Annotated in this window: 49 protein-coding genes and 2 tRNA genes; 19 read left to right on the top strand and 32 right to left on the bottom strand. The window is 60.3% G+C overall.

Annotated features, from left to right (window positions below; all coding sequences use genetic code 11):
• Positions 1-21: 21 nt before the first annotated feature.
• The 6 genes from OKW30_RS05890 to OKW30_RS05865 all read left to right on the top strand — a co-directional run bounded on the left by OKW30_RS05890 (position 22) and on the right by OKW30_RS05865 (position 7,155).
• Entirely contained in the window at positions 22-2,142 is a 2,121-nt protein-coding gene (locus tag OKW30_RS05890) for a 3-hydroxyacyl-CoA dehydrogenase NAD-binding domain-containing protein (protein WP_429346240.1), read from the top strand.
• A gap of 30 nt (positions 2,143-2,172) precedes the next feature.
• Positions 2,173-3,381 carry an acyl-CoA dehydrogenase family protein gene (locus OKW30_RS05885; protein ID WP_184071099.1) on the top strand — a complete coding sequence of 403 codons (1,209 nt, stop codon included), beginning with the start codon at positions 2,173-2,175 and terminating at the stop codon, positions 3,379-3,381.
• A 12-nt stretch (positions 3,382-3,393) separates the two neighbouring features.
• Entirely contained in the window at positions 3,394-4,545 is a 1,152-nt protein-coding gene (locus OKW30_RS05880; protein WP_187626570.1) for an acyl-CoA dehydrogenase family protein, read from the top strand.
• 133 nt (positions 4,546-4,678) lie between these two features.
• Positions 4,679-5,125 carry a glycoside hydrolase family protein gene (locus OKW30_RS05875; protein ID WP_429347728.1) on the top strand — a complete coding sequence of 149 codons (447 nt, stop codon included), beginning with the start codon at positions 4,679-4,681 and terminating at the stop codon, positions 5,123-5,125.
• A 71-nt stretch (positions 5,126-5,196) separates the two neighbouring features.
• Positions 5,197-5,538: a DUF1311 domain-containing protein gene (locus OKW30_RS05870; protein WP_260336571.1), complete on the top strand. Its 342-nt coding sequence runs from the start codon at positions 5,197-5,199 to the stop codon at positions 5,536-5,538.
• Positions 5,539-5,829: 291 nt separating this feature from the next.
• The gene (locus OKW30_RS05865; RefSeq protein ID WP_429346239.1) at positions 5,830-7,155 is read left to right on the top strand and encodes a tyrosine-type recombinase/integrase; all 1,326 of its coding nucleotides are present in this window, start codon (positions 5,830-5,832) and stop codon (positions 7,153-7,155) included.
• Positions 7,156-7,596: 441 nt separating this feature from the next.
• On the opposite strand, the gene OKW30_RS05860 is transcribed toward OKW30_RS05865, so the two are convergent.
• Entirely contained in the window at positions 7,597-8,250 is a 654-nt protein-coding gene (locus OKW30_RS05860; RefSeq protein WP_429346238.1) for a hypothetical protein, read from the bottom strand.
• Positions 8,251-8,417: 167 nt separating this feature from the next.
• Positions 8,418-8,891, bottom strand: coding sequence for a hypothetical protein (locus OKW30_RS05855; RefSeq protein WP_429346237.1), 474 nt, complete (start codon positions 8,889-8,891; stop codon positions 8,418-8,420).
• Positions 8,892-9,739: 848 nt separating this feature from the next.
• Here OKW30_RS05855 and OKW30_RS05850 point away from each other — a divergent pair.
• Positions 9,740-10,453, top strand: a complete 714-nt coding sequence (locus tag OKW30_RS05850; protein WP_429346236.1) for a hypothetical protein — start codon at positions 9,740-9,742, stop codon at positions 10,451-10,453.
• A gap of 803 nt (positions 10,454-11,256) precedes the next feature.
• Here the strand turns inward: OKW30_RS05850 and OKW30_RS05845 are convergent.
• Positions 11,257-11,526: a hypothetical protein gene (locus OKW30_RS05845; RefSeq protein WP_429346235.1), complete on the bottom strand. Its 270-nt coding sequence runs from the start codon at positions 11,524-11,526 to the stop codon at positions 11,257-11,259.
• A 156-nt stretch (positions 11,527-11,682) separates the two neighbouring features.
• Positions 11,683-13,107 carry a patatin-like phospholipase family protein gene (locus OKW30_RS05840; protein ID WP_429346234.1) on the bottom strand — a complete coding sequence of 475 codons (1,425 nt, stop codon included), beginning with the start codon at positions 13,105-13,107 and terminating at the stop codon, positions 11,683-11,685.
• A 731-nt stretch (positions 13,108-13,838) separates the two neighbouring features.
• Between OKW30_RS05840 and OKW30_RS05835 the strand changes: the two genes are divergently transcribed.
• The 5 genes from OKW30_RS05835 (at position 13,839) to OKW30_RS05815 (ending at position 19,232) form a co-directional block, all read left to right on the top strand.
• Positions 13,839-14,066 (top strand): helix-turn-helix transcriptional regulator, encoded by a 228-nt coding sequence (locus tag OKW30_RS05835; protein WP_429346233.1) that lies wholly within the window; start codon positions 13,839-13,841, stop codon positions 14,064-14,066.
• Positions 14,063-14,587, top strand: a complete 525-nt coding sequence (locus tag OKW30_RS05830) for a hypothetical protein (protein ID WP_429346232.1) — start codon at positions 14,063-14,065, stop codon at positions 14,585-14,587. Before OKW30_RS05835 ends, OKW30_RS05830 begins: the two co-directional genes overlap by 4 nt.
• A gap of 462 nt (positions 14,588-15,049) precedes the next feature.
• Entirely contained in the window at positions 15,050-17,890 is a 2,841-nt protein-coding gene (locus tag OKW30_RS05825; RefSeq protein WP_429346231.1) for a VapE domain-containing protein, read from the top strand.
• Positions 17,891-18,442: 552 nt separating this feature from the next.
• Positions 18,443-18,565 (top strand): hypothetical protein, encoded by a 123-nt coding sequence (locus OKW30_RS05820; RefSeq protein WP_429346230.1) that lies wholly within the window; start codon positions 18,443-18,445, stop codon positions 18,563-18,565.
• A 367-nt stretch (positions 18,566-18,932) separates the two neighbouring features.
• A complete protein-coding gene (locus OKW30_RS05815) occupies positions 18,933-19,232 on the top strand; it encodes a hypothetical protein (RefSeq protein WP_429346229.1) in 300 nt (99 codons plus the stop codon).
• A gap of 218 nt (positions 19,233-19,450) precedes the next feature.
• Here the strand turns inward: OKW30_RS05815 and OKW30_RS05810 are convergent, their stop codons facing one another.
• Positions 19,451-19,603, bottom strand: a complete 153-nt coding sequence (locus tag OKW30_RS05810) for a hypothetical protein (protein WP_429346228.1) — start codon at positions 19,601-19,603, stop codon at positions 19,451-19,453.
• Positions 19,604-19,876: 273 nt separating this feature from the next.
• On the opposite strand from OKW30_RS05810, the gene OKW30_RS05805 reads away from it, so the two are divergent.
• Genes OKW30_RS05805 through OKW30_RS05795 form a run of 3 tightly spaced genes read left to right on the top strand, consistent with a single transcriptional unit; the run spans position 19,877 to position 21,261 of the window.
• Positions 19,877-20,452, top strand: coding sequence for a hypothetical protein (locus OKW30_RS05805; RefSeq protein ID WP_429346227.1), 576 nt, complete (start codon positions 19,877-19,879; stop codon positions 20,450-20,452).
• Positions 20,453-20,500: 48 nt separating this feature from the next.
• On the top strand, positions 20,501-20,710 hold the full coding sequence (locus OKW30_RS05800; RefSeq protein WP_429346226.1) for a hypothetical protein: 210 nt from the start codon (positions 20,501-20,503) through the stop codon (positions 20,708-20,710).
• Positions 20,707-21,261 (top strand): hypothetical protein, encoded by a 555-nt coding sequence (locus OKW30_RS05795; RefSeq protein WP_429346225.1) that lies wholly within the window; start codon positions 20,707-20,709, stop codon positions 21,259-21,261. Before OKW30_RS05800 ends, OKW30_RS05795 begins: the two co-directional genes overlap by 4 nt.
• Before the next feature lie 443 nt (positions 21,262-21,704).
• On the opposite strand, the gene mcrC is transcribed toward OKW30_RS05795, so the two are convergent.
• The 5 genes from mcrC to OKW30_RS05770 form a co-directional block, all read right to left on the bottom strand.
• A complete protein-coding gene (gene mcrC / locus OKW30_RS05790) occupies positions 21,705-22,787 on the bottom strand; it encodes a 5-methylcytosine-specific restriction endonuclease system specificity protein McrC (protein ID WP_429346224.1) in 1,083 nt (360 codons plus the stop codon).
• Positions 22,788-22,789: 2 nt separating this feature from the next.
• Complete coding sequence (locus tag OKW30_RS05785; RefSeq protein ID WP_429346223.1) at positions 22,790-25,024, bottom strand: McrB family protein; 2,235 nt, start codon at positions 25,022-25,024, stop codon at positions 22,790-22,792.
• A gap of 295 nt (positions 25,025-25,319) precedes the next feature.
• Positions 25,320-25,661: a hypothetical protein gene (locus OKW30_RS05780; RefSeq protein WP_429346222.1), complete on the bottom strand. Its 342-nt coding sequence runs from the start codon at positions 25,659-25,661 to the stop codon at positions 25,320-25,322.
• Positions 25,658-25,966, bottom strand: coding sequence for a hypothetical protein (locus tag OKW30_RS05775; RefSeq protein WP_429346221.1), 309 nt, complete (start codon positions 25,964-25,966; stop codon positions 25,658-25,660). The genes OKW30_RS05780 and OKW30_RS05775 overlap by 4 nt, the downstream gene beginning before the upstream one ends.
• 50 nt (positions 25,967-26,016) lie before the next feature.
• Complete coding sequence (locus OKW30_RS05770; RefSeq protein ID WP_429346220.1) at positions 26,017-26,463, bottom strand: hypothetical protein; 447 nt, start codon at positions 26,461-26,463, stop codon at positions 26,017-26,019.
• Between the two features lie 105 nt (positions 26,464-26,568).
• Between OKW30_RS05770 and OKW30_RS05765 the strand changes: the two genes are divergently transcribed.
• Together OKW30_RS05765 and OKW30_RS05760 are read left to right on the top strand one after the other, a co-directional pair.
• Complete coding sequence (locus tag OKW30_RS05765) at positions 26,569-27,030, top strand: helix-turn-helix domain-containing protein (protein ID WP_429345692.1); 462 nt, start codon at positions 26,569-26,571, stop codon at positions 27,028-27,030.
• Positions 27,027-27,575: an IS630 family transposase gene (locus OKW30_RS05760; RefSeq protein ID WP_429345693.1), complete on the top strand. Its 549-nt coding sequence runs from the start codon at positions 27,027-27,029 to the stop codon at positions 27,573-27,575. Before OKW30_RS05765 ends, OKW30_RS05760 begins: the two co-directional genes overlap by 4 nt.
• On the opposite strand, the gene OKW30_RS05755 is transcribed toward OKW30_RS05760, so the two are convergent.
• Both OKW30_RS05755 and OKW30_RS05750 read right to left on the bottom strand, forming a co-directional pair.
• A complete protein-coding gene (locus OKW30_RS05755) occupies positions 27,534-28,544 on the bottom strand; it encodes a P-loop ATPase, Sll1717 family (protein ID WP_429346219.1) in 1,011 nt (336 codons plus the stop codon). The two genes, OKW30_RS05760 and OKW30_RS05755, sit on opposite strands and share 42 nt — an antisense overlap.
• Before the next feature lie 44 nt (positions 28,545-28,588).
• A complete protein-coding gene (locus OKW30_RS05750; RefSeq protein WP_429346218.1) occupies positions 28,589-31,675 on the bottom strand; it encodes a type I restriction endonuclease subunit R in 3,087 nt (1,028 codons plus the stop codon).
• 342 nt (positions 31,676-32,017) lie between these two features.
• Between OKW30_RS05750 and OKW30_RS05745 the strand changes: the two genes are divergently transcribed.
• Positions 32,018-32,479, top strand: a complete 462-nt coding sequence (locus OKW30_RS05745) for a helix-turn-helix domain-containing protein (protein ID WP_429345692.1) — start codon at positions 32,018-32,020, stop codon at positions 32,477-32,479.
• A complete protein-coding gene (locus OKW30_RS05740; RefSeq protein WP_429345693.1) occupies positions 32,476-33,024 on the top strand; it encodes an IS630 family transposase in 549 nt (182 codons plus the stop codon). Before OKW30_RS05745 ends, OKW30_RS05740 begins: the two co-directional genes overlap by 4 nt.
• 4 nt (positions 33,025-33,028) lie before the next feature.
• Here the strand turns inward: OKW30_RS05740 and OKW30_RS05735 are convergent, their stop codons facing one another.
• The 20 genes from OKW30_RS05735 to OKW30_RS05640 all read right to left on the bottom strand — a co-directional run bounded on the left by OKW30_RS05735 (position 33,029) and on the right by OKW30_RS05640 (position 57,603).
• Positions 33,029-34,147 (bottom strand): restriction endonuclease subunit S, encoded by a 1,119-nt coding sequence (locus tag OKW30_RS05735; RefSeq protein ID WP_429346217.1) that lies wholly within the window; start codon positions 34,145-34,147, stop codon positions 33,029-33,031.
• Positions 34,137-35,693, bottom strand: coding sequence for a type I restriction-modification system subunit M (locus OKW30_RS05730; RefSeq protein ID WP_429346216.1), 1,557 nt, complete (start codon positions 35,691-35,693; stop codon positions 34,137-34,139). Before OKW30_RS05730 ends, OKW30_RS05735 begins: the two co-directional genes overlap by 11 nt.
• Positions 35,694-35,956: 263 nt before the next feature.
• A complete protein-coding gene (locus OKW30_RS05725) occupies positions 35,957-36,526 on the bottom strand; it encodes an HD domain-containing protein (RefSeq protein ID WP_429346215.1) in 570 nt (189 codons plus the stop codon).
• A gap of 36 nt (positions 36,527-36,562) precedes the next feature.
• Entirely contained in the window at positions 36,563-37,324 is a 762-nt protein-coding gene (locus tag OKW30_RS05720; protein ID WP_429346214.1) for a hypothetical protein, read from the bottom strand.
• Positions 37,325-37,502: 178 nt separating this feature from the next.
• Positions 37,503-43,487 (bottom strand): ATP-binding protein, encoded by a 5,985-nt coding sequence (locus OKW30_RS05715; protein WP_429346213.1) that lies wholly within the window; start codon positions 43,485-43,487, stop codon positions 37,503-37,505.
• A gap of 253 nt (positions 43,488-43,740) precedes the next feature.
• A tRNA-Pro gene (locus OKW30_RS05710) sits at positions 43,741-43,817 on the bottom strand.
• Positions 43,818-43,893: 76 nt separating this feature from the next.
• Positions 43,894-44,310, bottom strand: coding sequence for a MerR family transcriptional regulator (locus OKW30_RS05705; RefSeq protein ID WP_184071104.1), 417 nt, complete (start codon positions 44,308-44,310; stop codon positions 43,894-43,896).
• Between the two features lie 39 nt (positions 44,311-44,349).
• A complete protein-coding gene (locus OKW30_RS05700) occupies positions 44,350-44,766 on the bottom strand; it encodes an integration host factor subunit alpha (protein WP_090800976.1) in 417 nt (138 codons plus the stop codon).
• A gap of 69 nt (positions 44,767-44,835) precedes the next feature.
• Complete coding sequence (pheT, locus tag OKW30_RS05695) at positions 44,836-47,271, bottom strand: phenylalanine--tRNA ligase subunit beta (protein ID WP_429346212.1); 2,436 nt, start codon at positions 47,269-47,271, stop codon at positions 44,836-44,838.
• A gap of 160 nt (positions 47,272-47,431) precedes the next feature.
• Positions 47,432-48,445 carry a phenylalanine--tRNA ligase subunit alpha gene (gene pheS, locus OKW30_RS05690; protein WP_429346211.1) on the bottom strand — a complete coding sequence of 338 codons (1,014 nt, stop codon included), beginning with the start codon at positions 48,443-48,445 and terminating at the stop codon, positions 47,432-47,434.
• A 158-nt stretch (positions 48,446-48,603) separates the two neighbouring features.
• On the bottom strand, positions 48,604-48,963 hold the full coding sequence (gene rplT, locus OKW30_RS05685) for a 50S ribosomal protein L20 (protein ID WP_006052502.1): 360 nt from the start codon (positions 48,961-48,963) through the stop codon (positions 48,604-48,606).
• A 29-nt stretch (positions 48,964-48,992) separates the two neighbouring features.
• Positions 48,993-49,190: a 50S ribosomal protein L35 gene (gene rpmI / locus OKW30_RS05680; protein ID WP_006052501.1), complete on the bottom strand. Its 198-nt coding sequence runs from the start codon at positions 49,188-49,190 to the stop codon at positions 48,993-48,995.
• Positions 49,191-49,448: 258 nt separating this feature from the next.
• The gene (gene infC / locus OKW30_RS05675; protein WP_075643713.1) at positions 49,449-49,973 is read right to left on the bottom strand and encodes a translation initiation factor IF-3; all 525 of its coding nucleotides are present in this window, start codon (positions 49,971-49,973) and stop codon (positions 49,449-49,451) included.
• A 49-nt stretch (positions 49,974-50,022) separates the two neighbouring features.
• Positions 50,023-51,930, bottom strand: a complete 1,908-nt coding sequence (gene thrS / locus OKW30_RS05670) for a threonine--tRNA ligase (protein WP_429346210.1) — start codon at positions 51,928-51,930, stop codon at positions 50,023-50,025.
• 254 nt (positions 51,931-52,184) lie between these two features.
• Positions 52,185-52,261 (bottom strand) — tRNA-Val (locus OKW30_RS05665).
• A 105-nt stretch (positions 52,262-52,366) separates the two neighbouring features.
• A complete protein-coding gene (locus OKW30_RS05660) occupies positions 52,367-54,610 on the bottom strand; it encodes a RelA/SpoT family protein (protein WP_187615529.1) in 2,244 nt (747 codons plus the stop codon).
• Between the two features lie 69 nt (positions 54,611-54,679).
• The gene (locus OKW30_RS05655) at positions 54,680-55,033 is read right to left on the bottom strand and encodes a RidA family protein (RefSeq protein ID WP_187626568.1); all 354 of its coding nucleotides are present in this window, start codon (positions 55,031-55,033) and stop codon (positions 54,680-54,682) included.
• Positions 55,034-55,112: 79 nt separating this feature from the next.
• On the bottom strand, positions 55,113-56,027 hold the full coding sequence (locus OKW30_RS05650; RefSeq protein WP_429346209.1) for an alpha/beta fold hydrolase: 915 nt from the start codon (positions 56,025-56,027) through the stop codon (positions 55,113-55,115).
• A 227-nt stretch (positions 56,028-56,254) separates the two neighbouring features.
• A complete protein-coding gene (locus OKW30_RS05645; protein WP_184021841.1) occupies positions 56,255-56,896 on the bottom strand; it encodes a CoA transferase subunit B in 642 nt (213 codons plus the stop codon).
• A 2-nt stretch (positions 56,897-56,898) separates the two neighbouring features.
• The gene (locus OKW30_RS05640) at positions 56,899-57,603 is read right to left on the bottom strand and encodes a CoA transferase subunit A (RefSeq protein ID WP_090800989.1); all 705 of its coding nucleotides are present in this window, start codon (positions 57,601-57,603) and stop codon (positions 56,899-56,901) included.
• Between the last annotated feature and the right edge of the window lie 68 nt (positions 57,604-57,671).

The raw sequence follows: 57,671 nt of genomic DNA, 5'->3' as shown, positions 1-57,671 counted from the left end.
CCTCAAACGGAGACACCTACGATGACCCTTTCCTCCTCAGCCGACGTCGTCACGCGCGAATTGCACGGCAAGGTCCTGCTCGTCACGATCGACCACGCGCCGGTCAACGCGCTATCCGCCGACGTTCGGCGCGGCCTGCTGGCCGCGATCGAAGCCGCCGACGCCGACCGCGCGGTCGAAGCCGTGCTGATCGTCGGCGCGGGGCGCAACTTGATCGCCGGTGCCGATATTCGCGAGTTCGGCAAGCCGCCGGTGCCGCCTTCGCTGCCGGACGTGTGCAACCGCATCGAGGCATGTACGAAACCCGTGATTGCCGCGCTGCATGGCGCGGCGCTCGGCGGCGGGCTCGAAGTGGCGCTCGCCGCGCATTACCGGATCGCCGTCGACGGCGCGAAGCTCGGCCTGCCCGAAGTGCAGCTGGGTCTGCTGCCTGGCGCGGGCGGCACGCAACGCACGCCGCGTCTGATCGGCGCGCCGGCGGCGCTCGACCTGATGCTGAGCGGCCGTCACGCGAGCGCGAAGGAGGCGCTCGCGCTCGGCCTCGTCGACCGTCTCGGCGACAGCAGCGACATCCTCGCCGAAGGGCTCGCCTACGCGCACGAGCTGCTCGCCGCGCACGCGCCGGTACGCCGCACGCGCGACGCCGCCGCATTGATCGATCGCGCCGCGAGCCGCGCCGCCGTCGCGAAAGCGCGTGACGAAACCGCGAAGAAAGCGCGCGGCCTGTTCTCGCCGCTGAAAATCGTCGATGCCGTCGAAGCCGCGATCGAACAGCCCTTCGAGGAGGGCTTGACGCTCGAACGCAAGCTGTTCCTGCAATGCCTCGACAGCCCGCAGCGCGCCGGCCTGGTTCACGCATTCTTCGCCGAGCGCGAAGTGCTGAAGGCGCCCGAAACGCGCGACGCGAAACCGCGCGCGCTCGAGGCGATCGGCGTGATCGGCGGCGGGACGATGGGCGCGGGCATTGCGGTCGCAGTGCTCGACGCGGGGCTGCCCGTCACGCTGATCGAGCGCGACGAAGCGGCGCTCGCGCGTGGCCGCGCGCACATCGACAAGGTCTACGACGGGCTGATCGACAGGGGCCGCCTCACCGCTGAGAAGAAAGCCGCGACCATGGCGCGCTGGAGCGGCAGCACGTCGTACGATGCGCTCGCTCACGCCGACCTCGTGATCGAAGCCGTGTTCGAAGATCTCGACGTCAAAAAGGCCGTATTCGCCGAGCTCGATCGCGTCTGCAAGTCCGGTGCGGTGCTCGCGACCAACACGTCGTATCTGGACATCGACGCGATCGCAGTCAGCATCTCGCGCCCCGCCGACGTAATCGGCCTGCACTTCTTCTCGCCCGCCAACATCATGAAGCTGCTCGAAGTCGTGGTGCCGAAGCAGGTCAGCGCCGACGTCGTCGCGACCGCGTTCGAGTTCGCGAAGAAGCTGCGCAAGACGCCGGTGCGCGCCGGCGTGTGCGACGGCTTCATCGGCAATCGCCTGCTTGCCGTGTACCGCGCCGCCGCGGACGCGCTGATGGAAGACGGTGCATCGCCGTATCAGATCGACGCGGCGGTGCGGGCGTTCGGCTTGCCGATGGGCCCGTTTCAGGTGGTCGATCTCGCGGGCGGCGACATCGGCTGGGCGGCGCGCCAACGCCGCGCGGCCACGCGCGACCCGAACGCGCGCTACGTGCAGATCGCCGACCGCCTGTGCGAGCGCGGCTGGTTCGGCCACAAGACCGGCCGCGGATTCTATCTGTACCCCGAAGGGTCGCGCGGCGGCATGCCCGATCCCGAAGTCGAGGCGATCATCGACGCCGAGCGTGCGCGCGCAGGCATCACGCCGCGCAGCTTCACCGACGAGCAGATCATGCGCCGCTATCTGGCCGCGATGATCAACGAAGGCGCGAACGTCGTCCACGAAAGTATCGCGCTGCGCCCGCTCGACGTCGACGTGACCCTGCTGTACGGCTACGGCTTTCCGCGCTACCGCGGCGGTCCGATGAAATACGCGGATAGCGTCGGCCTGCCGACGATTCTCGCCGACATCCGCGAGTTCGCGAAGGAAGACCCGCTGTTCTGGCGGCCGTCGCCGCTGCTCGTCGATCTGGTCGAGCGCGGCGCGGATTTCGCGAGCCTGAACACGACAGCCTGAACCACCACGAACACTAACGGAACGACTGCGATGGATCTGAACTTCACCTCCGACGAAGAAGCGTTTCGTACCAGCGTGCTGGCGTTTCTGCGCGACAAGCTCCCGCGACGTCTCGCCGGCAAGGTGCACGGCGGGCGGCGTCTGACGCGCGACGACATGGCCGAGTGGCACGCGATTCTGAACGCGCAAGGCTGGCTCGCGAATCACTGGCCGAAAGAGTACGGCGGCCCGGGTTGGAGCGCAGTGCAGAAATTCATCTTCGAAAACGAATGCGCACTCGCCGGCGCGCCACGCGTCGTGCCGTTCGGCGTCAACATGCTCGGGCCGGTGCTGATCAAGTACGGCAGCGAGGCGCAGAAGCGTCACTGGCTGCCGCGCATTCTCGATGGTTCCGACTGGTGGTGCCAGGGCTATTCGGAGCCGGGCGCGGGCTCCGATCTCGCGTCGGTCAAGACGACGGCAGTGCGCGGCAAGGACGCGCAGGGCGAGCACTACCTCGTCAATGGCCAGAAGACGTGGACCACACTCGGTCATTACGCGAACATGATCTTCTGCCTCGTGCGCACCGCGACCGACGTGCGCAAACAGGAAGGCATCAGCTTTCTGCTGATCGACATGAACACGCCGGGCGTCGAAGTCCGGCCGATCATCACGCTCGACGGCGAGCACGAGGTCAATGAAGTGTTCTTCACCGACGTGCGCGTGCCGGTCGGAAATCTCGTCGGCGAAGAAAACAAGGGCTGGACCTACGCGAAATATCTGCTTACGTACGAGCGCACCAATATCGCCGGCGTCGGCTTTTCCGTCGCCGCCTTCAACCGTCTGCGCAAGATCGCCGCGACACAGCTGCGCAACGGCCGGCCGCTCGCCGAGGATCCGGCGTTCGCGGCACGCATGGCGCGCGTCGAGATCGATCTCGAGAACATGAAGACGACCAATCTTCGGGTGATCGCGGCCGTGGCGGGCGGCGGCGTGCCAGGTGCCGAGAGTTCGATGCTGAAGATTCGCGGCACCGAGATCCGTCAGGAGATCTCGTCGCTGACGCGGCGCGCGATGGGCGCTTATGCGCAGCCATTCGTCGAGCAAGCGCTGCACGAAGGCTTCGACGGCGTGCCGGTCGGCCCCGACGAAGCCGCGAGTGCCGCGTCGCAGTACTTCAATAATCGCAAGCTGTCGATCTTCGGCGGCTCGAACGAAATCCAGAAGAACATCATTTCCAAAATGATCCTCGGACTGTAAGAGGCGCACGTCATGAATTTCCAGCACACCGAAGACCGCCGCATGCTGGCGGATATGCTGAATCGGTTTATCAGCGAGCAGTACGGCTTCGCGACGCGCGATGAAATCGCACGCTCGACGCAAGGCTTCAGCACCGAATTGTGGGCACGCTTCGCGGAACTTGGCGTGATCGGCGCACTGTTCGACGAAGCGAGCGGCGGTTTCGGCGGCGGCGGGTTCGATATTTCCGTGGTGTTCGAGAGCATCGGCCGCGGGCTCGTCGTCGAACCGTTTCTCGATACGCTGGTCGTCGGCCGGGCGATCGCTCGCAGCGGCAGCGACGTGCAGAATGCGGCGCTGGGTTCGTTGATCGACGGCTCGCGGATCGTTGCGCTCGCGCATGGTGAACCGGACAGTCATTACGAGCTTGCCCGGGTCGCGACGACGCGCGCGCGCCGCAGCGTAAATGGCAACAGCGGCGTGTGGACGTTGCACGGCGCAAAGGCCGTCGTTCAGCATGGCGAGCATGCTCAGGCGTTCCTCGTCTCGGCACGCACGAGCGGCGAGGACGATGCCGAAGCCGGCATCACGCTGTTTCTGGTGCCGAGGGACGCGGCGGGTGTGAGGGTGCGCGGCTACCGCAAGATCGACGGAGGACGCGCGGCCGAAGTGACGTTCGACGACGTCACGCTCCGCGACGACACCGTGCTCGGCTCAGTGGATCACGGCTTTGCGACGCTCGAATATGCGGTGAGTTGCGGCGTGCTCGCGCTGTGCGCGGAAGCGGTCGGCGCAATGGACGTCGCGAAAGACTACACGCTCGACTATCTGCGCACGCGCAAGCAGTTCGGCGTGCCGATCGGCAGCTTCCAGGCGTTGCAGCATCGCATGGCCGATTTGCTGCTCGAAATCGAGCAGGCGCGCTCGGCGGTGATCAACGCGGCGGCGGCGCTCGACGGCGAACGAAACGCGCGCGAGCGCGCGGTGTCGGCGGCGAAGTACAGCATCGGCCGGATCGGCACGCGAGTCGCGGAGGAATGCATCCAGTTGCACGGCGGGATCGGTATGACGTGGGAACTGCCGCTCGCGCATTACGCGAAGCGGCTCGTGATGATCGATCATCAGCTTGGGGATGAGGATCATCATCTGGAGCGGTTTGTGGCGTTGGGGGCTCAAGGGCGGTGATTCGTGTGCGCTTGCGAATGCGAACGCGTGCCGGTGACAAGTCTGCCAGATTGCACTCGCCTATTCTTGAGGAACTGAACGTGCCAAACGAATCAAAAAAAAGTTGAGCGATGCCGGATGGACTGCATTGCGGATGCACGTGGGCGCTGTCCTTCGCTACGACAACGACGTAGCGAACAATTGCACCTTCGGGATAGGCACGCCTGCGTACTTTGGCCGATGCACCAATGACGAAATGCGGCGGCCGGTGACCTTGGCAGATGTCAACGCTCAACTCGCAACAAGGGTTCGCGCCGCGGAAGGTTCGGTCAAAAGCCGAGTTACGGATCATGAGCTAACGCAGCGGCGGTTCGACGCTCTCGTGAGCTATACCTATAACACGGGCGCAACCGGCGCCCGACAGGCGTTAGCTGTAGCAAATCGTGGGCAGAACGATGAAGTCGCAATCGAAATGGCACGCAACGTCTATGTACATCCTCGCGATGCCCACGGGCGACCGCTACCGGCAGTGCGAGTGCCAGGCTTGGTAAATCGCCGCCGCGAAGAAGCGGCGCCGTTCCTGACGCAGGGCCGGCAATGAGACGGCTGTGTGTCGCGCTTGCGCTTGTTAGCAGTTCGGCACCGGCCGCCGCATCCAATCCAGCCGACGTCATGGCAACCCGCAGTGGACTGCCCGCCAGTGAGGTCGACGCGGCCCTGTCGCATTGCGACGCGAATCAGATGAGCATGAATCTGTGCGCGTGGCGCGAGCAGATCGTCGCGGAGCAGAAGCTGGAGCAGGTCGTCGAGGGCAAGGCCGCGGTGTCGGCGAGTTGCAAAGCGGCGATCGAGAAGAGGCTCACCGCGTGGAAAACGCGCCGTGACGCCAATTGCAAAAAATCGGCTTCGCGAGAATGGGGCGGCGGGTCGATGCTGCCCACGGCGGTCGCGATGTGCAAGACAGCCGAAACCGAGCGCATGAGCAAAGCAATCGAGGCTTCGGGATGCAGATGAGCGTGGGCGAAGCGTTGACAGCGGGAAACGCTGCGCCCGCGCGACGGGCAAGAAAAAAGGACTTACGGCTTTCACCGTAAGTCCTTTTGATCTTTTTGGTCGGGGCGAGAGGATTTGAACCTCCGACCACCTGCACCCCATAAAGGTTTATATTAATCTGGATTCCTATGTAATAGCCCGCGGACCCCTGTATAATCAAGGCTGTACGGAAAACATTCGTCCAGACCCGTCTGCTCACGATCGGCATAATCTGGCGATATTCCGGTAACGGGACGGTAACGGATAACGAATATGGGAAAGCTCACGGTGCGGGGTATTGAAAGCGCGAAGCCGAAGAAGGCGGCGTATCACCTCGCCGATGGCGATGGACTGCGGTTGCGGGTGTCGACCGACGGCACGAAGTCCTGGCAGGTCAAATACACGGCCAACGGCAAGGAGACGACAGTGACGCTGGCGCGCCGCTATGGCGCCCGAACCGACGATGGCCATCTATCACTCGAGGATGCCCGCTTCGAGGCGACCGCCATTCGCGCGAAGGCTCGCCAGGGTATCGATCATCAGGTGGAGCTGGCGCAGCGTCTGGCGGCCGAACGCAAACGCCATGAAGCGGAACAGCAACGCCTCACCGTGCGTCAGCTGTTTGCCGAATGGAGCGCACTCGACCTCGTGCGTCGTAAAGACGACGGCGCGGAAACGAAGCGCGGACTCGAAAAGGACGTACTGCCGAAGCTTGGCGACCGACACGCAGACAGTATCAAGCGGGCCGACATCATGTCCGTGCTGGACACGGTCAAGGCTCGCGGTGCCTCGCGCTTAGCCAACCGGCTGCTCGCCGAACTGCGCCAGATGTTCAGCTTTGCGCTGGTGCGCGAAATTGTCGCCGTCGATCCGACGACAGGCATCGAGAAGAAGCACGTTGGCGGCCAGGAGGAAGAACGCGAACGCGTGCTGTCCGAGGCGGAGATCCGTGGACTGCTGGTCAAGCTCGCGAAGGCGAACCTGCTTAAAACGACGCAACACGCCATCTGGGTGATGCTCGCGACACTCGCAAGGATTGGCGAACTGACACGGGCACGCCGTGCCGACATCGATCTTGCAGCGGGCACCTGGATCATTCCGGCGGACCACTCAAAAAACGCGAAGGAGCACACGATCTACCTAAGCGAGTTCGCCAAGACCCACATGCGGGCGCTGCTCGAACTCGGCGGCGATGAAGTCTGGCTCTTCCCGGCCGCCCGGCACGACGGGCCAGTCTGCTCCAAGTCCATTACGAAGCAGATCTATGACCGCCAAGGCGCGGCAAGCGGCACGCCGTTGCAGCACCGCAGCCAGCACATCGACGCGCTCATCTTGCCAGGCGGACGGTGGACCCCTCACGATCTGCGCCGAACGGGCGCGACGCTGATGGGCGAGCTCGGCGTCCATGGCGACGTGATCGAGAAGTGCCTGAACCACCTCGAACAGAACAAGATCAAACGCACCTATCAACGGGCGGTCCGGCAGCAGGAACAGGCGGACGCATGGCGCCTGCTCGGCGCACACCTAGAACTCCTGATGGATACCCCGTCGAACGTCGTGCCACTCCGGCAGGACGCCGCGCTCTCCGTGGCCGCATAAAACCTACGGCGAAAGGTGTTCTGCGCGCCGTACGCGCGGACGCTTGCCGTCTTCGTCTGGCGCTCAGGCGATTCGCCGCTCAGCCCCATAACGGCCTGCCTAGTGCTCAGAGACTTGCGAACGAATTCGGTCAAATCTTTGATGACGCGGAACCGAATAAATTGGACTTGCCGATTTGCGACGCGAATTTGTTGGATTCGCGGGAGGGTGAGATTGGCATACGTTGCGCCCGTTGCGAAAGGCTGCCTGCGGCCATCGACGGCCGATCGACCGCGCTCTCAGGCTGACATCCGAATGTCAGCTCCCATCCAGGGAAAGGACCTTCGCCCGACGATCATGCTCGTCGCGCCCTCGGCCAAACCTTCCAGAATCGGCCAGTCTAAAACGATCATTCCCGGAAAACACGGCGGGATCACGCCCGACCCGCAGCAGCCGATTAGGCTAGTCATCCACTGCGGACGCTGGCCCACGGATATCCGATTTTTCTGTCTGGGCTTTGAGCGCCGCTTGCGCCTCTGCGACCAGCCTTTTAAACGTTTCGATATCTGGGTGAAACCATTTGTCGAAATTGTCATATGCGCGAACCGCGATGTAGATACTGCCCATCATTGCGAGCACGTAGGGAAATATTGTTTCGCTCTTAACGGAAACAACAAAATTTGACGTAATCTGGTATGTAGTGAAGCATGCTGCGCCCATCTCAAGTGCGGCATACGAAAATCTCTGGCGCTTACGGAGCAAGAAAAATCCCCACCCTACCAAGGCAGTTAAAGGGGCAATAAGGTATGCAACTCCTGGACTAAGTATTAGAGCTATCAACGCGTCCCAGGCGACGGGAATCTTCTTTAAGAGCCAGATAGCTAACCAGACCAAGACAGACCCGAGAGCGGCGTATGCTGGCTGCCATCTGGCCATTTCTACGATATTCACCGCGTCGTTTGTTCGCTTTACATAATCGTTGATAATTTCTTCGCGCTTTTCCGCTGTATCCGCTTTAGACAATTGATATTCAAAGGACCTCTTCTCAGCGGACATTTTTCGGAAGAACTCCTCACGTTTAATTTCTCGAAAGGCTTCATAACTCTCAAATGACATGTCGTCCTCTCGAGGGAGAATGGAAGTTGCCGGAAACCCCGGATTGCTGTCGCATGACACCGTTAGTTCGCCATCAGAGGCATGCGACACGGATGAGGCGCCTGCTGTCGACCAACGCATCAGGCTTTTTCGGCGGCAGTCAATCTAGAAGAAATAAGAACCGTCACTTAGTGCGCGGCGCAATGCCAGGTCGCAGAGATGCCGGCGTTAATAAGCATCGTCCACAAATCCGGCTCACTTCCAGGATTCATAAGCAGTCGACGCGGTGGATCTCCATCCGGCCAGACGGCGTTATCCCCCCCGGGCGTGCCATCCCAAGTAAGAGTCCTGAGAGGCGCTGGGTCTGGCGCAAAGTCGATGGTAACCTTGAAATCGTCCAGATAGTTCCATGGCCGAACCCAGCCGATCAGCTCACCATAAATTCGCCCCTGATTATCACGAATGAGTCGAACAACGGGACCAAGGGCTTGTTCCGGTTCGTTTTTTGCATACTCAGCAAGTGTATTGGCGCCGGCTTTGATTTCCCAACGAGTGGGATACTCCCATACATGGGCCTCTTCCAAGCCATTTGGCTGGGAAATTTCCCGAGCTGGCAATTCGACGGCTGCAACGCCGCTCGCCTTGATACCGTCGACGCTCATTTCAATTTCCTCCACCGGTGCGGCAGAAAACCCAGTTACGGGCTTGGACTAATCCTTGCTCCCCGGCATTCTTCGATGCACTTGGCCGAGCCCGCACGTCGAAGTATAGGAAAAGTGCACCGAAAAGACAGGTGATGGGCGATAACAGCGCCGGTGTTCTCACGGGCAGCGACCGTCCCCTATTGGCAGGGGCTGGTATTAGGTCAACGCCACGCTGGCCAAGTGCTTGCGGGCCGACACAAAGGCGCGGATGATCGTTGAAGCTTGGATGCAGCCGTTCACCTCCCGCGGATCCCCGCTCGCGTTCTCGCAGTTTCATTCTTGTTGTTTTCCTACGACTAGCGAAAAGCGCTACAGCGTCACTATACCGTTTCCCTGCATGCGTCGATGATCCCGCGCCCTCGTTTGCTGCATTTCGTGCGAGCGCGCACATACATCCTGCGTGCACGCAAAGACACTTCACCACCAGCAATCACCGGACGAATGCAGCGATAGTACCGGATTTAAGCGTCGACGCAGCATGTTGGGGAACTGGACGCGTGAGCGGCGAGCGTCAAGACAAATAGATCGGGGCAATGAAAGCTAGGGGTGCATTAGGCAAACGCAACGCTTTCGGAAACCCAAGGAAAGGCGTGCGTCGCCCTGCTGGCTTATAGCCAGACATCGGCCCAGATTGACGACACAGCCGGACAGACTGATCGAATAACGAAATGCAGCGCGGCAAGAGTCGCGCAATTCAGGGCAGACGATGCCACGCTGAAGGCCGGTGAGGGTCCCATATCCCCCGATCTGATCGCGATTTCGGCTGATGTTGGCGGGGGCAATGCCGGATATTGTTCGAAAGGGCCATGATCATGCGAGACCGGTTCGTTAGTTCGTTGCTACTGGTGGTCATTTCGGGCGCCGCGCAGTTGTCGCAGGCGCAGGATTCGACTGTACCGCAAACAGCTGCGCAGCAAGCCGCAGCATTGAAGCTGATAGTGGACGCTGCCGGGCAGATCTGTCAGCAGGCACCGCTTGAAGAAAAAAATAATCAGGTTACCTTGTCGGCTAATGCGGATGCTAAAGTCACAGGCCTGCTCAAAAAGGTGCTGGGCGTCGATGCCGGCGTGGCAGCCAGTTCTACGAAGGGTGGCTCGAGCGGAGTTCTGCAGAAGGATTTGGCGACTGCTATCAAGAACGGCAATGACTGCAAGGCAAGTGTTCTGACCACGTTAGTGCCGGTGATGTTGCCCAACTTCAGGAAACCGCCGGAAGGAGCTCCCCCTGCGGGCGCTTTCACTTCAATATCAGAAGTAACAACCGCAAACGGGTCGTTCAAGAGGCAGGGCGACAAGTGGATTGAATATCCTCCCTATGCGCCCGGTTCGTACTTCACGTTCAATGAGGTCAGCCGGGATCCGAATCAAATTATCCTGTCTGATCCATCACGACAGAAGCCGGGCGATGTGAATAACCCGATGCTGGTACGTCTTCCAACGCATGGCGGCGCAGTGCAATGGTCTTACACGAATCCGGTGGTGTGGATGGATTTCACGTTCGCCCAGCCTGCACTGCACTGACCTGGCACGCGCCAGGCCTATCCGCCTCAGTCAAGCGGAGATCGACGTTCACTCCTGATAAAGCGCGAAAGACGATCACCTGCCTCGATCACATCACGTGTTTTGCGACTGCAACTGGGCGTCGTGAATCCGGAGGACTTCCTCAATCGAGGAGGCTGCATCAGCGTCGAGCTTCGATATACCCCTCTAGATCGGCGCGCAAGCGCGGGTTCAAAATGCCTATATACAGTCGGGTCGAGTTGCAGATCGGCGGCACCAACCCGAGTTACTCTTATGCAGCAGATCAGTTCGCGCTGACGAGGCAGAAGGCGGCCTTCTCAGTCCGTCGCTCAGTGTCTCACGGAAAATTTTGAGCGTCGCATCCGCATCGGGAACGGCCATAGGCGTCGCGTCAACTGAGCCGTCCGCTGCGGGTCGCGGCAATGCGGCTGGCTGCAAGAACGACGTCAGGCTGACAGACGACGGTCGGTGATGGCAAATGCGCTGCTCGGTCTGCCGCAACTCCCTTCTACGCAGCCGTACTACGATCTCACGTCGCTTGTTTTGCCATCGCCGCCAAAACCAAGAGCGGGTGGAATGGTCCAGCCATATGATGTGAGCAACGCGTTGGTCGACGCACTGCAGGCGGCGACGCTCTGGTACCGGGCGCCTTCACGCTTGCCGGACTGCTGGCTGGAGCGAAGTCGTAACTCAGATTGCGCAGCTGGCGGCAGATCACCGGGATTTTGCAGGAAAAGGTCCGGCTGGTTCGGTCAACCGGCCCATTAAAAAGGACGCTGTATGCGCCCTTTTTTTGCCTGCTGTCAGCCTTCGACACTTACCGGTCCATCGCGTTTAGCGGACTTTCGCGCCTCGGCCGCCTGCTGCAAAGCTCGCTCAATGTCTGCCTTGAGCGCCGCTCCCGATCCGCTCGTGATCGAAACCTGGAAAATTTTGGTCACTTCGGCCGCCGTACGCTTTGCCTGCTCTTTATCCACAGGGACCGACGATATGCCGAGGTCGAATTCTCGCGCCTCTGGAGTCGAATCACGCTTTGAATCAGAGACAGTAAAGAATTTCAGTCCCATGGCCACGACGTGCTCCTTTGTACTGCAACGTAAATGCCTGTTTTGATACAGAAATCTAACACCGAGGTTTCCAACGCGTCAACGAATGGTTGAAAATTAGACACATTTGTCAATGCGAGGTCCGGTATCGCATCGCATTCGACCGCAATTACCAGCCCGCGTTCAACTGAGGGCCTTTCTCCTGACCGTCGTGGCTTGCGCCCAGACACGGGGATCACTAGGCGCCAGTGCTGTCCCGGCCACTGTCCGCCCTCGTAGGCACCGAACTTGGGAGTTCCGGACTCCCATGCGCCGTCCGGGGACACGCCGGGCTGGCCAGGAAAGTCTATGGCAGAGGTCCAGACGGGTGGCGCATAGGAACCCCGGGGTTGCATGGCCAAGGCGACCCGGACCGAAGCAGAAGTGTTGGAATGCCAGATCCCGGTTTGCGACCGTATAGCCTGTAAGGTTTCCTTCTGGATCGCGTGGCACGCGCTTGCGATGTTTCTCGGAAATATCACAAGCCCATCCTGCAGGATGGCTGAACGCCAAGCCCTTCGCTCGCGCCACCGTATCAAAATATATATGCTTGGGCTTGTGAAAGTCCATCAGCTTGAGCGTGCAGGCCATCATGAAATGATGGGCATTAGGCACCTTTCGCATGTCAAGCTCAAGAGACCCCGTGACTACCGCCGAAATCAGTGCTTGCAGCAACGTCGCCGGTTTCCGGAGAGATCCATCGCCGGGCGCTTTCGGTTCGATTCCAAACGCAATAGTGAGAAGCTCCCCGCCACACGCGGAATCATGTCTTTCGCGTTCTTCATCCAGGGTCCACACGGGGAGATTGGAAATCAGGCCACCGTCAACATAGCTCCGCTCCCTGCGATCCGCGGTTACCCCCTTTCCTCGCGTGCACACGAAGCGATGTGGCCGAAAAATCACCGGCAGGCAGATGGATGCAGCTACCGCATCCGCCACCGGCACGTCCGGTGTCCTTTCCAGAGAGAAGACCTCGGCTCGTTCTTCGGAAACGTTGGTTGCGACAATCTTGAGCGGCATGCGGCCGGCTTTCGCAAGATCCGAAAATGTCACACCGGCCTCGGTAGACGCCTCTATCCGTGTTCGTAATACAGCGTCAATGAAATCACGGACGTGTTTCGTCGACGTGATGCCAACAAACAGCCAGATTACGAAAGCCACGGGCAAAAGGATGCAGACGATAGAGAGCGCCAGTCCCAACCACCCGTCCCCTGCGTAAACAGCGAACAGCGCGGCAGTGATAGCCGCCAGGATCAGTGTCGGTCCCCAGTAGACCAACGCTCCCGCCCAGCGCAGCTTCCTCCAGCCCCACTTTCCAAAGAGATCCCTCGGACGGCTGCAGTCCATGTCGCCGTACCTGTTATCGAGCAGATGTTTCCCTGTGTTGAGGTTGACCAAATCGTTACCGGAAAAACCTGCAGCGACCAGCGCTGCGACGATTGAGCCGGCCGAGGTCCCGGCTACCCCGCGGACGTCGAGATTCATCTGTTCGATCGCCAGGAGTGCGCCGACGTGCACGATGCCCTTGGCGCCGCCGCCCTGAAAAATCAGCAGTGCCTTGTCGTTCACAAGTGAAGTGGATGCGTGTGGCCCTTCAGTTTGCATATGGACACTCTTCTAAACTTGTTCGGTAAAGCTAGAGGCGCCTGTCTCGCCTGTGGTGGAATCGCGCTGCCTATAGATGCAGAGGCACGCATCGAAGGAAAAATAGCGGCATCGAAAAGTAAAGATTGGCCCCCGGGCGTAGATGATCTGCCGGCGGCGCGGCAGTTGCGTCTCAGAGCAAGATCGACATGTTACTCGCCGGGTTGTACACCTCCACGGCGAATCCTTCCGGAAAACCGATCCCGAACCGGGCTTTTAGCGCGAGTTCGACGCCGTCATGCACGCTCAACGTTGCCCTGATCCACGGCCCTTATTATGTCCGCGCTTGCGGCACTGGTGGGACTCGGGACGAAATCCCAGACGAGCGTGAACAGCTTGCGCAAGTCGAGCGCGAGCGTCGCATTGAACACGCTCAACACGTTGTACTGCGACTGCGCGACCGCCTTGAGGCCAATCTCCAGCGTCTTGGGGTCCGTCGTTGGGACGTTCAGCGTCTTCGCCGGGCAGTTGCCACTTGTCGCCCTTCTGGTTCTCGACAGAGATGCCGCCGGGCTTCGTGCTCAACTCGTCATGCACAGCCCTAATTTCGTTTGCCGACACTAGTTATCGAAACGGCGACAATACTGCTGCTGCTCAGACCCATTCGGACGGTCGTGACAACACACTGGGCACTGGATTAACTACCTGGGTCTGACATGGCCGCAAAAAATATCACCTCACCCTCTGAGCTGGCACGCCTGCCGGAAACCGGCTTCATTCGGATGAAACGCCTCGTACCGGCTTTTGTTCCTGTCGGGCGCAGCACGCTCTACGAATGGATCAAGCAGGGACGCTTTCCCGCTCCCGTGAAGCTGGGTCCGAAGGCGACCGGCTTTCGTGTCGAAGACATCCGCGCCTGGCTTGCGTCGCGGGAGGTCGCATGAACGCGCCCTACAGCGAGGCGCTCCTGGCGGAGTTCACCGCAATCAACGCTGCGCATTCCGGATCGTCAGCAGCAACAACTTTTCCGATCATCCACTTCGATTCGCGTGCGAAGGACGACGAGACCGAGAAGGCCCGGCGGCGCGCATGCCGGGACATCGAGCAGCAACTCCGCTGGATGCACACGGTATTTGGCTGGGCGCCGATGGTCTTCATGGATCAGGTCATCTGGTACGGCCACCTCAACACGTTCGTGGACAGCAAGGGCCGTCGCGTTTATCGGGCGAAGCGAACGCGAAAATGCATTCAGCCGATCGCAAAGTGGTCTCCGACCGACGGAACAGTCGTCACGCTTTCCGGCCTGGACGGTAAGGAAACTACGATCTGCAGCCCTCTTGACTTGTATCTGACACTTTTGGACATGGGTACGCGCCGCGACATGGGCACGCCCCCAATGCGCCGGTATGCGCGCGAAACCATGCAGCGCCTGCGCGAAACCATGCAGCGCCTGCGCGGAAGCTAGGGTCGCGCCGCCGCCAAACGTTCCCGCTGTCGCCGTCGCGGGATGTAGGGCGACGGCCCGGTCCGTCGTGTCCGGTTGGCTCCCGCGCTCGAAATAGCGCTTTGCAACGCGGACACACGGCGCCGGCACGCGCTAGGCCCATCGGTCCCAATCCGTGATACTCGACCCCAGAGGCTGATCGGGTTTCAGCAGCATGTATAACTCAGCAGGCGCTGTTGTTTTCCGGCATCACGCCGTCCCGCCACCAAGTAACGAGGCTCTCGCCAAAAAGGCGTTTGTTTACAACCATCGCCCATTTCTTATTGTTCGTCTAAACGAACAATAACTCTGCATTGCTTACAATTGAAAAAATCTCGAAGCTTGAATCAGACTTGATTACCTCTCACAATCCATGGCGAACACGATTTCCCCAGACCACCCTGGACGCTTCATAACGCTCAATGCCGCAAAACCGCTACTTGTATGAAACATACTATCTTTCCGTCGATTCCGGACAGCACCGTTCAACCGATTCCCGTAGCTAATGTTGTCGCCGTAATCAGTCAGTTTGTGGATGCCATGGCGGCACAGGATATTCAGGTCGATCCGGCGGATATCATCGCCGACGGCAAGATTCACCGGATCCGGGTCGGCGACGATCGCGGCAAAAATGGCTGGTACAAACTCGTCTGCGACGATCGGCCGGCGGGCATGTTCGGCTGCAACAAGCGTTACGGGAACGACGTTAAATTCACCTGGAAGTCGTCCGAGAAAGCGAAGCCGATGACGGGCGAGGAGCGGCGCGCGCTGCGTGAGCGCATGCAGGAGAAGGCGCGCCAACGCGAGGAGGAGGACCGGATTCGCCACGCGAAGGCGGCCGAGCTCGCCAACGTAGTATTCGACGGCGCGCGGGAAGTGACTGGCGCTGAGCATCCGTATCTGGCGCGCAAGGGCGTCCAGTCGCACGGCTTGCGCGTGGGCGCGTGGGAAAAGCTGAACCCGAACACGGGCGAGCTCTCGCTTATCGAAAAGGATGCGCTGCTGGTACCGATCCGCGACGAGCGCAAGGCGATCCATTCATTGCAGGCGATCTTTCCGGACTCGGATAACCGGCTGCAACGGGATAAGGACTATCTGACGGATGGCGACAAGCGCGGCCGCTTCTATGTGATCGGCAAGCCGCTGACCGTCAATGACAAGATGGTTGTCCTGATTTGCGAAGGCTACGCGACGGGCGCGAGCCTGCATGAGGCAACAGACCATGCGGTTATCGTCGCGTTCGACGCGCCGAACCTGATGCCAGTTGCGCAAGTAGTCCGCGATCGCTTTCCGGCGGCGACGATCGTTATGTGCGCGGACAACGATCAATGGACGTTGACGCCGATCAACAATCCGGGCGTCACGCGCGCGACTGAAGCGGCCAAGGCGGTCGGGGGCCGCGTGGCATTTCCGCCGTTTACTGATGCCGACGGCACGACGGACGAAAACGGCAAGCGCAAGGGTCCGACGGACTTTAACGATATGGCCGTGCTGCATGGTTGGGATGCCGTGCGCGGGACGATCGAGACGGCGCTTGAGGCGACTGAGGTGGTGACGCCGCCCGACGTCGACGCGGCATGGGCGAGCGGCAAGGTCAAAAAGGTGGCGCAGGCGCCGGCCGACGACGCGCTGGTCGGGCTGCTGACTGATGAGCCGGACGATGTACTGCCGGGCATGATGATCGCTCAGTCGACGCCGATGCTGCCGGCTGCGGTCGGAGCGGACCGGTTGCCGGCTGCGCGGCCGAAAGACCCTCTCAATTTCGTCCCGTTTGCGCCTATCGCGATGGGTCAAAGCGGCGATCTGTATGCGTTCTGGACTCACGCCCGAAAGGTCGAGCTGATCAGGGCCAGCGATCTCTTCAAGGATGCCGGCATTCTGCGTCTGCAGGATCTCACATACTGGCAAAATTACTGTATGGCGTCGGGCGTCGCGAAGAATGGAAAGGATAAGTACGATCGCACGATGGTCGGCAATATGCTAATGCAGCAGTGCAGTCGCGTCGGCCCGCTCGTCGCGCATGCGGTGCCGGAATCGGTCGCGAAGGCAACTGATGTGGATCTTCAGATCAATTTGGCGATGATGCACATAAAGCCTAGCGCGTACTCGATCGCGAAGGTGCTGCAGGCGCATCCGGACTGGCATAACGTCGTTTGGGCAAACATGTTTGCGCAGCGCATCGAAACCCGCGTTACTCCACCGTGCGGCGGTGACGCGGGGATCTGGAGCGACGAGCATGACATGCTCCTCTCGGCGTGGCTGTCTGCCCAGTATGGACTCAACGCGTCGGACAAGATGGTCCGCGATGCAGTCCGCCTCCTTGCGTCTGCCGACAAGCGGCATCCGGTGCGCGACTATCTCAATGGTCTTCAGTGGGACGGTGTCACACGGCTGGATACTTGGCTGTCGACGTACGCCGGCTGCGAGGACTACACCTATATCCGCAACGTCGGCGCGAAGACGCTTGTCGGCGCCGTGGCGCGGATCATGAAGCCCGGCGTGAAGTTCGACACCGCTCTCGTGTTAGAGGGCGATCAGGGGCTCAAAAAGTCGACGCTCATTAACGCGCTGTCGCCGAATGATGCGTGGTACACCGATAACCTGCATGGCGATCTTGGCTCGAAAGATGCCGCGATCGGTCTGCAGGGTAAATGGCTGATCGAGGTTCCGGAGATGGCGTCGATGAACCGCACACAGGTCGACACCGCCAAATTGTTCATGTCACGAAAAGTCGACGACTATCGCTCGCCGTTCGATAAACGGAACGCAGACCATCCACGTCAGTGCGCGTTCTTTGGCACGATCAACCCGGAAGCCGATGGCCGCTACCTAAAAGACGCGACAGGCGGCCGGCGGTTTTGGCCGGTTGAGTGCCGCAACACAGATATCGAAGGGCTGAAGGCGGTTCGCGATCAGCTTTGGGCGGAAGCCGCTGCGCGGTACGCGGCTGGAGAACAATGGTGGCTGACGGATGATGTTGAGGCGCTCGCCAAGATCGAGCAGGCGGCCCGCCAAGATACCAACCTTTGGACCGATCACGTCGAAAAGTATCTGACATATGTGTCGCCGACGGAGCGCGGCACGCCCGACTGGGGCGGCGTACGCGATGGGAGCTCGATTTGTGAGGAGGTCACTACCGGCGAGATTTTTGAGGCGATCATGGGCAAGCCGATCACGAAGAAGGACACCCCCGACTCCAAATTGATCGCCCAAGCGCTGAAGGCGGCGGGCTGGACGCAGAAAATCGGCACTCGTGGAAAGGGTCGGCATTGGATCCGCGAGTAGCGATTATAGTAAGAAGTGTAAAAAAGCCCGCATGAAGCGGGCTTGTTTGCCTGCTCGCCTGGCTGTCGACACTGCGAGTCGTATGCGTCGACACATCCAAAGCCCTATTGGGGCAAGGCTTTCTACACTGACGACACTGAGAACGATGCTTCCGCCCTCGGCCAACCGCTACGAGCACTTATGGGGCGGGCTGCGCAGTCCACAGTCCACTTTCGTGTTGCGAATTCCTACGTAAATAGTTTTTTCTCCAAAGGTAGTGTAGATAGTGTCGACAACCTTATGCAGCAAGGGTTTGAGCATCGACACATCAAGACCTGGATGTGTCGATGCTGTCGACAAGCGGTCGCCCCTTTCCCCGAATGCCCCTAGCGAACGTCGTCGAGATGCGGATCGCGCCTTTAGCTGGTCGACCCTTTCTGGTATGTGTAACCGAAGACGACATGTTGATGATGTCGACGCGTATTGGCTACACTCAGGGTGGTCATCACTCACAGGGCCGTTGATGCAGACCAATATCGACGAGGTGCGCGGTCAGCTCAGCGAATCGCCGGGATGGCTCGCCAGGTCGATGACGCCGAGCGGCAGATCCTCCCGCGAGCGACCGAGCGGCTCAAGCACATCGAGCCGGCGCGCGTCGCGGCGCTGGCGGCCGGTGAAACCGAACAGAAGAACTGACAGGCGCTGATCGAGACGCGAGGAGCGTTACAGCGGGTGATCGCGCGTGCCAGACAGACGCTTTCACGCACGCCGGCGTAGCCGCTTTTTTTTTCATACTTGCTTCGGCCGATCAGCCGTGTCTGGTGGACGAGTATGTTTCGGAGCTTGCAAACGTGGACCCGACGAGCGAGCGTGCTACCTCGCGCTTGAGCCCTAGCGGTTCGTCTTTTGGGCGATCGACGGCCATCGGGATCATGCGGAGCTCGTCCTGCACTGGCGATGTCTTGCGGCGGCGTCTCTGCGTGCCTGACGGGGGCGCATAAACTCGCTCAAGCGGCGCGGTAGCGCGTAAGCTCAGCATTGAGACTTTCAGGGGGAGGTCAAGATGACGGTCAAGCTGTTCGAGGACGACAACAGGCACTATCAGGACCCGGAATATCGCGCCTGTCGAGGATCATTCGAGACAGTTGGCGCTGCAATTTCAGAGGCGCAGCGAATCGTGAACGCTTCACTCGACGAACTGTTCGAGCCCGGCATGTCGGCGACCGAACTGTTTGCGCGATATCAGGCATTCGGCGCGGATCCTTGGATCCCGGCGGGTGACGATGGTCCGCTGATCGCGTTCAGCGCGTGGGATTTCGCGCGCGAGCGGTGCGAGGCCATCTGCGGGGCTACTCAAAAATGAGCGATCGCGAATCTGACGTGGCGCCGGTATGTGGCCAGTCGGCCTAGAATTCTTGCACGCAGATCGTGAAAGATGTGCCTCGACCATCGGCGGCTCATGCAGGTTCTGCGCGAGCGCCCGCGTGATGGCGTCGACTGCTGCGCGTCGACAGCTACCTGCATCCAGTTGTCCAACCTGTGCCGGGGCGCCGCCTTCGCGACTTCAAGCCAGGCGTGCAACTAATCGCACACGGCCCTTTTGATCTTGATCCTGCGCGCCCAATTCGCGGCCATAGCCGGGTTGTGCCGGTCCCGGTCCGCGAGCACGGCAAGCCCCGTTAGCTGCTCCGCGGCACACTGGAGCGTATTGATCAGGATGTCGATATCGCTCATCACAGCCCGAACCTTTGCTGCAGGTCCGCGACAAGTTACTGATCCGCCTGGGCGGTCTTTCTGCGTCGTCCAGTCTTTCGGCGAGCGCCAGATCAGCATCCTGAAGAGCCATGCGCTCGTCCATCAGTTGGGCTTCCAACGCGGGAGATCCGAGCGCTGCGCTTGTTCAGCGGCATCGATGTTTCGAAACCGGCGGCCTTTGCGCGGCAAGGCTATGCACTGCTCCGCGCGTCGTGAAACTAAACTGTTTCTAAATGGTTTCGAAACGTTGCTATGCCCCGCCCACCTGATCCACAGCGCACCAAAGCCTTACTAGCCATCCGTCAGCACGTCGCTGATCATGGCGCCGTCGAAGGCCCGCGCCTGGCGAAAAAACTGTTCCCCGAGGTGCCTAAACCCACGTGGTCGACTTGGTGCAAGATGGTTCGCGATGCCGATCGGGATTTAGTCGAGGAATTGCGTGCGATCGTACCGCCTCCGGTGCAGACCTTGGCACCGGTCACTAACGAGGGTCGGGCAGTCGCTCGCCGGGCGATCGATTTCTTTGCCGAACTCGATGCGATGGTCGCAGACGCGCGCCTGCTAGCGGATTATGCAAGCGCCACCAATGACGACGGCACGCGTCGGGTCAAGAACCCGCAGATGCTGGCCGTCTCACACCGTATGCGGGCGACGAACCTGGCGCTTGCCATGAAGTATTCGGAGATGGTCTGGAGCGTCGAAAGGTTGGAACAAATGCATGACGCAATTGCTAACGCGATCCATCAGGCTGATCGTGAAACCGGCGAACGGGTTTTCGCCGCGGTGAAAAACGTACAGCGCCGATGGAACCTCGATCGTGACTCGTGATGGCTGCCCGCCGACAGTTACTTTTCTTACAACATGAGGTGACGCTCAATGGAAATGCTGGACTACCCCGTACTGGATAACCTTGACGCGCGTCTCACGGAAATGCACAACGATATCAAATTGCTTGAGCAGGAAGGATATCCGACGGCACGACTGAAACGCTCGCTAGCAAGCTTGCGCCGCCAGTTAGTCGCTTCGACGGCAATCCGGCGAGTGCGCATCGAAATGGTGCCCCGCCCGGAGAGCATCAACCGATGAAATCAGGCATCGTTAATCCCGTGTACTTCGAACTCGGCGAACTTCCCGGCCGGCAACACTTTCACTGCGACCGCTTGCGAGCGACGCTGTCGACTGACGCCTGCGGTCATCGCTGGAAGACTGCTGGCGAAGCGACCGCAGGTACGCGATGGCTGACCTGTAAGAACTGTCACGTCGGCGCACGTCATGCCGGCGAGCTTGACGCGAATCCTTCGCCAATCAAAGGTCGGAAGATCTGCGCGCGATGTCATGTGTTAGCAACGCGCCTGATTCACAAACATCTATGCGTTAGTTGCTACAACCGCCAGCGCGAGCAAATGATAGGCAAGAACGCCAAGGGAACCAAACCGATCAAGCTAGCGCAGCTCGTCCAGCGGACAATCAGCTACATGGTCCGCGGCAAGCTGGAGACGAAAACAGTCGAACGTTGCCTTGACACGACAGAGCTGATCATCGCTGTCCTACGAGACGAAAAGCAGGCCGTGCGATTTGGTTGGCGGGCACCGGCCCGGATGCGTGGTTTTCCACGATTGGAAACAGGCGACGCATGAACAGCGACGAGAAATTTTGGCAATTGGCCGCACATTGCTGCCGGTCTTGTCTCGGCCGCGTGATGCTGGGCAGCTCCACTGACGGTGGACGGCTTTACCGGTGCGCCCAATGCGGTGCGCGCGGCGAAAGCGATGACGCCTCCGTCATCTGCTGCTGTGGTATTCGCCTGAAAACGGGACGGGACGCAGGCGTTCGCTGCACGACAAATCAAGCACCATCACCCGAGTTCCCCATGGAAATCATCGCTGAGCAGACGGGCATTTAGTCGCGGCCATTCGACGCGAACACGCCAAGCGTTCTCGCACGCCTTTCGGCCGTCAGCTCGCCCCGGCCGAGCAGCCCCCACCTCAAGATCATGAACGATTTCCCCGTTGTCCTTTTCTTCGATTTGTTTTGGAATTGCGATACCTATGGCGACGTCTTTAGCCAAATTTGCAGCGTCCTAACCAGACAGAACCGGCGGCGCCGCAATCAGCAACTGCAGCGCTTCCTGAATGCGCGCGTTCTCATCTGCGAGATTAACAGTCACAAACCTTATCCGATGTCCGCCCACCGTGAACGATTCGTCCACGTGCTGGCCGCCGATCGCAGGATGCAGCAGCCAGCCTTCGGCATGATCCGCGCGCTGATCGCCTTGGCCGGCCTGGGAACGCAGATACGCGAAGATCTGGTAGACATACTCGCTCTTGAACCGTGTCTGGCCGAACTGGTTCCGCGTAAAGATGTCCGTATACTTCGTGTCGATGACAATGCGCCGCGTGGCCAAACGGTTATCGATAATAAGGTCGGCATTCATGGTGGGAAGCCATTTCAGCAGGCCGTCCGTCGACGCCTCGACCGGCCAGACGAGCTCCTTTTGAGACCGGACATCCCACTGTCGCTTCGGAAGCTCTCGCTTGTAGAAGCCTGCAACGGCTTTCTCGAAGAGCTTACGCAACATGTTTTCGTCCCGCTGCACTCGGGCAAGCCGGACATCGCCCGCATCTTCGGTCGGCAGCCGCGGGTCGAGCGCAAGATTTGCCACGACGATGAGCGCCGCGTCGTCAGCGTCGTTTCTGCCCATCTGCTCACGCGCCGTTTCCGAACGCACAGGCCTTCTGAAAGTCACGCCTAGTCGCCCGAGTTCGGACCCGAGCAGGCGGCAGCGATGTGCCAACTTCTCGTCGCGAACGAGGGAAGCCAGCCGCATTAGCGCGAAGCGAAAGAGTTGATTGCGCGGTGTATCCGCACTGGACTCATCGAAACGGCAGATGACCCGACCCTGTCGTAACTCCCCAGAAGATAGCGTCGCCATTAGATCAATGCGTCCACGCACGCGGGTGAGCCGCGCTTCCCGGGGTAGGTAGGCGCGCGCCAGATTGCGCTTCATGCGGCGCTCGACCATCGTCGCGAGCAGACGCGCGAGCAGTTCGGGAACATTGTCGTGCTCAGCGATTTCCACGGCCATCTGTTCGCTGAAACGAGCAAGCCCGTGCGCATACGACAGGAGGAACCAGATGTTTTTGATGGGAATAGGCTTCGACACGGTTACGTGCCTGGCGATGGTGCGAGATTCTTGATCAGCGCACTGTATGCGTCCTCTGCTTTTGCATGATCGTCAAACCAGTACTCCCGCAACAACGGGCGGATTTCGCTTTCGACGACGCGTGCGAACCACGCGAGCGGATCGTCGATTTTCTTCCCGTGCGGCGGCGTGACGAAACTGTGCCCAATGCAGAACTGTTCCCGCAACGATTCGTCCTCAGTGATACGCTTGTTCAACATGAACATTCGCCCCGCAATTTCATCCGCCGCGGCGTGAGTGAAGCCATTCTCCTTCATGCACCAATCGCGCCACCGCTCGCCGAGCTCGGGCTTCAACGAAAAATACGCGAACCGCCGCCGCAAAGCCAGATCGATGAGTGCGAGCGAACGATCAGCCACGTTCATCGTGCCAATCACGTAAAGATTTTCGGGAATGAAAACCCGTTCATCGGGCGTACGCACATAGGCCGGACGAAGCGCCTCCTCCTCCGTCCGCTTGTCGCGCTCGAGAAGCGTCAACATTTCCCCGAATACCTGTGCGGGGTTACCGCGATTGATCTCCTCGATCACGACTACATATGGGCTTGACGGATCACGCATCGCCGCCTGGATGGCCTCCATGAACGCCCCATCGATGAGGTCCAGACGGCCGTCCGTGCCCGGCCGCCAGCCGCGCACAAAGTCCTCGTAGGAGAGTGTGGGTTGGAACTGCAGCGACACTAGGCGGCTGGCGTCCTTGCGACCTAGCAGCGCATAGCCCAAGCGCTTGGCGAGCCAGGTTTTACCTGTGCCCGGTGGGCCTTGCAGGATCAGATTTCGCTTGCTGTCGAGAAGCGCCAGCATGGTGCCGAGGTCCTGCTTCGCCACGAAGCATCCCTCGTCGATGATGCTCTGCAAGTCGTAAGGCAAATTCACGCTGGCCGCTATGCTCGCGGTTGCCGCCGCGCTCATGACTTCGCTGATCGCTTCGACATCGCCTTCACGGATATGCCAGCGTTGCGCAAATTCCTCGGGCAATGCCTCGGCATAGTCTTCGCCGTGGTCGGTCAAGACCAGCCTGCTTCCGTTTGGCGTCTCGACCGAACGAATCAGATCGACGGCTTTTGCCCAGGCTATCGTATAGTTGCCCGGCTGCGCGGAATTCCAGGTCGGAACGAGCGCTCTGAGCCGCGACGAGAGTTCAACGGACGACAGCCCTTCCTTTGCTTTCCCGAGCCATAAGAGCAGATGCCCCATGCCGAAAACTCGGCCGATGAGCGGGCCGCGCAGAATCTCACGTGGATCCGGTGCGTTGAGCAGGTCGAGCCCGCGCGTCGTTGGACGATACGCACCGTCGGTCAGCGTGATGAGTCCCAGCCCGCCCAATGCTTGCGAGATGATCACGCCAGCGGTACTGCTGCTCAACTGCGGCGCCTCTTGCATGATGGTTGAAAGCAGGTCTTCCCGGCTCAGACCATGCTCCGTCTCACGCACGATCGCGACGAGCAACGCGACGTTGTCGCTTACGCACGGCAACCCACGCCGTTGTGAATCCACCGGAAGAAGTGGTATCTCAGGCAAAGCGTCGGCTTCGACAGCCTTCGGCGCTTCGATCGCCCCTTGGTCTGGAGCTTTCACATAGACATCCCACAGATACCACGCGAGCATCGACTGCTCGACGGCGCGCTCCATCGTGTCGTCCGGTCCGATGACGCTGCGCAAATGCTCCCGCAACAACGCGTGGTGGGCGATAAACTCGTTCGACGTTCGATGCAGCCCGACCAGTCGATGTACCTGCCAGAGCCGATTGGCGTCCATAAGGCAACTCATGTCGCGAGGGAAGAGCGAAGCGAGCAGGCGGATCAGGCGCGCCTTTGGTTGTTTCTTGGCGTGCTGCTGATCGACAACGCGTTTCAACACTTTGATGTAGAGCGCGTCGATCCGTTTGCCGCGTATAAGCGCCTCGTCCTCGCGCGCGACTTCCCGCGCTTCGTACAACCAGGTCGCCAGTTCAGAGTCAGAAAGCGCGCCAGCGACCGTTACTGAATTGCCCGGGCCAATGTTCGCGACAGGGTTACTGTTCCAGAGCTTCGCCTGAAATGCGGACGTTATCCATTCGTCAAAAGAAGCATGTTTGACGAGGCTTACTTGCTCAAGATAACGCTGGCGCCACCGGACTATTCCTGCTTCCTTTAGATACGACCTGAATTCGTTGTTCCAGATATCCAGCAGTTTTTCGTTTGTAAGGAGCGTGGTCATGTTCGCCGATTCGATAAAGGAAGCGCCTTCATAAATCACGAAGGCGACCAATCCTAAAAGAATCTGCCGACGTCCACAACTGAAAAAAAGCACAGCACATCGCACTTGTCCAACGCATTAACCGACGCTGCCAGTGCATCGACGTGTTCCGAACCGGAAACTGTCGGCGCGAATGCCTTCTGTTTCCCGGTTCAATCCCGGCACGACGAAGCCGCGGTCCGTTTTTCTGGTTCGGCAAAGAATTATCAGGCGCGGTGCTTTCAGTGAACTCGTCAACTAACTGCGCCCTTCCTCATCAAGTCAAAAAGCGCGGCGGTGCCTTCGCGAGCGCAGCACAACACGCGTCATGCGCGGCCTTACCATCTTCGGCGAGACGCCACCACGTCTCCGACAATTCATCAAGCACCCGCATCGCGGCATCGAGCCCCGCTTGGGTCTTTGCCGATGCAACGATCTCCGGATGCTCGAGCAATACTTGCGCATCGACAGAGAGGAAGCTCAGGTCACGTTCGACGAGTCGAAAAAGATCCTCGGATAGCTGTTTAAGGTGCGCTGCAAGCGTTCGCAGTTGCGCATCCGCACGCGCGTCGTCTTCGTCTAACAAGGGCAATCCCCCACTTTCCGATGCCGTAGTCAATTCAAAACATTCGGCGCATGGTTCTTGGTTTCGCAATTCTCGCCAGATGCGTCCAGCGCGACGCCCGCGATTCGCGCTATTTGCTCCAACACCGCGCCGAGTCGACCCTTCTGCGATGCAAACCCACCCGCCGCCGTGCCAAACTCGACGATCCCCGACGCCTCTTCAACGTTCTGGATTTCGCTGATGAGATTCCAAATCTTCATCGACTCGTCGTCAAGCAATGCTTTTCCAATGGTCGACAGCGCAAAGCGGGCGCACTCTATGGCTTCCTTCAGTTCTCTCAAGTCATTTTTTGCGCTCATTTTTCACCCTCACGCCAACGCAAGTCACCTTTGAACTCGCAAACTTTTCGTCAGCGAATCTGCAAGTATTTACGATAGCTGGGGTTAATCGCCCACATGATGAGATTATCGGAATTTTCCTTCAGTTCGAAAAGGTCGGGCTCGTCCTGATACAGCTTGAATCCATTCCGCTCGTCGCGCCGCCTCCCGGAAATGACTTCAATTTTGAAAAGAAGCTCTCCCAGCCGATGATTTTCCTTGAATGGATAGCCATCGACGTCAGGCACATCGGAAACCCGTTTGATGTAGTGATCTTCAATCCTTCTAAGCAACGAATAAAGGTTGTATTCCCTATCACCACCTCTAAAAGCATTTATCAGCTTCTTAATATCGGCGAATTGGTGAGCATGCTCTTTCTCTAGATCGGATACTTTTTCGGTGCCAAACAAATCCATCGCATCTTTTACATGATCGACCGAAATTAAGGAACCGGCGCGGTCACATGCCAGCTTACACAACTGGCCCATCCAGCGCGGACGCGCCCCGGCAAGTGTCTTAAGTGTTCCTGGTAAAACGGTTTGACTTTGGCTAACCTGGCGTCTTGGTCGGTGCCGGGGTCGTGGATGAAGTGTGTCGTAGTGTTGAAGGCAGTCGAGGAGCTGACATTGCAGCAGATGTCGATCAATCACCGTCATCGGGATACGCGCACACGCGCGGCGGGCCTGTTGATGCTCGGACGTGGCCTCAAGGCCCGCGCCATTGCGGCGCAACTGGGCGTGAGTGGCCAGAGCGTCTACAACTGGTCGCACGCATGGCGCGAGCGGGGCATATGCGGCTTGATGGGCGCACATAACGGCGGCCGGCATGCGCTGCTGACTGAAGCCCAGATCGCTGTGGCCCTTGAGATCGCCCGCGCCGAACCGCTGACCCTTGGTGGCATTGCCCAGCGCGTCGAAGCCGCGCTCAACGAGCCGCTGCCCTGCAAGGTCGAAACGCTGGGCGAAGCTCTCAAGCGCAACGGCTTTTCGTTCAAGCGCAACCGCTACGCGCTCAAAAAAAGCGCAACGAAGAAGCGTTCGCAATGAAACAGGCCACACTCGAGAAACTCCAACAGGCTGCACGCGGGGACGCCGTGCGGTTGGTGTATCTCGATGAGGCGGGCTTCCATGGATCGCCGCCGGTTCAACGTAGCTGGTCACCACGAGGCTTGCCTCACCAGGTCGAACCGAACCATCACTGCCGCCGCAGCGTGATCGGCGCACTGGACTTCGGCGAAAACACGCTGATCCACGCCGCGCATACCGGCACCATTAAAGCCCAGGATGTCGAGTGCTTCATCGACAGTGTGCTCGCCACCGGGAACGGTCTGCCCACGGTGATCGTGCTGGACAATGCCAGCATCCATCACGGTATCAGCGACGCGACGCGCCAACGTTGGCTGCTCGAACATAAGGTCATCCTGTTTTACCTGCCTGCCTATAGCCCCGAGCTCAACATGATCGAGATCGTCTGGCGGCACCTGAAATACCGATGGCGTCGAGCCCTCACCTGGACGCGCGAGACCATCGATGCCGAACTCGCAGCACTGCTAAGCAGGTACGGCGCCGATTTTCAAATCAATTTTTCCTGAACACTTAATAGGTATAAAGGGCTCAACTCGGCCGTCGCCCCAACGAAAGGTTTTTTCGAAGACCAAATCCATTATTTCATTGTAGTTGCCCTTTTCGTCGTATCGCGCAATGAACGGGTCGCTGCCGGTTCTCCTAAAGTAGGAAAGTATCTTTCTTGCCAGGATTCGCTTCAATGCCGAATCGTTCCATGCAATATCTATCACGTATTGCCGAAGCTTGTCCTGGTCCTCCATAGAACGGAGGTTGTACCAGACATCGGTCCGCACGCTAGCTCTTATGCAAAGATTCTGGACTGAAAACGCAAGCGAGCGAATTGCGGTAAAAAAGCCACCAACCAGTTCCTGAAAATGCTCATTGTCTTTATATTTGGCATCGACATCATCAACCAGAAACCACACACGGCCATCCGCCTTCTCATCCTGATATCGGCGCAACGATTCCTGCGGGTTAGGGATCGCTTTCTTGTTAGCCAGCCCGCTAACATCTAACGCTGTATCGCCGCCTTTTCCAAACGCCAGCTTTACGATATTGCCGACGCGATCTGTTAGCGCAGAAACAATATTTTTATCCTTGAATCCTTCGATCTCAGCTGATTCAACCAAAGACATCGCAAGATCGGATGCGGCAAAGCCGATTTTAGAACCGATCTCGATGCATATTCTCTGGCAAATCACCTTTTTCCAACTATTTTCGATATAAGCGGAACCTTTCCCGGCAAAATCGCCCATAGCCAACAACTCATTGCCGGTAACCTTGATCACAATGTCATGGGCGTCGCGCTGGATCGAATGGTGTAACCTGGACAAAAGGGCCGACTTCCCCATCCCCTTACGGGCACGAACAATTCCGAGAGGATGCTCGGCGCTATTGAAACGAGAAAACTGCGGTAGATCGACAAAATACGACGACAATACATCCGGATTTTCATCTTCGCCGGAATCGTTACCAAAAATGGCGCTGTTAGGCATTAACCTGCTCGTCAATTTTTATGATTATGGATGTCGGCAACGGCCTATGCCGCTATCCATTCAGAACTCAGCCTTTCGGCCTGCTGCAGCACGGTGCTTACCGCTTCCTCCTGCTGATCTGGGGGGTATTTGTATTTGCGAAGGACACGCTTGACCATTAGCCGCAAACTCGCCCTTACGCTCTCGCGGACTGCCCAATCAACGCTCACGTTGCGGCGCAGGTTTTCAGTCAACTCATGGGCGATTTTTCGGAGCGTTTCGTCGCCCAGCATCCTTACGGCCGCCTCGTTGTTCGCGAGCGCGTCATAGAAAAGCAGTTCGTCCTCGCTCAGACCCAGATCCTCGCCGCGCTTGGCTGCCTCGCGGAACTTTTTCGCCATCGCGATCAGTTCTTCCATCACCTGGGCCGTCTCGATTGACCGGTTCTGATAGCGCGTGATCACGTTCGAGAGCAACTCGGAGAACTTCTTTTCCTGCACGACGTTGCTCGCAAAGCGGCTCTTGATTTCGCCTTCGAGCAGCCGCTCCAGCAGTTCGACAGCAAGGTTTCGCTCAGGCAGGTTCTTCACCTCCGCAAGGAAATCATCGTCGAGAATCCCGATATTCGGCTTGTCGAGCCCGACCGACTCGAAGATGTCGACGACGTCCTGCGATACCACCGCCGAACTGATGATCTGCCGGATCGCAAAATCCTTCTGTTCGTCAGAACGCTTCTTCTGGCTTAGGTCCCTCTTGGTCAGGAGGACCTTGACCGCCTGATAGAAGGCAACTTCCTCGCGCGCAGCCTTCGCCTCGTCTAGCGTGCAGCACAGCGAAAATGCCTTGCTCATGGCCAGCGCGGTATCCGCGAAGCGCTTTTTGCCGTCGTCCTGTCCGAGCACGTGATTCGCGGCGCCAGCGAGCAGTTTGTGGCCGGCCGTCAGGAAGCTGCTGTAGTCGAAGCCATGCAGCATCGCGCGCAGGATGTCGACTTTTTCCTCGAGCACAGCATAGGCTTCCTGTGCATTAACCGTGGGACGCCCCCGGCCGTTACTCGCCGTGTATTCCTTGAGCGCCCGCTTCAGCTCGCTGGCGATCCCGATGTAGTCGACGACCAGCCCGCCCTGCTTGTCCTTGAATACGCGGTTCACGCGCGCGATCGCCTGCATCAGGTTGTGACCTTTCATCGGCTTGTCGACGTACAGCGTATGGACACACGGCGCATCAAAGCCCGTCAGCCACATGTCGCGTACGATCACGAGGCGCAGGGGACCCGCCGGATCCTTAAAACGCTTCTCGAGGCGCTTCTTGACCTGCTTCGGATAGATATGCGGGCGCAGCAGCGCCTTGTCGGACGCGGAACCCGTCATGATGATTTTGATCGCGCCTTTCTCCGGATCCTCATCGTGCCAGTCCGGACGTAGCGCGACGATGGCATCATAGAGATGCACGCAGATTTCGCGGCTCATTGCCACCACCATCGCCTTGCCAGGCTGTGCGGCGTCGCGCGTCTCGAAATGGGTCACCAGATCCGCCGCAACGCTCCTGATACGTGGATCGGCGCCGACGACCTTCTCGAGTGCGGCCCAGCGGCTTTTCAGCTTCGACTGCTCGTTCTCTTCCTCATCCTCCGCGAGCTCATCCACTTCGGCGTCGACATCCGGCAGCATCTCGGCGTTCAGCCCGAGCTTGGCTAGCCGCGACTCGTAGTAGATCGCCACGGTTGCGCCGTCGTCACGAGCCTGCTGCATGTCGTAGACGTGGATGTAGTCGCCGAACACGGCGCGCGTATCACGGTCCTCGCTCGAGACCGGTGTCCCCGTAAAGGCAACGAACGTTGCGTTCGGCAGGGCGTCGCGCAGGTGCTGCGCGTAGCCGACCTGGTAACCTTTCTTCTCGCCCTTCAGCTTCGCGTCGAAGCCGTACTGGGTCCGGTGCGCTTCATCCGCGATCACGACGATATTGCTGCGCTCGGACAACACCGGGAAGGTATCCTCGTCCTCTCCTGGCATAAACTTCTGGATCGTTGCGAACACGATCCCGCCTGACGGCCGGTTGCCGAGCTTGGCGCGCAGATCCTGACGTGTATCAGCCTGCACCGGCTGCTCACGAAGCAGATCCTGAGCGAGCGAAAACACGCCAAAGAGCTGACCGTCCAGATCGTTGCGATCCGTGATCACGACGACGGTCGGGTTTTCCATCGCTGCATCGCGCATCACACGCGCCGCAAAGCAGGTCATCGTGATGCTCTTGCCGCTGCCCTGCGTGTGCCAGACAACGCCGCCTTTCTGGCCGCCGCCCGGACGGGACGCGGCAATAACCTGCGCAACTGCCGCGCGCACGGCATGGAACTGGTGATATCCGGCAATCTTTTTGACGAGACCACCATCATCCTCGAACAGGATGAAGAATCGCAGGTAATCCAGCAGGTATTGCGGCGCCAGAACGCCGCGGATCAGGGTTTCGAGTTCGTTGAACTGACCGAGCGGATCTAGCGTTGTGCCGTCGATCGTGCGCCACGATAGAAACCGCTCCGAATTACTCGACAGTGAACCCATCCGCGCTTCGCTGCCGTCGGAGATCACGATGATCTCGTTGTACTGGAACACATCTGGAATCTGTTCCTTGTACGTCTGGATCTGGTCGTAGGCCTTCCAGATGTCAGCGTGCTGGTCAGCGGGATTTTTCAGTTCAAGAAGGCCGAGCGGCAACCCGTTAAGAAACAGGATAATGTCCGGGCGGCGTGCGTATTTAGCGCCCTTGATGGCGAATTGGTTTACCGCAAGCCACTCATTCGCTGATGGGTCGCAAAAGTCAATCAACCGGACGAAGTCGCCGCGCGTCTCGCCATCCTGCTGGTATTCAACCGGCACACCGTTGATCAGCAACGCATGGAAATCCCGGTTCGCCGACAGCAGTACTGGCGTATCCAAATTCATCACCTGTCGCAGCGCATCGTCGCACGCTGAGGCGGGAACCGCCGGATTAAGTCGTGCAACTGCACTGCGCAGTCGGTCAGCCAGCAGTACCCGCTGGAAAGTACTCCGTTCGGGCGCCGGGCCGTCCGGCGCGATGTCCGGGCCGTGCAGATGCGTGTATCCGGTATCGGTCAGCCAGTCAAGGGCTTCCTGCTCCAGCTGATTTTCAGTCATGGCCTCTCAGGGATTCTTGTTATGGGTTACTCTATGCCGCGTCCCGAAGCAGCGTTTCGGCCTCTTGCAGGCGCAGCTGCCCGGTGATCAGACGGGGAAGTAATGTATCGCGGATCTCAGATAGTCGGGCGATTTGAGCAAGATGGCTTCGCTCGATTACCGGACGAACTATTTCACAAAAGGTACGCAATACATCGGAGGAAGGAAGTACCACTAGCTCTTTTTCCAGAAAGTGCGTCGTCTGAAAGTTGCTGATACCCGTGCTCTGGTTTTGATAAGTGTTCCTGGTAAAACGGTTTGACTTTGGCTAACCTGGCGTCTTGGTCGGTGCCGGGGTCGTGGATGAAGTGTGTCGTAGTGTTGAAGGCAGTCGAGGAGCTGACATTGCAGCAGATGTCGATCAATCACCGTCATCGGGATACGCGCACACGCGCGGCGGGCCTGTTGATGCTCGGACGTGGCCTCAAGGCCCGCGCCATTGCGGCGCAACTGGGCGTGAGTGGCCAGAGCGTCTACAACTGGTCGCACGCATGGCGCGAGCGGGGCATATGCGGCTTGATGGGCGCACATAACGGCGGCCGGCATGCGCTGCTGACTGAAGCCCAGATCGCTGTGGCCCTTGAGATCGCCCGCGCCGAACCGCTGACCCTTGGTGGCATTGCCCAGCGCGTCGAAGCCGCGCTCAACGAGCCGCTGCCCTGCAAGGTCGAAACGCTGGGCGAAGCTCTCAAGCGCAACGGCTTTTCGTTCAAGCGCAACCGCTACGCGCTCAAAAAAAGCGCAACGAAGAAGCGTTCGCAATGAAACAGGCCACACTCGAGAAACTCCAACAGGCTGCACGCGGGGACGCCGTGCGGTTGGTGTATCTCGATGAGGCGGGCTTCCATGGATCGCCGCCGGTTCAACGTAGCTGGTCACCACGAGGCTTGCCTCACCAGGTCGAACCGAACCATCACTGCCGCCGCAGCGTGATCGGCGCACTGGACTTCGGCGAAAACACGCTGATCCACGCCGCGCATACCGGCACCATTAAAGCCCAGGATGTCGAGTGCTTCATCGACAGTGTGCTCGCCACCGGGAACGGTCTGCCCACGGTGATCGTGCTGGACAATGCCAGCATCCATCACGGTATCAGCGACGCGACGCGCCAACGTTGGCTGCTCGAACATAAGGTCATCCTGTTTTACCTGCCTGCCTATAGCCCCGAGCTCAACATGATCGAGATCGTCTGGCGGCACCTGAAATACCGATGGCGTCGAGCCCTCACCTGGACGCGCGAGACCATCGATGCCGAACTCGCAGCACTGCTAAGCAGGTACGGCGCCGATTTTCAAATCAATTTTTCCTGAACACTTACTCCCAAGTCTTGCCCTGGCCGTAAATGAACGTCATGTGTTCACCAAGCATGATGCCGACTTCGCGTCCAACCGGCCGCAACAAGCGGCAGAAACTTGCTGGCTCAAGGGGACAATCGAACTGGCCAAGGATGTCGTTGCTCAGGTACAGACAGCGCCCGGTCGGTTGATCTCTGCTTCCGCCAGAAACTTCAAGTATCAAGTCGCCATCTTGCAGGCGCCGTGACGACAGCTTTTTCTGAGACGTATAGCGAATAGGAACACGACTGGTTTGCGCGCTTTTCAGATCAGGGATGTCCGTGCCGCGAATGATGCCTACAAGAGTATCATTTTTCTCGTTGGCAACCTCGTCGCCCCAGTCACCGCCGATCGTATGCTCAAGCAACTGGCCGAACGGCACGAGCTTCCAGCCTTTAGGCATGTTCCCCGATTCCGTTTCCTGGAACGCATCCGGGAAAAGCTCGGCGACTTCCGCACTCATCCCCTCCGGTTCCCGTCCTTCCGCCTTCGCACGCACCGGATCAAAGTCGACGAACCACGACTTGAACAACGTTTGGGCGATGGCCTCAAGGGTTGCGTTAGTTTCCCGAAGCAGGGTAATCCGGTCGTCAAGCGAGCCCAACAACCCAGCGATGTCCTGCTGAACCGGCAGTGGAGGTAAAGGAACCTTGAACTTAAAGCAGTCGCCCACTCGGATATGGCTTACCACTGACCCAGATCCTTCATGGCTAGCAAATTGACTCTGCAGCAGTGGAGAAAGAAAGCTATATAGGAGGAAGCGAGGGTCCAACAGTTGTGAATTGGCCCGGTACTGCATCAACCTCTGGCCAAGGAACACACCATTGGCTTCTTTTATAGATCCGACTTCACCGATCGGCGCTTCTCGCGTCAAAATGACATCGCCAACCGCAAGTTTCGCCCGTCGTGTCCATTTCTCAAATGTGGATTCGTCAACAAATTTGCAGTCGTCCAGATTGACTCGGCCGTAGCGTACGTTGGTTGTTCGAATCATCCGGTAGGGAGTCGGATATGGAACGACAGGGGCGGTTTTGTTTACGCAATCGACAATCAGCTCACAGACCTGATCAACTGCAACAAAAGGCCATTCAGAACTCATAGCCAAGCCCTCCCAGCTTTTGCCGGATTAGCGTATCGAGCTCGGCACCCTTGGCCATCTGCTCGCCCAGTTGGTCGGTCAGTTTCTGCATCTTTTCGGCAAAGGTTTCGTCGTCGTCTTCAACGTCTTCCGCGCCGACATAGCGGCCCGGCGTCAGTGCGTGGCCGTGTTCCGCGATTTCAGTGAGCGTCACGCTGCGGCAGAAACCCGGCACATCCGCATAGGTCGCTTTTGCATCGGCATCACCGCGCCACGCATAAACAGTCTCAGCGACCCGCTCGACGTCGTCATCGGTCAGTTCGATCTGCACGCGGCTCACCGACTGCCCGAGCTTACGCGCGTCGATGAACAGCACCTCGCCCTTGCGAACCGTCTTCTGCTTCGCAAGAAACCACAGGCACGCGGGAATCTGTGTGTTGAAGAACAGCTGCCCGGGCAGTGCGATCATGCATTCAACGACGTCGGCATCGACCATCGCCGCGCGGATCTCACCCTCGCTGTTCTGGCTCGAACTCATAGAACCGTTCGCGAGCACGATACCGGCGCGACCGGTGGGCTTCAGGTGATACAGCATGTGCTGCAGCCACGCATAGTTCGCGTTGCCCTGTGGGGGCGTCCCGTACACCCAACGTGAATCCCCTTCGAGGCTGCCATGCCACCAGTCAGAAATATTGAACGGCGGATTTGCGAGCACGAAATCAGCACGCAGGTCCGGATGCTGGTCGCGCACGAAAGTGTCGGCCGGCTCCTTCCCGAAGTTGAAATCAATGTCACGGATCGCGAGGTTCATTGCGGCGAGGCGCCAGGTGGTCGGATTCGACTCCTGCCCGTAGATCGACACATCGCCCAGCTTGCCACCGTGCGCCTCGATGAATTTCTCCGACTGCACGAACATGCCGCCGGACCCGCAGCACGGATCATAGACCTGGCCGTGATGCGGCGCGAGCACCGCGACCAGTGTTTTCACAATGCTGGCCGGCGTATAGAACTGGCCGCCTTTCTTGCCTTCGGCGCTCGCAAACTGCCCAAGGAAATACTCATACACCTGCCCTAGGATGTCCTTCGCAATTGCAGTGTCGTTACCAAACCCGATTTTCGAGACGAGATCGACCAACTCGCCAAGCTTGCCATCAGGCAGTTGCGCCCGTGCAAAGCGCTTGTCGAGCATCCCCTTCAGTTTCGGGTTGTCGGCCTCGATCAGTGTCAGCGCGTCATCGATGCGCTTGCCGATATCCGCCTGCTTGGCCTGTGCGCGCAGCGCTTCCCAGCGGGCGCCTTCGGGGACCCAGAACGCATTGACCGCACGGTAATAGTCGCGGTCCTCGAGCTCGGCCGCGATCATGTCGGGATCACTGTCGCCCAGGTAGTATTCGTCGCTTTCGTCAAGAAACCGCTTCGTCAGCTCGTCACGGCGCGCCTGGAAAGCGTCCGAGATGTACTTCACAAAAATCAGCCCGAGCACGATGTGCTTGTACTCGGCCGCGTCCATGTTCGCGCGCAGCTTGTCGGCGGTGGCCCAAAGGGTTTTCCGGATGTCTTCAATCATGGAACCGTTCGTCCGTTTTTTGTCTGATCGATATTATGAACGGTTCGGGTCACGCGCTAAAGCGCAAACAGGGGTTATACGCGCCGCCACATCGAAAAACCATCTATGATCCGATCGCGCGTCGCCCCAGAAGTAAGCCATTAACGGGCGACGTCAAGCGGCGGCGCTACGCTGCCTGATATCGATGCGCGCGCGAGTCCCCGTCGACGTTCATAGCCTAGCGTCCATGCCCTGGGAACGTCGTCGGGGCATGACGTGCAAACTTAATGAGTCGCGCCCTTCATCAGATCAACGGTGCGCGCGAGTTCTTTGGACAGGCCGCCCGGCAGGCGCGCCTCGAAAATCCGCGCGAGTTCGCCGTAATACCAGAGCGTGCCCGCCTCGCCGGCCGTGAACCGGTCGAACACGGCGCGGCCGACTGTGTGCAGGTCCGTGACGATCGCGCGCGCGTTATAGAGTTTGTCGGAGGCCGAGACCAGCAGCACATCAGGATCGGCTTCCTCGAGATGCGCCAGGTACGCGACTTTGCGCGTGCGCCAGTCCGGTTTCCGACCCTCCGCATCCGGCACGCCATCTGTGCAGCCCTGAACGATCCGCAGCACGCGCTCCCCGAACAGGTCTCGGATCGCCGGCGCCGCTTCCGGGCCGACGTCCTCGATCGCATCATGCAGCAGGCCCGCGATCGCCTGCTCTTCATCTCCTCCGTTCTCCAGCACGAGGCTCGCGACACCCAGCAGGTGCGAGGTATAGGGGATCTGCGTGCCCTTGCGTCGCTGCGTCGCGTGCAGGCGCAGTGCGAGCTCAGTCGCACGGACGAATTTTTCGGTGAGCATCGTGTGGTCCTTTATCGTAAATAGTTGTGAGCGAAGCTAGGCGCACGGATCGGTCTCGTGGGTGAACGGCACGCCCGATGCACTGAGCCATCGATAGGCGTCAGCCCAAACGGGGTAATGCCGGCCGATGGCAATGAGCAGGGCTTCCGGTGTGGCCGGCCGCTCGCCTGTCGTACACGCCATCACGTCATGAAGCAAGGCTACAGCGGCGCCTTCGACGCAATAGGTATCCGCACGGCCGCTGCCCAGGTAGTCGCGATCGTACAGGTCGAAAACCAGCGCGCCGTCATCGCGCAACTGGCCCGTCGCCGTGCAGTGGGGATATGACTTAAGCGTGATCGTCAGATCTATGGCGCGCTTGGATTCGTCCGCGGCAGATGTCTGCTCACCGCTCAGAGTATCCGTTGCGCCCGCAACGGTCCTGAGCAGGAACCGCTCGAACGCGGCAGACTCGCCCACACCATAGCACCCCGCGTACCGCGTCTTGCGGGCCCGTCGTTCGCTCTCGTAGCGTCGCACTATGATCGAGCGTAACCATGGCTCGAGGTCGTCGCAGACGAGCAGGATGTCGAGCAGCGCGGGCCAGTCCGCCTCCGCTTCATCGAGCAGGTAGACGGGTGCCAAGCCTATCTCGTCGGTCAGCTCAGGCCCAGGCGGCTCGAGCGTCAGCCCCCACCCATTGGGCGTCCGGAACGGCAGCGCGGTGCCGGCGGGTCGCCACGCAATCCAGGCCCATTGCGCCGGGTACCAAAAGATTTCTGTCGAGGCTTCTTCGAAATGCTGGGCGCAGAGTTGCAATTGGGCGACGCACCAGCAGTCCGACTGCCATGTTGTGATTATAGCGAGCGGGCACATACAGTCATTGTAGGTGGCCAGCTCGGGTCTGCGCTACAGGCCGTATGCACCGCACTACAACTGTTGGGCGGTCCGGCTTTATCTGGCACATGAAGGACCGCTACGAGACAACCGGGCTACGTCATTCAACGGCGCTCGCCCGTCGAATCTTGACCGTCGACTTCTCTGGCTCCGAAACCGTACGACGTCCACGCACCTGAATTTTCAGGCGCCCGGTCACCGCTTCGATCTGCTGACGCCCTTCTGGCGTGACTGTGACGAAAACTCCCTCTCCCCAGATGCCATCCTCGCCGATATCGATAGGGCCGCCGTCTCGCCACCAAACAACTCGCGCCACAACCCGACCCGTCCTATCAAGGTAAACAAGCCAGTTCCCCGGATGCTGCCGCCACGAAAGACGTCGCAGCCACAACGGGCAGATCACCAGCATGTCGGTCGGAATTCCCGGTAAACGTGTCTCCTCGAACCTTCTTACAATGGTCGTGGCGGGCTCGTCGGTTAGCGGCACAACGCTTCCTGCCCAGATAGCCAGCGGCAGTTCGTGCATCCATGACGAAAGGTCGCCGTCTGTGCAGACATCCAAATATGGGACGCGGATGCGCTCGAGTGCAAAAGTCGTCCGGATGTCACGACAGTCAAACCGCGCGAACTCGGCAATGACCGTCCCACCCATGCTCATGAGCGGTCGGACATCCCCATGGACAGCATGGAGCCACCGCTCGTCAGTCTCGTGCCATTGCGTCCGGTCTACGGCCGGCCTTGCGATGTTGCGAGGTCGTTCGCAAGGCGATATCAACGGCGACGGGCTTGCCGGGTACCCCATCAAGTGAAGCAGCCACGGCTCGTCGTCCTCGTCGAGGATACCGGCAAGACGCATTTCCCCTGCTACATAGCGAAGCGCGCGCAGCACCACCGCCATGTGCGGTCTTACGTACATCAGCCGCATATCGAGGCGTCCGAGTGCGGCCTCCAAGTTTGCCGTTGCAGTCGGGCCGAATGCCGCCAGGCCGCCCCAGCCTTCGATGAACATTCGGCTACGTTCGCGTATGTGCGCGACCGATACGCCGTGTCGCGCCAGTGGCCGGATGACGTCCGAAAACGCAGACGTCCATCCGAGCGGGTCCTCGACATGCATCGCGCCAGTCCTTGAATCGCTCAGATTTGGGCGCTCGAACTGGCCGGCGTTGCCCTCATCCAGATGCATTTTGTAAAAGAAAGGCAATGCCGAGTGCGTGATTGGGCGCGCCTGCCCCCAACGCTCCAGCAGCCGAGCGGCCCCGCACGCCACCGCGTAGTCGGGATGATCGACGAGGGGCGCGACAACATCCTCGAGGGCGGCGGCCGCAGTATTGGCTGCACCATGCAACAGCAACTGCACCGCTTCAGCCGGTTCGTCGCCTTCTCCCTCCAGCAGCCGCCTGACCAGCAAGGCAAATAGAGGCACACCAACGTTGAACGAAAGCAGGTGCAGGGCGCCCCTTCGCAGATTACTCGTCAGTTCGGATAGCGAAAGCGACAGTGCCCAGCGATAGAGCCAAACTATCAGGTCTTCGTCGGTGAAGTCTGATTCAGGCGGCAGCTCGAACGGCGCGCCGATCGCGTACTCGCGCATCATGGTGAGTTGTTCGGCAAGGCACCCCCACATCGCGGCCCAATCTGGCGACGCCGCAATCGTTGGAAAGACATCATCGATTTCAAACAGGATCGGCTGCCCATACTCCCGGCCCGCGGCGAGCTCGCCGACCAGGTCCGCGTAGGCCTCGTCATGCACGACGGCCCCTTCGATTTTCACACGCGCCTGGAAGTATTTGAGCCGGCCAGCTCCGGTCCAGTTGTTCCATGTTGCAGGCTCGTCGGTCTGCATGCGGTACCCTTCCACGAGGCTTCGCGCGAACGCGAGCTCCCCGCACGACAACGCCCGGGCCACCAGCGTAAATCGCGCACTGGTGTTGCGCTGCAGGGCCGGCCAGCGCTCAAACACGGTACGTGCCTCGTCCAGATCGGCCTTTGCAGCCAAGCGCGCATATGCTGCGATACCTTCGTAGTCCGGCGCGTCTGCGTTGTCGTGCAAGCGCGCTTCAAGCGCACCGAGACAGGCGACATCGTCATAGCGACCGGGTGTGTTGCTGTCGCGCTCGGGCGGGGTCTCAGCCCGCCAGCGAACCAACGCCTCATCGACGCGGAAGTTCTGCGTGCCCCTCGCGCGCATGGCATCGGCCAGTCGCTCGAGCAGCGGCGTACGTGCTTGCGCCTGAGCGTTCGCTTCGATCGTTGCGCACAAGTGATCGATCAACGTCCCAAGGTCGTGCTCCGGTGATGCGGCAATCACCGTTGAAATGAACTCGCCGAGCTTGTGCGTGCGATAGTGCGGCTCGCGGTAGTACGGTAGCGCCAGAGAAGTCCATGCCATCGCGCACGGACCGGCCAGCTCCGGGCTCCGTCGGACGACGCCCAGGAGCAGCGCATTGATGATGCCAGCCCAGTCAAGCATACTGCGCGCGGCCATTTTTCTCGCGGCCGCGAGGCAGGTTGCAGCATCGATCAGCGCTGCCTCCGTCAGCGCGGCCGATGCGATTCGGCAGGCCGACGCCCGCCCCTCGGTTTCCATCATGCCGTCGAGCACACGCATCATCAGTTCCACACGGTCACGCCGCTTCTCGGGATCGGCAGCGTTGGCTCGCTGGAGCAACTCGCGCCACAACGCATACTGTGGATCTTTTTTGGGCGCACGCGCGTAGCCGAGCGATTCGTCGTGAAGTTGATGCAGGAGTTGTCGGGCGCGCGCGGCATCTCCAACGTTCGCAAACGTCGCAGCGAGTGCTGCCAACCCCTCAACCTGCGTTTCGGGCGTATCCTCCCGAAGTTCTTCCACCAACGGCTCCAGGCGTTGGCAGGCGGCGTCAATATCGCCGGTCTGATGGTAGATCTCGGCCACAATTTTGCGACGCAAATCGATGCGCTTACGGTTCCTGCCATCGGGCTTCGCGAACGCACGGTCGAACTCGGCGACCACGTCGGTGAATGCTTGCCTACCACATAATCCCGCGGCACGTAGCAGACCTTGAGCGAGGATGGGCGCGGCCGCAGTCAATTGATGAACCGCGTAGTATTCATCGGCGGCTCCCGGTTCGGCATGCTCAAGATACGCGAGCAGGTCGTGCGTGGCGCGCACCAGGTCGACAATGGGCACCCCGTCGCCAGAACGGGCACGCCCCACGATCTCGCCAACTCTTACGGCATGGTATTGAAGCGGCTTGAGTACGCTGCCCTTCGGCAACACGATTTCCGATATCGTCTCACCCAGCAGGGTTGCAAGCTCGACGTACTCGACAACCCCAAGCGCAACAGTCTTCGCCACTCCGTCGCCCGTTTTCCCCTCCATCATGGCGATTGCCGGAGGGGTCAAGTCCGCAAATGCGGTGCGGGCCATCGCCATGTCTCCAAGCTCGGCTGCACTTCGCGCGAGGTGGCCGCGCCAATCCTCCTGCACTTGCGAGAAGGTGCTAGCAGACACCGCCTGCGACAGTAAATCTCGGGCCAGTTCTACGTCTCCGATTGCTTGTGTGCTCAAGCCGGCTTCGATCAATAGATAGGGCACATCGGACTCACTTAGACCCAACTGACTCGCAAGCGCCCAAAGATCACTGGCAGGCTGTGCCCTAGCCGCCGCGCACGCGACAATGAACCTGAGGTCCTGGCCGTAACCCGGATCATTGCCCATCCTCCGCGCCTGCGCCGGGCTCGACAGGCGCTCAATCGCATCATTGATCTGATCGACCTCGCGGAAGTGAAACACGCGTTGTGCCCACTCCCGCAATTCCGATTCATGACCATGGATACCATCTGACTGGTTACCCCAAAGCCGTTCAAGGGGCTCTATCTGGTCGAACCAGGCGCGTGCCCGATCCACCTCCCCGGCTCTGAGCAACGCATCGACAATCTTGTAGCCGCCACAACCATTTGCCTCTGCGAAGGCCTGCGCGCCGTCGATGTCGCCGATCGCGAGCATTGCGTCGACGACCTTCGGCGCGTATTCGAGCGCACTTGCCCTACGCCCGATTTCATCCTGTGCCAGCAGCAGCCGGAAAACATCCGTCGAGTTGCCCTCGGCTTGGGCAGCGCCAAACGCAAGGCGGATGTCCGCCTGGATATCGGTAGCGGCCCTGCCATCAGCAAGCTGCGCCCGAAAGCGCTCGGGGTGTGCAAGGGCAAGTACGTCCGTGTAGCGCCGCGCCCGCGCCAAATATCTGAGCTCAAGCCAGCGCTGCGGACTGTCGACGCCTGCGATGCGGGCGAGTTCCGCAAGCCTCACGTAAATGCTTGCGGTGTAGCTCACGTCCGGTTTTCCAAACCGCAATCGCGGCTTCGACAGGATGAACAAGCGAAAGCTGTTATGAAACACCGTCCATCCGTGCGGCCCGACGGTCAGAAGGTGTGCCGTCGAGGCGAGCGCCCGTTCGACCGCCTGCTCCGACACAGCGTCGGCGAGTTGTTCGGGTTGAATCGGCCCCTCGGCGCGCGCAATGAAACTCATCACGTCACGCGCTTCGGCATCGTCACTGATTTCGCGCCACGCGGACGCATAAATCGATTCGATATCGCCTTCGAACGTAAACTCGCCATCGAGCAGCCGCTCGCGTTGTGCGCTATCTGAGTTGCGCAGCGCTTCAATCAGGTAACGCGTGACGAGTGGCTGGCCATGGCCGAGTGCAAAGATCCGGTCTCGCGAGACGTCGGGATCAAGGCTGTACGCGTCGGTCATCCGGTATACCGCTTCGCGAGACAGCGGCGCGACGACAATCCTGCGTGACGGGAGCGAAGCCTGCTCTTGAATCGCCGGCTTTAAGTCGTCAAGGTCGAGACGTTGCGTTCCGAGCACAAACAGCACTCCGGCTGGCACCGCATGCGGCAGTGGAAGCTCGGCGAGCAGCGACCGTTGCGGCAACTCCTCGCGCGGAATGTGATCGAGCCCATCAACGATGATCAGCGTTCGCGCACCTTCGCGCTGGAACCGCTCGCCCGCGCGCTGCAGCAATATGTCGAACTGGTCGCGCCGGTCCTGCAGCGTCGTGTCCCGGATCCCCAGGCCGACGAGGCCGCTGCGCCTCAACTGGACATTTACGTCGTCGAGGAACGCTTCAGCTTCACCACGACCGATGCCCTGACCTTCCCCGGGCACAAAAGCGAGATAGCGCACAATGACGAGTGCGGGTTCGGCGGCGAGTGAGGATTGCAGCAGCGTAGATTTGCCGACGCCGGGCGCACCAACGAGCGCGACATAGCCGCGATCGGCTCCGTTGATCGCGCCGCGCAGCGCCGATTCGGTAACTGCATTGCGCTGGACATACATGCCCACCGGAAACTGATGCGAACGTCGCAGTGCGAAGCTATCGGGCCAGCCCAGTTCCTCAAGTATTTGCGCGCGAGTCCAGCGGTCGCGATCGCGAACATCTGCGACGAGCCGTGGTAACAGGCTCGCGATCTGCACCGCCAGGCGCCTGGCATCCGGCGACAACCGGTGTGCTTGTGCGAAATCGGCCGCCGCCCCCCACAGGATGCGCAACCCTTGCAGGAACTGTTCGAAGGCCGCATCGTCGACTCCGGAGCGTTGCACGAGCCGATCGACGAAGGGCTGCCACCTGGACGCTCGCCAGTCAGCCAATGTCCGGTTTGGATAAAGCTCGAACTCGTTCAGGAAGGCCGCGCTGTGCCCGGCTGCCCCGTCTAGCCCATCGGATTTGGACGGAAAGTTGTTTGTGACGAGCCGCACCTCGACGCGATCATCGGGAAACGCTCTGCGAAGCGCCTGCCACGCAAGCACAAGCGGTTGAAGCAGCCCATCTGCGCCGACCAGCAGCGTTTCAAGCCGGAATGGCTCCGCATATCTTGAGGTCTTGAACTGGTGGGCGACGACCATGCCTTTCAGACCGAGCACGACGTCGTCCGCGACACCGGCGTTGCGATCCGCCAATCCCACCCACAGTAGTTCATCACGCTCGAGTGCCGCGTAGATCGCAGCGGCGGCTGATTCGTACTGACGCACGTATCCGCGTTGCGCGCGTCGCTCGCCCTCGCCGGGCGCAGTCTGTGTTTTCAACCTGGCCATTGCGCCTCTTCACTGCTACATCGAACGCGCTGCACGATGACAGACGTCCAGTTGTAGTTGCCGAACGTCAATGATACCGCGGCTGCAAAGCCTGCCCGGCACGCACACACGGTGAGCCAGACGGACACCGTGAATCCACGTCGTTGGGCAACGAGGTATGCGCGATGTTGCGCTTTTCCGGTAACCAGACGGTAACGGCGGCGCGCAAATGAAAAAAGGACCTACGGCTTGCACCGTAAGTCCTTGATTTCTTTGGTCGGGGCGAGAGGATTTGAACCTCCGACCACCTGCACCCCATGCAGGTACGCTACCAGGCTGCGCTACGCCCCGAACAGAAGAAAAATTATAACAGACACTTCATTCGATTAGAACCGCTCGACACGAACAAAGCGAACAAGTCCATGAACTAGTGGCCCAGCAGATCGATTACGTTCTGCAGTTCCTTGCGTAACTTCTCGACATCGATCGCAACCGTTGCCGCCGATGCCTGCACCTGACCCGCGACTCCGGCGGTAGCCTCACCCTCTTCGACCACCGCATCCGGCCCACCGCCGCCATGCGAATCGAGCCGGTTGCGCGCCCCGTTGATCGTAAAACCCTGCTCGTACAGCAACTCTCGAATCCGCCGGATCAGCAGCACCTCGTGATGCTGATAATACCGACGATTGCCGCGCCGCTTGACCGGCCTCAACTGGGTGAACTCCTGCTCCCAGTAACGCAGCACGTGAGGCTTTACCCCACAAAGTTCGCTGACCTCACCAATCGTGAAGTACCGCTTCGCCGGAATCGGAGGCAAGACGACTTTTTCGATCGTCGCTGTCATCGTCAGTTAGCCGTGATGGGTTGCCCGAAAGCGCGCCAGTCAATCAGCGCGCGAGAAGCTCGCTTCGGCGCCGTTTTCGACGAGCGCCTTCAGTTTTTGACTTGCATGAAACGTCACCACGCGACGTGCCGCAATCGGAATCGCCTCGCCCGTCTTCGGATTTCTGCCGGGACGCTGCGGCTTGTCGCGCAACTGGAAGTTGCCGAAGCCCGACAGCTTCACGCTGTCGCCGCTCTCGAGCGCATCGCGGATCACCTCGAAGAAAGCCTCGACCATGTCCTTCGCTTCCCGCTTGTTGAGCCCGACATTGTCGAACAGCAACTCGGCAAGTTCCGCCTTGGTGAGTGTCGGCGTTTCATTGGAAACGACGGCGGATGATGTCGGAATATCTCGAATCATGGCGCTGCGTTGCGCCGTAAGAAGGGCTTCGAAATCACTCGAGTTCATTTCATTCATATCTATCAAATGGCGCGCCAAGCGTAAAACAATGGATGCGGAAACAGCCGTGCAATTGTTAAATGCGGGTTATCCGCGCAACCGTGCGCCATATACTCGAGCTAGACGTTCCACCAGAGTTTGAATAGCCAGATCGACCGTTTCATCCTGAAGGGTTCCGCCAGTATCTTGCAAGGTCACCCGGAACGCAAGGCTTTTCTCGTGCGCGGCCAGACCACCGGAAGTGTTTGATTTTGGACGAAATTCGTCGAAAAGTGCAACCTTCTGGACAGCCTTGCAGGCCGGTTCGGACTGGGCCTTCTGAAGCTCGTCGAGCAGCGCCTGAACCTCGATTTTCTGATCGACGACCACCGCGATATCACGTCGTACCGGCGGGAATTTTGAAACTTCCGACGGAATCGGCAATACCCGTTGCATTAATGCTTCCGCTTCGATTTCAAACAGAATCGGCGCATGCGGCAAATCATATTTTTGCATCCAGCGCGGATGCAATTCGCCAATCCAGCCCACTGCGCGACCATTCAATTCGATCCGCGCGCTGCGTCCCGGATGCAGCGCCGGATGCTCGGCCTGTACGAACCGCGCGACCGCCGGTGCGACCAGCGCTTCGAGGTCGCCCTTCACGTCGAAGAAGTCGACGGCACGCGTCGGTGCGCCCCACTGCTCGTCGAGCGCGGGCCCATAGGCGAGCGCGCCGATCATCTTCGGCTGCGCGAAACCTTCGACGGTCAGCTCGCCGGCCTTGATCGACGGATCGTGCAGGAATACACGACCTGCTTCAAACACGCGCACGCGGTCCGCCGCGCGACGGTTCAGATTCGTGCGCAACACATGAATCAGGCTGCCGAACAACGTCGTGCGCATCACCGACAGCTGGCTCGCGATCGGGTTGATCAGACGCACGGGGTTGCTGTTGCCTGCGAAGTCCCGCTCCCACTCGACGTCGACGAAGCTGAAGTTCACCGTTTCCGCGTAGTCGCGCGCGGCGAGCGCATGACGGATCGCGTGGATGGAGCGTTGCGTCTCGTTGGTCGCGCGCATTTCGCTGGTCGCGACCGGCGGGCGCGCCGGAATCTTTTCGAAGCCGTGGATACGCGCGACCTCTTCGATCAGGTCCTCTTCGATTTCGATATCGAAGCGGTACGACGGCGGCATCACCGAGAACGTATCGCCGTCACGCTCGAACGAGAGGCCGAGGCGCGTGAAGATCTGCGCGATTTCATCGACACCGATCGCGACGCCGATGATGCGGTTCGCGCGCGAAACGCGCATCTTCACGGGCGCGCGCTTCGGCACGTTGACGATCTGATCGTCGACCGGACCCGCTTCGCCGCCGCAGATGTCGAGGATCAGCTGCGTGATGCGCTCGATATGATCGACGGTCGTCGCGTAGTCGACGCCGCGCTCGAAGCGATGGCCTGCATCGGTCGAAAAGTTGTACTTGCGCGAGCGACCACGAATGCTGTCGGGCCACCAGAACGCGGCCTCGAGATAGATGTTGGTGGTGTCGAGCGTGACCGCGGTGCTGTCGCCGCCCATGATGCCCGCGAGGCTTTCGATATGCTGCTCGTCGGCGATCACACCGACCGTTTCGTCGAGCTCGACCGTGTTCCCGTTCAGCAGCTTCAGCGTTTCGCCCTTGCGGCCCCAGCGTACGTCCATGCCGCCGTGGATCTTGTCGAGATCGAACACGTGCGACGGACGCCCCAGCTCGAGCATCACATAGTTCGAGATGTCGACGAGCCCGGAAATGCTGCGCTGGCCGGAGCGCTCGAGACGCTCGACCATCCATTGCGGCGACTTCGCGCGCGCATTGACGCCGCGGATCACGCGGCCCGAGAAACGGCCGCACAGATCGGGCGCGGAGATTTTCACGGGCAGTGTTTCGTTGAGCGCGACCGGAGCCGGCTTGATTTCGAGCGGACGCAGCGGCGCTCCGGTAATCGCCGACGTTTCTCGCGCGACGCCGAATACCGACAGACAGTCGGCCTTGTTCGGCGTCAGCTTGATTTCAAAAACGGTGTCGTCGAGATTGAGCGTGTCGCGGATGTCCTGGCCGATCGGCGTGTCTTCCGGCAGGATCATCAGACCGCTGTGATCTTCGGAGAGCTTCAGCTCGCGCGCCGAGCACAGCATGCCCTGGCTTTCCACGCCGCGCAGCTTCGACAGCTTGATCGCGAACGGTGCGCCGCCCTCTTCGGCCGGCGGCAGTTGCGCGCCGACCAGCGCGACCGGCACCTTGATGCCGGGCGCAACATTCGGCGCGCCGCACACGATGTTGAGCGTCGCGCCGGTGCCGGCGTCGACCTGACACACGTTGAGCTTGTCCGCATCCGGGTGCTTGACGACTTCCAGCACCTGGCCGACGACGATCTTCGAGGTCGGCGGCGCGGCCGTCCGCAGGTCTTCGACTTCGAGACCCGCCATCGTCAACGCGTGCGACAGCTCGTCGGTGGTCAGTTGCGGATCGACAAAAGTTCTGAGCCAGGATTCCGGAAATTGCATGGTTCTGTGTACGTTGTGATCAGGTTAGGTCCACGTCCGGCAGATGCTTCGTAAAGCCCGGTGATCTTGCGCCGGTTCAGCGAGCTCTGCCGGGGACGCTCGCGGCGCGCACCAGGTGCGCTGCCGCGATTTATGCTTCGTCGCGCTCGCGCGCGCCGGGTCACGCGAATTGACGCAGGAAACGCAGGTCGTTTTCGAAAAACAGGCGCAGGTCCTGCACGCCGTAACGCAGCATCGTGAGACGCTCGAGGCCACTGCCGAAAGCGAAGCCGATGTAGCGCTCCGGGTCGAGACCCATGTTGCGGATCACAGTCGGATGCACCTGGCCGGAGCCCGAAATTTCGAGCCACTTGCCCGCGTTCTTGCCCGTTTCGAACTGCATGTCGATCTCGGCCGACGGTTCGGTGAACGGGAAATACGACGGACGGAAGCGCACGAGAATGTCGTCGCGCTCGAAGAATTTCTTCAGGAAGTCGGTATAGACTCCCTTCAGGTCCGCGAAGCTGATGTTCTCGTCAATCCACAGGCCTTCGACCTGGTTGAACATCGGCGAATGCGTCGCGTCGCTATCCACGCGATACGTGCGGCCCGGCACGATCACCTTGATCGGCGGCGTGTTGGTGCGCGCGTAGCGCACCTGCATCGGGCTCGTATGCGTGCGCAGCAGCAGCGGGCGGCCGTCGGCATCCTTGCCGTCGACGTAGAAGGTGTCCTGCATCGAACGCGCCGGATGGTTTTCCGGGCTGTTCAGCGAGGTGAAGTTGTACCAGTCGGTTTCGATCTCGGGGCCGTCGGCCACGTCGAATCCGATCGTACGGAAAATCTGTTCGACGCGCTCCCAGGTGCGCATCACCGGGTGCAGGCTACCCGCATTGGCGCCGCGGCCCGGCAGCGTGACGTCGATCGCTTCAGCAGCGAGACGCTGGTTCAGAAGTGCGTCGGCGAGCGCCTGACGACGTGCCGTCAGCGCGGCCTCGACCCGTTGCTTGACGAGGTTGATCCGTGCGCCTTCGGTCTTGCGCGTTTCGGGATCGAGTTTGCCAAGGCCCTTCAACAGCTCGGTCAGCGCACCCGCCTTACCGAGAAAGCGCGCTTTCTCGTTCTCGAGGGTGGTGACGTCGGGGGCTTCTGCGAAGGCTTTTTGCGCGTCGGCGACAATCTGGTCCAGATCCATTGATCCCATCATTTCAACGTCAGTGTTCTATCGAAACAAAACTGGTTCTACCAACAAAAACGGGGCTCGGTGAGGAGCCCCGTTTTTGTTGCAGCGTCACCGAGACTACCGGATGTTCGCTGCAACGAACCACGCAGTTTTAATTGCCAGAAGCGCAATCAGGCTGCAACGGCGGCTTTCACCTGCTGAACGATCGCAGCAAAAGCAGCCTTGTCGAACACAGCCATGTCGGCCAGCACCTTACGGTCCAGTTCGATCGACGCCTTCTTCAGGCCGTTGATGAACACGCTGTACGTCATGTCGTGCTGACGCACCGCCGCGTTGATACGCGTGATCCACAGTGCGCGGAACACACGCTTCTTGTTGCGGCGGTCGCGGTAGGCGTATTGGCCTGCGCGCATGACCGCCTGCTTGGCGATGCGATAGACGTTATTGCGACGGCCGCGGTAACCCTTGGCCAGCTTGATGATCTTCTTGTGACGGGCCCGTGCGGTAACCCCACGTTTTACTCGAGGCATGTTTCGCTCCTATGAGTGTCGGTTAAGGGTTAAGCGAACGGCAGCATTGCGCGAACGGAGTTCAGATCGGAATCATGAACTGCCGTGGAGCCGCGCAGATGGCGTTTGTTCTTGGTGGTCTTCTTGGTAAGAATGTGACGCTTGAAGGCCTGACCGCGCTTGACGGTACCGCCCGGACGCACCACGAAGCGCTTTGCAGCGCTCTTCTTGGTCTTCATCTTCGGCATGACAACTCCATTATTAGATGGACATGGGTGTGCGGTCGGCCAGATGGCCATTTCCCGCCCTTCGAAACCCATTCCACTTGGTATGCAGACCGCCGATACCGCCAGCGGCCGCTTTTCGGGAACCACTGCGCACTTGCATGCGCGACGTTCCGAAACCTTCCGACACCAAGCCGGACACCCAGCACAGCATCAAACAACCTTGCGCCGCCGGAGCGCGCGCCACATGGCACGCCGTCGCTCCGGCCAACTGCTTCGCGCTTACTTCTTTTTCTTCGGAGCGAGCACCATGATCATCTGGCGCCCTTCCATTTTCGGCATCTGCTCGACCTGACCGACTTCGTCGAGGTCGGTGCGCAGGCGTTCGAGCATGCGCATGCCGATTTCCTGGTGAGCCATTTCGCGCCCACGGAAACGCAACGTGATTTTCGTCTTGTCGCCGTCTTCGAGGAAGCGGACGAGGTTGCGCAGCTTGACGTTGTAATCACCGTCGTCGGTACCTGGGCGGAATTTGACTTCCTTGACCTGGATGACCTTCTGCTTGAGCTTGGCCTCGTGTTGCTTCTTCGCTTCCTGGTACTTGAACTTGCCGTAGTCCATCAAGCGGCAAACTGGCGGAACCGCTTGCGGAGCGATTTCGACCAGATCTACGTCCTGCTGTTCCGACATGCGGAACGCATCAGCGAGTTTCACGATGCCGAGCGGTTCGTTCTCGACGCCGACCAGTCGCACCTCGGGTGCTGTAATTTCACCGTTGATGCGGTGCGCAGACTTATCAGTAGCGATGTTACGTTTCCTCTAAAAATTAAAAAAAACGAGCCGGGTACCAAGTGGCTCAGTTGAACGACTGCACGTCCTGGCGCAGACGCTCAATGAAGGCGTCAACAGGCATTACACCCATATCGACACCACCACGGGCACGCACGGCTACCGTTTGCGCTTCACGCTCCTTGTCGCCGACCACCAACAGGTAGGGGACCTTTTCCAGCGTGTGCTCGCGTATTTTATAGCTAATCTTCTCGTTGCGCAAATCGGCCTCGACTCTAACCCCTTGTTTTTGCAACGATTGGGCTAGCGCCTGCGCGTATTCGGCCTGACTTTCCGCAATATTCATCACAACGACCTGCATCGGCGCGAGCCAAGCTGGCATTGCACCAGCATGGTGCTCGATCAGAATCCCGAGGAAACGCTCCATCGATCCGACGATCGCCCGGTGCAGCATGATCGGGCGACGGCGACTGTTGTCTTCGGCAACGTATTCGGCACCCAGCCGCTCCGGCAACACCATGTCGAGCTGCAGCGTACCGCACTGCCACGAGCGGCCGAGCGCGTCCTTGATGTGATACTCGACCTTCGGGCCGTAGAATGCACCCTCGCCGGGCAACTCTTCCCACGTGACGCCGCAGGCCGTCAGCGCCTCGCGCAGTCCCTGCTCCGCGCGATCCCAAGTTTCGTCGGTGCCGGCGCGCGCATCCGGGCGCAGTGACAGCTTGATCTCGACGTTATCAAAGCCGAAGTCGCGGTAGACGCTCATTGCCAGCGTGTTGAACGCGATCGATTCGCTGATGAACTGATCTTCGGTACAGAAAATATGCGCGTCGTCCTGCACGAAGCCGCGCACACGCATCAGTCCATGCAGCGCGCCCGACGATTCGTTGCGATGGCACGAACCGAACTCCGCGTAACGCAGCGGCAGATCGCGATACGAGCGCAGACCGTGATTGAACACCTGCACGTGACCGGGGCAGTTCATCGGCTTGATCGCGTAGTCGCGCTTTTCCGATTCCGTCGTGAACATGTTTTCACGATAGTTCTGCCAGTGGCCCGACGCTTCCCACAGCGAGCGGTCCATGATCAATGGCGTCTTGATTTCCAGGTAGCCGGCGTCGTTCACGCGACGGCGCATGTACTGCTCGACTTGCTGCCACAGCGTCCAGCCGCGCGGATGCCAGAACACCATGCCCGGCGACTCGTCCTGCATGTGGAACAGGTCGAGCTGCTTACCAAGCTTGCGATGGTCGCGCTTCTCGGCTTCTTCGAGCATGTGGAGATACGCTTCCTGGTCTTCCTTCTTCGTCCAGGCCGTGCCGTAAATGCGCTGCAGTTGCTCGTTCTTCGAGTCGCCACGCCAGTACGCGCCCGCGACTTTCATCAGCTTGAAGACCTTCAGCTTGCCGGTGGACGGCACGTGGGGGCCGCGGCACAGGTCCGTGAAGGCGCCATGCGAGTACAGTTTGATTTCGTCGCTAGCGGGGATCGATTCGATGATCTCGGCCTTGTACTTTTCACCGATGCTCCTGAAGTACTCGACCGCTTCGTCGCGGGACACCACGCGACGCGACACCGGCTCGTCCCTCTTCGAGAGTTCCTGCATGCGCTTTTCGATCTTTTCGAGATCTTCCGGCGTGAAAGGACGGTTATAGGAGAAGTCGTAATAGAAACCGTTGTCGATGACCGGGCCGATCGTGACCTGCGCTTCCGGGTACAGATCCTTCACCGCGTACGCGAGCAGGTGCGCCGTCGAGTGGCGGATGATATCGAGACCGTCTGCGTCTTTCTCCGTGACGATGGCGAGCGCCACGTCGTGATCGATCAGCATGGACGTATCGACCAGCTCCCCGTCGATCTTGCCGCCGAGCGCGGCTTTCGCGAGACCGGGGCCGATCGAGGCGGCCACTTCGGCGACGGTCACCGGATGCTCGTACTGTCGAACAGAACCGTCAGGCAAACGTATCGAAACCATTGCGTTCTCCGTGGTGCCGACCGGCGGCGGCACATACAACCAGGGTCAAAAAGATAAAAAAAATGCGGCCCCGCTTTCGAGGGGCCGCATTCACATTTTATGCAAACTTCACTGGCGAAAGTGGTCCTCGACTAGCGTCGTTCCGAAGTGGTTTCGGTCAACGTTCGCGGTGTCATAACCGTATTCGCCTTTTTGCGCTCAAAGCGCTTACTGCAGTTTGCGAAACCCCAGCGAGGCCGGAATTTCATTTTCGTTGGTAGGCTCGATTGGACTCGAACCAACGACCCCCACCATGTCAAGGTGGTGCTCTAACCAGCTGAGCTACGAGCCTGAAGAAACGAGATTATATGGGGTATAGCGCAGCTTGGCAAGTACTTTTATGCGGCGACTTTAATCCGTCGCGCCACTAGCGGGGCTTTTTCCAACCGCCCGCGCCTCAGTTCTTGCGCGTCGCGCGCACGACACCCGTGATCTCGCCCAGCAGCGTGCACGCGCGCTGAATCTGCGCGGAGCTCGACACCTCGACGGTAAATTGCATGAACGCGGCATTGCGGCGCGATTGCGTCTTTACGCCGATCACGTTCATCTTTTCCCGCGCGAATACTTCGGAGATATCGCGCAGCAGACCTTGCCGGTCCGTCGCCTCGATGCTGAGGTCGACCGGGTAGACGGAATGGCCGCGGCCGCTCATCACGTCCGCCGACCACGCCGTCTGAAGCACGCGCTCCGGCGCGCGCTCCGCCATCCGGCGGAACGTCGCGCAATCGCTGCGATGAACCGACATGCCCTTGCCTCGCGTAACGAATCCGCAGATGTCGTCGGGCGGCGCCGGCCGGCAGCAGCGCGCGAGCTGGGTGAGCAACGCATCGACGCCGACCACCAGCACCCCCGTGGATGCGCCGCGCGCGACGCTCGCGCCGCTGCTGCGTTTCTCGAACTTCTCCGGCGCATCGACCTCGGGCTCGGGCGGCGGCGCATCCTGCAACGCCTGCTCGACGAGCCTCAGACTGAACTCCTCCTTGCCGACCACGGAGAACAGGTCGTCGGTGGTCTTGAAACCGAGCCGCGCGGCCAGTTGATCGAGATTGACCGAGGTCTTGCCTTCGCGCTGCAGGGTTTTTTCAACCATCGCGCGACCGTTCGCGATGTGCTCCTGTAACTCCACCGCGTTGAACCATGCGCGCACCTTCTGCCGCGCGCGCGGGCTTTGCAGATAGCCAAGTTGCGGATTAAGCCAGTCGCGCGACGGACCGCCCTCCTTCACCGCCACGATCTCGACCGTCTGGCCGTTCTGCAGCGGCGTGTTGAGCGGCACCATCGCACCGTCGACGCGCGCGCCGCGGCAACGATGCCCAAGCTCGCTGTGCAGGTGAAACGCGAAGTCGATCGGCGTCGCGCCGTGCGGCAACGGAATCACGCGCGCCTGCGGCGTCAGCACGTAGATGTGATCGTCGTCGAGCGTGGCCTGGCGCAACTGCTCCCACGGCTGTGCCGAGCCCGCTTCGCCATGCTCGCCCTCGGAGACTTCGTCCTTCCACGCGAGCAGCTGTCGCAGCCAGGCGATCTTCTCGTCGTATTTCTCGCTCGCGGTGAACGTGCCGCCATAGCCGCGCGCACCCGCTTCCTTGTAGCGCCAGTGCGCGGCCACGCCGTATTCGGCGAAGCGATGCATTTCCTGCGTGCGGATCTGCACTTCGAACGCGCGGCCGTCGTCGCCGATCACAACGGTGTGCAGCGACTTGTAGCCGTTCGGCTTCGGCCGGGAGATGTAATCGTCGAACTCCTTCGGCACCGGCTGCCACAGGTTGTGCACGATGCCGAGCACGGTGTAGCAGTCCTTGATGTCCGGCACGATCACGCGAAACGCGCGCACGTCGTACAACTCGGCGAAGTCCAGCTCCTTGCCGCGCATCTTGCGCCAGATGCTGTAGATATGCTTCGGCCGACCGCTCACTTCCGCGCGGATATGCGCGGCGGCCAGCTCCTGCTGCAGGCGTTCGATCGCCTGCGCGACATAGCTCTCGCGCTCGACGCGCTTCTCGTCGAGCAGTTTCGCGATGCGCTTGTAGGTGTCCGGCTCCTCGAAACGGAACGCGAGGTCCTCGAGCTCCCACTTCAATTGCCAGATACCGAGGCGGTTCGCGAGCGGCGCGTAGATATCGAGCGTTTCGCGTGCGACGTCGGGCGACGGCGTGAGCTTCGCGGCCGCGTAGTAACGCAGCGTTTGCAGCCGCGACGCGAGGCGGATCAGCACGACGCGAATGTCCTGCGCGAACGCGAGCAGCATTTTGCGCAGCGCCTCGACCTGCACGCGGCGCGCAGCCTGCGCGTCACGCCCGGCCTCGGGCATCGCGTTTTGCGCCGCGCGCAAACTGACCGTGCCGAGCCGCAGCAGCTTGCGTACGTCGCCGACCAGTTGGGCGACTTCTTCGCCGAAGTCGTCGGCGATCACGCGCTCCGGATCGCGCAGATGCGGTGTCAGCGCAAACAGCGCAGCGGCCAGCACCGCCGGCGGATCGACGTTGAGCTTGCGCATGATCGACGCGGTGCCCGCCGCGTGATCCGCGAGCAATTCGCCCGACGACAGCCGCACCTCGCCCGCATGTTCGCGCACGAACGCCATCGCTTCGTCGAAGGAACGATGGGGATGAGGCGCGCTCGGAACGGTATCGGTGTTCATGGTGCGACGGCCCGCCGGGCCAGACGATTCAACGGAAAATCAACCACGGTGCTGCCGGACGGCCGCGACTCAGTCGCGCTGCGCCGCGATCACGACGATTTCGACGAGGCACTTCGGATTCGCAAGCTTTGCCTCGACGGTCGCGCGCGGCGGCGTGTCGCCCTGCGCGACCCACTCGTCCCACACGGCGTTCATGCCGGCGAAATGCGCCATGTCCGAGAGATAGATCTGCACCGACAGCAACAGCGACTTGTCGCTGTTCGCTTCGGCGAGCAGACGGTCGATGTGGCCGAGCACTTCGCGCGTCTGGCCGGCGATGTCCTGATCGTCGTCTTCGGCGATCTGACCCGCGAGGTACACGGTGCCGTTGTGCACGGCCATTTCCGAGAGACGCTTGCCGACGTGATAACGAATGACTGCCATGAAAAGTCCTGAGCTGAGGGGTTAATCGAACTACGTCCCACACGACACTGCCGATGAAATCGTCATGCGGAACTCAATATTATGACGCGTTCGCGGCCTGACCGATGAAGAACTCCCTCGCGAGCGCGATCTGGTCCGCCGCCAGGAACGCCGGCGCATGCCCGACGCCGGCGATCTCCACGCTCGATGCGGCACGCGCGGTCGACACCATCTTCGCGACCGTTTCACGCGACAGCAAATCCGACTGCTCGCCGCGCACCACCAGCACCGGCCCCTGGAACGACGCGAGCGAATGCCACAGCGCCGCCTCGCCGAGCTTCGCCGCTTCCTCGGTGACCGCCGCGAACGGCTGCGCGATGCGCGGGTCATAGCGCAGCACCCATGCGCCGTCCTCTTCGCGCAGCAACGGCGTATTGATTTCGCGCCATTCGTCCGGAGTCAGCGGTCCGAAGCTCTGTGCGAGCTGCGCGGCATAGTCAACGCCCTGCTGCAGCGTTTCGAAGCGTGCGGGCTTGCCAAGGTAATCGCCGATGCGCTTGACCGCGACCGGCTCCAGATGCGGCCCGACGTCGTTCAGCAGCAGCTTGCGGATCGGCGTGTCCGGCAGGCCGGCGAGCCCCATGCCGATCAGGCCGCCCATCGAGGTGCCGAACCAGTCGACGGTGTCGACGTCGAGCCGCGCGATCAGTGTGACCATGTCGGCGACGTACTGCGGCACCGCGTATAAGTTGGGGTTCGCGAGCCACGACGACAAGCCCCGGCCAACCACGTCCGGGCACACCACGCGATAGGTGTCCGCGAAGTTGGCGGCGAGGCGGTCGAAATCGCGCCCCGATCGCGTGAGTCCGTGCACGCACAGCAACACTCGGGGATTGTCCGGGTCGCCCCACTCGGTATAGGCGACGCGATGTAGGCCGGCAGCGCTCGCGCACCGCACGTAACGTTGACGCGGCGCGGGCCGCCCGGTGGTGGAAGCGGAAGTCGTTGCGGTCATCTGGTGTCCTTGCAAAAACGCTGCGGATTGGGCTGCAAACGATTGTAAACCGCTTCGTCGCGCGGCAAGCATCGGCCAGAAGGCTTAGGAAGGTCGATCCAACCGTCCGGCGCATCCGCCGCCGTGCGCCAAATACAGAACGGGCGAGACTCACGTCTCGCCCGTCCGGAACACACCGTTGCCGCCGCGCGGTCGCGCCGACGCGCGCAGCGGCGTTTCAACCCGCGTCAGCTCACCGCGCTCACATCGAGCGGCGCCCCGGTTTTCGCCTTGATTTCGTCGACGCTCACACCCGGCGCGAGTTCGGTCACTTTCAAGCCGTTTTCGGTCACTTCGATCACGCCGAGATCGGTGATGATCTCGTCGACCACACCCACGCCGGTCAGCGGTAGCGTGCATTCTTCGAGGATCTTGTGCTGGTCGCCCTTCGCGACATGCTCCATCAGCACGACCACGCGCTTGACGCCCGCGACCAGGTCCATCGCGCCGCCCATGCCCTTGATCATCTTGCCCGGGATCATCCAGTTCGCGAGATCGCCCTTCCTGCTGATCTGCATCGCACCGAGAATCGCGAGATTGATGTGGCCGCCGCGAATCATCGCGAACGAATCCGCCGAAGAGAAAATCGACGAACCGGGCAGCGTCGTCACCGTTTGCTTGCCGGCGTTGATCAGGTCGGCGTCGACTTCGTCTTCGGTCGGCGACGGGCCGATACCGAGCAGACCGTTCTCCGACTGCAGCCACACTTCGACGCCCGCCGGCACGTGGTTCGCGACCAGCGTCGGCAAGCCGATGCCGAGGTTCACGTAAAAGCCGTCCTGCAGTTCCTTCGCCGCGCGCGCGGCCATTTCGTCACGAGTCCATGCCATGATCAGTCTCCTTTCGCGCGGACGACGCGTTGTTCGATGCGTTTTTCCGGATGCGCATTCAGCACGATGCGCTGCACGAAGATGCCGGGCGTATGGATCGCGTCCGGATCGAGCTCGCCCACTTCGACGATCTCTTCGACTTCCGCGACGGTGATGCGGCCCGCCATCGCGCACATCGGATTGAAATTGCGCGCGGTGCGGCGATAGATCAGGTTGCCGGCCTTGTCGGCCTTCCACGCCTTGACGAGCGCGACATCGGCGGTCAGCGAATGTTCGAGCACGTAGTGGTTCTCGCCGAACTGGCGGGTTTCCTTGCCCTCGGCGATCTGCGTGCCGTAGCCGGTGTTCGTGAAAAACGCCGGGATGCCCGAGCCGCCCGCGCGCAGCTTCTCGGCGAGCGTGCCTTGCGGCGTGAATTCGAGCTCGAGTTCGCCGGCCAGATACTGGCGCTCGAACTCCTTGTTTTCGCCGACGTACGACGAGATCATTTTCTTGATCTGACGCGTCTCGAGCAGCAGGCCGAGGCCGAAACCGTCGACGCCCGCGTTGTTGCTGATGCAGGTGATGCCCTGCACCTTCGAATCGCGCAGCGCAGCGATCAGCGCCTCAGGAATGCCGCACAACCCGAAGCCGCCGACGGCGAACGTCTGCCCGTCCTTGACGATGTCCTTCAGCGCCTCGGCGGCGCCTGGATAGACCTTGTTCATCTGTATGTCCCTTCCTCTATGGATACCCGAAACGTGTACGCAGGCCGCCGGATCATTGCGGCTGATAT

The sequence above is a fragment of the Paraburkholderia sp. Clong3 genome (assembly GCF_050436485.1).
Taxonomy (GTDB): domain Bacteria; phylum Pseudomonadota; class Gammaproteobacteria; order Burkholderiales; family Burkholderiaceae; genus Paraburkholderia; species Paraburkholderia tuberum.
The sequence above is the reverse complement of the archived record's forward strand: the minus strand, read 5'-3'. Positions and strand labels throughout refer to the sequence as shown.

Bases quoted from the DNA above. Each gene is read 5' to 3' on its own strand.
- OKW30_RS05815 (WP_429346229.1), top strand. From the start codon at position 18,933: ATGACGGTCAAGCTGTTCGAGGACGACAACAGGCACTATCAGGACCCG.
- OKW30_RS05860 (WP_429346238.1), bottom strand. From the start codon at position 8,250: ATGTCATTTGAGAGTTATGAAGCCTTTCGAGAAATTAAACGTGAGGAG.
- OKW30_RS05865 (WP_429346239.1), top strand. From the start codon at position 5,830: ATGGGAAAGCTCACGGTGCGGGGTATTGAAAGCGCGAAGCCGAAGAAG.
- OKW30_RS05785 (WP_429346223.1), bottom strand. From the start codon at position 25,024: ATGACCACGCTCCTTACAAACGAAAAACTGCTGGATATCTGGAACAAC.
- OKW30_RS05825 (WP_429346231.1), top strand. From the start codon at position 15,050: ATGAAACATACTATCTTTCCGTCGATTCCGGACAGCACCGTTCAACCG.
- OKW30_RS05705 (WP_184071104.1), bottom strand. From the start codon at position 44,310: ATGACAGCGACGATCGAAAAAGTCGTCTTGCCTCCGATTCCGGCGAAG.
- OKW30_RS05820 (WP_429346230.1), top strand. From the start codon at position 18,443: ATGGCTCGCCAGGTCGATGACGCCGAGCGGCAGATCCTCCCGCGAGCG.
- OKW30_RS05850 (WP_429346236.1), top strand. From the start codon at position 9,740: ATGATCATGCGAGACCGGTTCGTTAGTTCGTTGCTACTGGTGGTCATT.
- OKW30_RS05890 (WP_429346240.1), top strand. From the start codon at position 22: ATGACCCTTTCCTCCTCAGCCGACGTCGTCACGCGCGAATTGCACGGC.
- OKW30_RS05755 (WP_429346219.1), bottom strand. From the start codon at position 28,544: ATGCCTAACAGCGCCATTTTTGGTAACGATTCCGGCGAAGATGAAAAT.
- OKW30_RS05795 (WP_429346225.1), top strand. From the start codon at position 20,707: ATGAAATCAGGCATCGTTAATCCCGTGTACTTCGAACTCGGCGAACTT.
- OKW30_RS05655 (WP_187626568.1), bottom strand. From the start codon at position 55,033: ATGGCAGTCATTCGTTATCACGTCGGCAAGCGTCTCTCGGAAATGGCC.
- OKW30_RS05750 (WP_429346218.1), bottom strand. From the start codon at position 31,675: ATGACTGAAAATCAGCTGGAGCAGGAAGCCCTTGACTGGCTGACCGAT.
- OKW30_RS05855 (WP_429346237.1), bottom strand. From the start codon at position 8,891: ATGAGCGTCGACGGTATCAAGGCGAGCGGCGTTGCAGCCGTCGAATTG.
- OKW30_RS05650 (WP_429346209.1), bottom strand. From the start codon at position 56,027: ATGACCGCAACGACTTCCGCTTCCACCACCGGGCGGCCCGCGCCGCGT.
- rplT (WP_006052502.1), bottom strand. From the start codon at position 48,963: ATGCCTCGAGTAAAACGTGGGGTTACCGCACGGGCCCGTCACAAGAAG.
- OKW30_RS05660 (WP_187615529.1), bottom strand. From the start codon at position 54,610: ATGAACACCGATACCGTTCCGAGCGCGCCTCATCCCCATCGTTCCTTC.
- OKW30_RS05805 (WP_429346227.1), top strand. From the start codon at position 19,877: ATGCCCCGCCCACCTGATCCACAGCGCACCAAAGCCTTACTAGCCATC.
- pheS (WP_429346211.1), bottom strand. From the start codon at position 48,445: ATGGATCTGGACCAGATTGTCGCCGACGCGCAAAAAGCCTTCGCAGAA.
- OKW30_RS05800 (WP_429346226.1), top strand. From the start codon at position 20,501: ATGGAAATGCTGGACTACCCCGTACTGGATAACCTTGACGCGCGTCTC.
- OKW30_RS05740 (WP_429345693.1), top strand. From the start codon at position 32,476: ATGAAACAGGCCACACTCGAGAAACTCCAACAGGCTGCACGCGGGGAC.
- OKW30_RS05735 (WP_429346217.1), bottom strand. From the start codon at position 34,147: ATGAGTTCTGAATGGCCTTTTGTTGCAGTTGATCAGGTCTGTGAGCTG.
- OKW30_RS05810 (WP_429346228.1), bottom strand. From the start codon at position 19,603: ATGAGCGATATCGACATCCTGATCAATACGCTCCAGTGTGCCGCGGAG.
- OKW30_RS05875 (WP_429347728.1), top strand. From the start codon at position 4,679: ATGCACGTGGGCGCTGTCCTTCGCTACGACAACGACGTAGCGAACAAT.
- OKW30_RS05835 (WP_429346233.1), top strand. From the start codon at position 13,839: ATGGCCGCAAAAAATATCACCTCACCCTCTGAGCTGGCACGCCTGCCG.
- OKW30_RS05760 (WP_429345693.1), top strand. From the start codon at position 27,027: ATGAAACAGGCCACACTCGAGAAACTCCAACAGGCTGCACGCGGGGAC.
- OKW30_RS05775 (WP_429346221.1), bottom strand. From the start codon at position 25,966: ATGAGCGCAAAAAATGACTTGAGAGAACTGAAGGAAGCCATAGAGTGC.
- OKW30_RS05745 (WP_429345692.1), top strand. From the start codon at position 32,018: ATGAAGTGTGTCGTAGTGTTGAAGGCAGTCGAGGAGCTGACATTGCAG.
- OKW30_RS05880 (WP_187626570.1), top strand. From the start codon at position 3,394: ATGAATTTCCAGCACACCGAAGACCGCCGCATGCTGGCGGATATGCTG.
- OKW30_RS05645 (WP_184021841.1), bottom strand. From the start codon at position 56,896: ATGGCATGGACTCGTGACGAAATGGCCGCGCGCGCGGCGAAGGAACTG.
- OKW30_RS05730 (WP_429346216.1), bottom strand. From the start codon at position 35,693: ATGATTGAAGACATCCGGAAAACCCTTTGGGCCACCGCCGACAAGCTG.
- pheT (WP_429346212.1), bottom strand. From the start codon at position 47,271: ATGCAATTTCCGGAATCCTGGCTCAGAACTTTTGTCGATCCGCAACTG.
- OKW30_RS05640 (WP_090800989.1), bottom strand. From the start codon at position 57,603: ATGAACAAGGTCTATCCAGGCGCCGCCGAGGCGCTGAAGGACATCGTC.
- OKW30_RS05870 (WP_260336571.1), top strand. From the start codon at position 5,197: ATGGCAACCCGCAGTGGACTGCCCGCCAGTGAGGTCGACGCGGCCCTG.
- thrS (WP_429346210.1), bottom strand. From the start codon at position 51,930: ATGGTTTCGATACGTTTGCCTGACGGTTCTGTTCGACAGTACGAGCAT.
- OKW30_RS05830 (WP_429346232.1), top strand. From the start codon at position 14,063: ATGAACGCGCCCTACAGCGAGGCGCTCCTGGCGGAGTTCACCGCAATC.
- OKW30_RS05700 (WP_090800976.1), bottom strand. From the start codon at position 44,766: ATGAATGAAATGAACTCGAGTGATTTCGAAGCCCTTCTTACGGCGCAA.
- OKW30_RS05765 (WP_429345692.1), top strand. From the start codon at position 26,569: ATGAAGTGTGTCGTAGTGTTGAAGGCAGTCGAGGAGCTGACATTGCAG.
- rpmI (WP_006052501.1), bottom strand. From the start codon at position 49,190: ATGCCGAAGATGAAGACCAAGAAGAGCGCTGCAAAGCGCTTCGTGGTG.
- OKW30_RS05885 (WP_184071099.1), top strand. From the start codon at position 2,173: ATGGATCTGAACTTCACCTCCGACGAAGAAGCGTTTCGTACCAGCGTG.
- OKW30_RS05725 (WP_429346215.1), bottom strand. From the start codon at position 36,526: ATGCTCACCGAAAAATTCGTCCGTGCGACTGAGCTCGCACTGCGCCTG.
- OKW30_RS05715 (WP_429346213.1), bottom strand. From the start codon at position 43,487: ATGGCCAGGTTGAAAACACAGACTGCGCCCGGCGAGGGCGAGCGACGC.